General features: G+C 70.6%; 34 protein-coding genes, 1 tRNA gene and 1 pseudogene. 18 read left to right on the plus strand and 18 right to left on the minus strand.

Annotated elements, in window-relative coordinates; all coding sequences use genetic code 11:
- On the plus strand, positions 1–536 hold a 536-nt coding region (locus ENSA5_RS36735), incomplete at its 5' end, for a hypothetical protein (protein ID WP_106389491.1).
- Between the two features lie 44 nt (positions 537–580).
- A complete protein-coding gene (locus tag ENSA5_RS00010) occupies positions 581–940 on the plus strand; it encodes a PilZ domain-containing protein (protein WP_106389492.1) in 360 nt (119 codons plus the stop codon).
- Between the two features lie 21 nt (positions 941–961).
- Here ENSA5_RS00010 and ENSA5_RS00015 read toward each other — a convergent pair whose 3' ends face one another.
- Both ENSA5_RS00015 and ENSA5_RS00020 read right to left on the minus strand, forming a co-directional pair.
- Positions 962–1,432 carry a tetratricopeptide repeat protein gene (locus ENSA5_RS00015; RefSeq protein ID WP_181197075.1) on the minus strand — a complete coding sequence of 157 codons (471 nt, stop codon included), beginning with the start codon at positions 1,430–1,432 and terminating at the stop codon, positions 962–964.
- Positions 1,433–1,766: 334 nt separating this feature from the next.
- Positions 1,767–4,724, minus strand: coding sequence for a BamA/TamA family outer membrane protein (locus ENSA5_RS00020; protein ID WP_106389494.1), 2,958 nt, complete (start codon positions 4,722–4,724; stop codon positions 1,767–1,769).
- A 613-nt stretch (positions 4,725–5,337) separates the two neighbouring features.
- Between ENSA5_RS00020 and ENSA5_RS00025 the strand changes: the two genes are divergently transcribed.
- A complete protein-coding gene (locus ENSA5_RS00025; protein ID WP_106389495.1) occupies positions 5,338–7,728 on the plus strand; it encodes an OmpA family protein in 2,391 nt (796 codons plus the stop codon).
- 189 nt (positions 7,729–7,917) lie between these two features.
- Here the strand turns inward: ENSA5_RS00025 and ENSA5_RS00030 are convergent, their stop codons facing one another.
- From ENSA5_RS00030 to ENSA5_RS00060, 7 genes are all read right to left on the minus strand, one after another.
- The gene (locus ENSA5_RS00030; protein ID WP_181197076.1) at positions 7,918–8,676 is read right to left on the minus strand and encodes an FHA domain-containing protein; all 759 of its coding nucleotides are present in this window, start codon (positions 8,674–8,676) and stop codon (positions 7,918–7,920) included.
- Between the two features lie 79 nt (positions 8,677–8,755).
- Positions 8,756–12,010: a hypothetical protein gene (locus ENSA5_RS36740; protein ID WP_181197077.1), complete on the minus strand. Its 3,255-nt coding sequence runs from the start codon at positions 12,008–12,010 to the stop codon at positions 8,756–8,758.
- Complete coding sequence (locus tag ENSA5_RS00040; RefSeq protein WP_106389497.1) at positions 12,007–13,716, minus strand: YncE family protein; 1,710 nt, start codon at positions 13,714–13,716, stop codon at positions 12,007–12,009. Before ENSA5_RS00040 ends, ENSA5_RS36740 begins: the two co-directional genes overlap by 4 nt.
- Positions 13,717–13,787: 71 nt before the next feature.
- Positions 13,788–14,573 carry a DNA repair protein RecO gene (gene recO / locus ENSA5_RS00045; RefSeq protein WP_106389498.1) on the minus strand — a complete coding sequence of 262 codons (786 nt, stop codon included), beginning with the start codon at positions 14,571–14,573 and terminating at the stop codon, positions 13,788–13,790.
- 14 nt (positions 14,574–14,587) lie between these two features.
- Entirely contained in the window at positions 14,588–15,961 is a 1,374-nt protein-coding gene (gene mgtE / locus ENSA5_RS00050; protein WP_181197078.1) for a magnesium transporter, read from the minus strand.
- Between the two features lie 86 nt (positions 15,962–16,047).
- Entirely contained in the window at positions 16,048–16,686 is a 639-nt protein-coding gene (locus ENSA5_RS00055; protein ID WP_106389500.1) for a helix-turn-helix domain-containing protein, read from the minus strand.
- Between the two features lie 105 nt (positions 16,687–16,791).
- Positions 16,792–17,661: a tetratricopeptide repeat protein gene (locus ENSA5_RS00060; protein WP_106389501.1), complete on the minus strand. Its 870-nt coding sequence runs from the start codon at positions 17,659–17,661 to the stop codon at positions 16,792–16,794.
- Between the two features lie 156 nt (positions 17,662–17,817).
- Between ENSA5_RS00060 and ENSA5_RS35395 the strand changes: the two genes are divergently transcribed.
- The 3 genes from ENSA5_RS35395 to ENSA5_RS00070 all read left to right on the plus strand — a co-directional run bounded on the left by ENSA5_RS35395 (position 17,818) and on the right by ENSA5_RS00070 (position 19,486).
- Positions 17,818–18,795: a DHH family phosphoesterase gene (locus ENSA5_RS35395; protein WP_146155146.1), complete on the plus strand. Its 978-nt coding sequence runs from the start codon at positions 17,818–17,820 to the stop codon at positions 18,793–18,795.
- Positions 18,792–19,319: a YkgJ family cysteine cluster protein gene (locus ENSA5_RS36745; protein WP_181197079.1), complete on the plus strand. Its 528-nt coding sequence runs from the start codon at positions 18,792–18,794 to the stop codon at positions 19,317–19,319. The genes ENSA5_RS35395 and ENSA5_RS36745 overlap by 4 nt, the downstream gene beginning before the upstream one ends.
- Positions 19,320–19,412: 93 nt before the next feature.
- Positions 19,413–19,486: transfer RNA gene (locus tag ENSA5_RS00070), tRNA-Met, on the plus strand.
- 587 nt (positions 19,487–20,073) lie between these two features.
- Here the strand turns inward: ENSA5_RS00070 and ENSA5_RS00075 are convergent.
- Positions 20,074–20,412, minus strand: a complete 339-nt coding sequence (locus tag ENSA5_RS00075; protein ID WP_181197080.1) for a response regulator transcription factor — start codon at positions 20,410–20,412, stop codon at positions 20,074–20,076.
- Between the two features lie 31 nt (positions 20,413–20,443).
- Here ENSA5_RS00075 and ENSA5_RS00080 point away from each other — a divergent pair, with 31 nt between their 5' ends.
- The 3 genes from ENSA5_RS00080 to ENSA5_RS00090 all read left to right on the plus strand — a co-directional run bounded on the left by ENSA5_RS00080 (position 20,444) and on the right by ENSA5_RS00090 (position 23,616).
- Positions 20,444–21,463, plus strand: a complete 1,020-nt coding sequence (locus tag ENSA5_RS00080; RefSeq protein ID WP_181197081.1) for a helix-turn-helix transcriptional regulator — start codon at positions 20,444–20,446, stop codon at positions 21,461–21,463.
- Between the two features lie 7 nt (positions 21,464–21,470).
- Positions 21,471–21,779: a 2Fe-2S iron-sulfur cluster-binding protein gene (locus ENSA5_RS00085; RefSeq protein WP_181197082.1), complete on the plus strand. Its 309-nt coding sequence runs from the start codon at positions 21,471–21,473 to the stop codon at positions 21,777–21,779.
- Between the two features lie 61 nt (positions 21,780–21,840).
- Entirely contained in the window at positions 21,841–23,616 is a 1,776-nt protein-coding gene (locus tag ENSA5_RS00090) for a fatty acyl-AMP ligase (protein ID WP_106389506.1), read from the plus strand.
- 26 nt (positions 23,617–23,642) lie between these two features.
- Here the strand turns inward: ENSA5_RS00090 and ENSA5_RS00095 are convergent, their stop codons facing one another.
- Together ENSA5_RS00095 and ENSA5_RS00100 are read right to left on the minus strand one after the other, a co-directional pair.
- Positions 23,643–24,635, minus strand: a complete 993-nt coding sequence (locus tag ENSA5_RS00095) for a mechanosensitive ion channel family protein (RefSeq protein ID WP_258182675.1) — start codon at positions 24,633–24,635, stop codon at positions 23,643–23,645.
- 11 nt (positions 24,636–24,646) lie between these two features.
- Positions 24,647–28,486 carry an AAA family ATPase gene (locus tag ENSA5_RS00100; protein ID WP_106389507.1) on the minus strand — a complete coding sequence of 1,280 codons (3,840 nt, stop codon included), beginning with the start codon at positions 28,484–28,486 and terminating at the stop codon, positions 24,647–24,649.
- Between the two features lie 145 nt (positions 28,487–28,631).
- Between ENSA5_RS00100 and ENSA5_RS36750 the strand changes: the two genes are divergently transcribed.
- From ENSA5_RS36750 to ENSA5_RS39035, 6 genes are all read left to right on the plus strand, one after another.
- The gene (locus ENSA5_RS36750; RefSeq protein WP_106389508.1) at positions 28,632–34,838 is read left to right on the plus strand and encodes a translocation/assembly module TamB domain-containing protein; all 6,207 of its coding nucleotides are present in this window, start codon (positions 28,632–28,634) and stop codon (positions 34,836–34,838) included.
- A 345-nt stretch (positions 34,839–35,183) separates the two neighbouring features.
- Positions 35,184–39,173, plus strand: a complete 3,990-nt coding sequence (locus ENSA5_RS00115) for a POTRA domain-containing protein (protein ID WP_181197083.1) — start codon at positions 35,184–35,186, stop codon at positions 39,171–39,173.
- Between the two features lie 313 nt (positions 39,174–39,486).
- The gene (locus ENSA5_RS35415) at positions 39,487–39,753 is read left to right on the plus strand and encodes a hypothetical protein (RefSeq protein ID WP_146155149.1); all 267 of its coding nucleotides are present in this window, start codon (positions 39,487–39,489) and stop codon (positions 39,751–39,753) included.
- Positions 39,754–39,811: 58 nt separating this feature from the next.
- Positions 39,812–40,027, plus strand: a complete 216-nt coding sequence (locus ENSA5_RS00120; RefSeq protein WP_106389510.1) for a hypothetical protein — start codon at positions 39,812–39,814, stop codon at positions 40,025–40,027.
- A gap of 25 nt (positions 40,028–40,052) precedes the next feature.
- Positions 40,053–41,324, plus strand: coding sequence for a myxococcus cysteine-rich repeat containing protein (locus tag ENSA5_RS00125; protein ID WP_106389518.1), 1,272 nt, complete (start codon positions 40,053–40,055; stop codon positions 41,322–41,324).
- A gap of 386 nt (positions 41,325–41,710) precedes the next feature.
- Entirely contained in the window at positions 41,711–43,411 is a 1,701-nt protein-coding gene (locus ENSA5_RS39035; RefSeq protein WP_258182677.1) for a DUF4215 domain-containing protein, read from the plus strand.
- On the opposite strand, the gene ENSA5_RS00135 is transcribed toward ENSA5_RS39035, so the two are convergent.
- The 3 genes from ENSA5_RS00135 to ENSA5_RS00145 all read right to left on the minus strand — a co-directional run bounded on the left by ENSA5_RS00135 (position 43,336) and on the right by ENSA5_RS00145 (position 46,246).
- Complete coding sequence (locus ENSA5_RS00135) at positions 43,336–44,016, minus strand: hypothetical protein (RefSeq protein WP_146155150.1); 681 nt, start codon at positions 44,014–44,016, stop codon at positions 43,336–43,338. The two genes, ENSA5_RS39035 and ENSA5_RS00135, sit on opposite strands and share 76 nt — an antisense overlap.
- 51 nt (positions 44,017–44,067) lie before the next feature.
- Positions 44,068–44,562: an FKBP-type peptidyl-prolyl cis-trans isomerase gene (locus tag ENSA5_RS00140; protein WP_106389512.1), complete on the minus strand. Its 495-nt coding sequence runs from the start codon at positions 44,560–44,562 to the stop codon at positions 44,068–44,070.
- A gap of 70 nt (positions 44,563–44,632) precedes the next feature.
- Positions 44,633–46,246: a L,D-transpeptidase family protein gene (locus ENSA5_RS00145; protein ID WP_181197084.1), complete on the minus strand. Its 1,614-nt coding sequence runs from the start codon at positions 46,244–46,246 to the stop codon at positions 44,633–44,635.
- 117 nt (positions 46,247–46,363) lie between these two features.
- On the opposite strand from ENSA5_RS00145, the gene ENSA5_RS36755 reads away from it, so the two are divergent.
- Complete coding sequence (locus tag ENSA5_RS36755; RefSeq protein WP_106389514.1) at positions 46,364–47,344, plus strand: hypothetical protein; 981 nt, start codon at positions 46,364–46,366, stop codon at positions 47,342–47,344.
- A gap of 9 nt (positions 47,345–47,353) precedes the next feature.
- On the opposite strand, the gene ENSA5_RS00155 is transcribed toward ENSA5_RS36755, so the two are convergent.
- From ENSA5_RS00155 to ENSA5_RS39630, 3 genes and pseudogenes are all read right to left on the minus strand, one after another.
- Positions 47,354–48,211, minus strand: coding sequence for a PP2C family protein-serine/threonine phosphatase (locus tag ENSA5_RS00155; RefSeq protein WP_106389515.1), 858 nt, complete (start codon positions 48,209–48,211; stop codon positions 47,354–47,356).
- Positions 48,211–49,458 carry an FHA domain-containing protein gene (locus tag ENSA5_RS00160; RefSeq protein ID WP_258182680.1) on the minus strand — a complete coding sequence of 416 codons (1,248 nt, stop codon included), beginning with the start codon at positions 49,456–49,458 and terminating at the stop codon, positions 48,211–48,213. The genes ENSA5_RS00155 and ENSA5_RS00160 overlap by 1 nt, the downstream gene beginning before the upstream one ends.
- 69 nt (positions 49,459–49,527) lie before the next feature.
- Positions 49,528–49,695: pseudogene (locus tag ENSA5_RS39630) on the minus strand (double zinc ribbon domain-containing protein); the annotation flags it as partial.
- 209 nt (positions 49,696–49,904) lie between these two features.
- Here ENSA5_RS39630 and ENSA5_RS36760 point away from each other — a divergent pair.
- Entirely contained in the window at positions 49,905–51,203 is a 1,299-nt protein-coding gene (locus tag ENSA5_RS36760; RefSeq protein WP_181197085.1) for a carboxypeptidase-like regulatory domain-containing protein, read from the plus strand.
- Between the two features lie 59 nt (positions 51,204–51,262).
- A partial coding sequence (locus tag ENSA5_RS00170; RefSeq protein WP_146155151.1) for a hypothetical protein occupies positions 51,263–52,856 on the plus strand: 1,594 nt, incomplete at its 3' end.

Here is a 52,856-nt window from a genome sequence, read left to right on the forward strand (position 1 = left end):
GCGCGACGGCCCCGCAGATCGACCTCGCGCGGATCGATGAAGCGCTCGCGCGCCTCCCCGCCTCCCCGAGCCTGCCCGAGCTCCAAGACGCCGCCCTGCGCCAGGCGGGCACGGGCCCCAACACGGGCGCCAGGTGGCTCCGTCGATCCCGGGTCGCCGCGGCCCTGCCGACGGTCTCGGTCCAGTACGATCATCGCCTCGACGAGGGCTGGACCCTCGATCGCGAGGTCGGTGAAGCCGACGCCCTGCGCCGCGACGCAGGCTCCCAGGGCGTGGTCAAGGCCAAGGCGACCTGGGAGCTCGACCGCGTGATCTTCTCTCCCGACGAGCTCAAGGCCGCCCGCGCGCTGCTCGACCTCGCCGACTTCCGCGAGCGCGTGCTCGTCGAGGTCACCCAGCTCTACTACGAGCGCCTGCGCCTGCTGCTCGAGCGCGAGCTCGCGCCGCCCACCGATCTCGACGCCGCGATCGCGGCTGCGATCCGCCTGCGCGAGATCGAGGGCGTGCTCCGGGGGCTCACCGGGCTCGAGATCTGAGCCGGCATTTGAGCTGTGAGCGGTCCCGGTGTTAGCGTGACCCCGTGGACGAGCGTCGCGCTCATCAGCGGTTTTCGTGCGATCTACGCGTTCGCGTGGCCTTGCCCGATGGTCGCGAGCTCCACGGTCAGGCCGTCGACATCTCGTTCTCGGGCATCTGCCTCCACACCAACGAGGCCGTCACGCCCCCGACCACGGTCCAGTTCGAGGTTTGGGCCGTGCTGCCCGAACGCGAGACCCGCGAGATCGTGATGCCGGGCCGCGTCGTGTGGTCGACCCCCGTCGAGGGCCAGGTTCAGATCGGCGCGACCTTCGACCGCGACATGGACAACCGCTCGTGGGCCCGCCTCGAGCTGCTCTTGCAGTTCCTCGAGGGCAACCTCGAGGACGCCGCCCGGCTGTAGCCTGTCGGCCGCTGCGGGGGGTCAGCGCGACCCCGCGTCAAGCTCTCGCGCGAGCGCGAGCGCCTGCTCATGGCGAGCCGCCGCCTCGGCGTCCCCGCGTGTCTGCTCGATCAAGCCCAGCGTTCGGCAGCCGGCAGCGACTCCGCGCAGGTCCCTCGCCTCACTCAGCTCGACGGCCTCGTGGGCAAGAGCGACGGCCTCGTCGAATCGAGCGCCGGATAACGCGACCGTCGCCAGCCCGAGGTAGGACCGCGCCATCTCGTCGACGTCGTCGACGACGCGAGTCTCGGCGAGCGCCCCCCGATAGTGTTCTTCGGCGCCGCGATGATCGCTGATCTGCTCGGCGGCGTCCCCCATCTTGCGACGGACGGCGGACAGCTCGGAGGGCCCGAGCGATCCGCGGCCCACGTCGAGCGCCTGTTGGTACAGCTCCAACGCGCGCCGGGGATCTCCAGCGCTGCGAGCCGTGTCGGCCAGGCCCGCGTAGGCCAACGCCGTCGAGTTCGGATCCCCCCCGACATGGCTCGACGCATCCCCAATCCTCCCCCCACCCGCGCCCGACATGGATCGACTCGACTCTTGTCGACCCTGGCCCTGAACAAACAAGGGCTGCCGGGTCCCGAGCGCCCCTCCGGGTGGTCCCCAACAGGTCCGAGGTTTCTTTTGACCCCTGCCCGACGCGCCGCGCGAACACCCGCCGGGTGCTCGGCCCTCCCCCCACCCGTCCCGGACAGGTCACCAAATTCATTTGGACCCCCCGAGCCGCTTTCGGAGCTCGTTTAGACCTCAGCGGACCCTCAGCCCATCGACCTGCGGGCCGCCTCGCTCAAAAGGGCTGGTTGAAGGTCACGTTGATGTTGAAGGGCGGCAGCAGGCGTCCGACGTCCTCGATCCCCTGCACCTCCCCGAGATACTCGGGCAAGGTCTCCCCGAGGCACGCGACCCCGCGCCGACGCCCGAGCGGGACCGCGGCGTCGACCCGGATGAACTGCGGGACGACCCCGAACCACTGCAGCCGAGCCGCGAGCCCGTAGCCAACCTGTCCGTACCAGCTCTGGGCCCCAAACCACCCGGCGTAGCTGTCGCAGCCCGAGACCGAGGCCACGCCCCCGAACAAGGCGCCCGAGAGCGTGCGAACGAAGATCAAGTTGAACAGCGGGAGGCGCAGGTCGTCGAGGATCACGTGGCGGTACTCGAGCGCCGCCCGGGCCACGCCGCGGCCGAACAGCTCGTTGCTCGTGAACCCCGACAGCCTCCCGATCCCGCCGCCGCGGTTGAGGCTGCGAAACTCGAGCTCGGACGCGAGCGGGACCACGACGCTGGCCTCGATGAGGCTCGCGATCACGTGGTGATGGGCGACCCGCCACAGCTGCGCCCAGCCGAGGTCGAGGTCGAGCGCGTAGCGGTGATCGGTCTCGCCGTCGAGGCGCAGGGTCTGAGCGCTCGAGATCCCCGCAGAGATGAGGTGGCCGCGCTCGGGCCAGAGGCCGAACTTGCGCGTGTCGTGGCTCAGGCGCGTGCTCTGGATGATCCGGAGGCCGCCCGCCGCGTCGAGGCCGCCGGTGTTGAGCCACGCGACCGAGGTGCTCATCCGCAGCCGCAGCCGCCGTCGCTGGCGGTTTCGCTTCTCGCCGAAGTAGAAGTTGATCCCCGCGCTCCCGCCGACGTTGGTCTCGGGGTCGGTGAAGACCAGGAAGCTGCCGGTCCGCCGCAGGTCCCGGCGGAGGCTGCTCTCGAACGCGAAGAAGGCCGTGATCGCGTTGATCCGGGCCTGCGCGGTCTTGGCCGTGGCCAGCTCCGAGGCCGCGACGTTGAGCCCGATCCCGGTGTAGATGAAGCGGGCCTTGGCCGGCTTGCGGTTGTTGAACAGCGGATCGTTGTTGTCGCCGCGGTTGAGGCGATCGACGGGGATCCGCGAGGTCTCGACCAGGCGCGAGCGCGGATCGAGGCGCACGGCCCTGAGCTTGCGCTCGGTGTCGAGCACGAACACGTGCTGGGCCTTGCTCGGCTGGTCGAGCAGCGCGGCGCCGGGCTCGGCCTCGCCGTTCCAGACCAGGTAGTGATCCTGGCCCCCGCGCTCGTCGACGTAGATCTGGATCGGCTCGACGAGCGGGCGATCGCTGTCGCGGGTCACGGTGATCTCGTGATGCCAGCGGCCGTCCTCGCGCCGGGTCGAGCGCAGGTCGGTGATCGCGTAGTCGACCTTGGGATACGGCCCCAGCCACTGGTCGAAGAACCACCCGAGCTCGCGCCCCCAGACCTGCTCGGCGACGATCTGCGGATCGCTGTCGGGGCTGTCGGCCATCGTCGCGTAGAACTCGGCCATCTCGCGCTCGGTCAGGAGGTCCGAGAGCTTCTCGTGGATCCGGCGCCCGCTCGGGAGCTCGTGGGCAAAGAACAAGGGGTGGTTGCGGACCGGCCACTGGTCCTCGCTGCCGCGGAAGTAGGCCGACGAGAACGCGGCCTGGCCGGTGTACAAGAAGCTGTCGATCGAGGGGATGAAGGTCAGCGAGGCGAGCAGGTCGACGGCGTACTCGTCGCGCAGCTCCCTCGCGCGCTGCCACAAGGTGGCGAGCGCGACCCCGAACGAGCCCGAGAGCCACAGATCCGTCGAGGGATCGTGGCGGCCCGCGAACTGGCCGTAGCTCAGCAGGTCACAGATCGAGCGCGCGACCTGGATGTCGTGGAACTTGGCCAGGCGCTTGGTCCCGAGCAGCTCGAGGTACTGGTCGCTGACCATCACGGCGCTCGGGTGGAACATCGAGACGTCGCTGCGCAGGGGGCCCTGCACGACGGTCAGCTCGGCGTCCGGCGGCGGCTCGATCCCGATCACGCCGGCCAGATCGATGGCGTCGGTCGCGATCGAGGTCACGTGCCCGGCGACGTCGCGGATCGGGTTGAGGATGTTCTCGTTGGGGTACTGGGCCCCGGGCCGCCGGTTGATGTGCAGGATCCGAAGGTGGACGCCCCGATGCCAGCGCTCGCTGTGTTGCCAGCGCGGGCCCCAGAACACCGAGGGGTAGGCGATCGGCGCGCGCGTGTTGATCGACTCGCGCGTGACGACCAGCTCCTGGCCAGCGAGGGCCCGGTCCTGCTCGGGCGTCGGCGCGGTCCCGGGCGTCCAGTCCGGGACCGCAGCAAAGCGCGCCCGCTCGACGACCCACTCGACCGGCGTCACGACCCGGCCGTCCGCGGGCAGCCAGATCCCCCCGCGCGCGCGCTCGCTCGGCAGCGGCGCCACGGCCCCCGACAGGCTGCATCGCCGCCACACGCAGCCGAGCGGCCAGTAGCGGTGCGGGACCTCGACGCGATAGTCGACCTGGACCTCGGTCGCCCCGGCCGGGAGCTCGATCACGATGTCGCGCCGGCCCCCGGCCCGGGTCGACGCGAGCGCGCGGCCATCGGCCTGCGCGGCCTCGACGGTCATCCGGGCCCGCTCCGAGACGCCGGCGACGTAGGTCGACAGCGCGATCTCGTCGAGCTCGTGGGGCTCGTCGCGCAGGAGCTCGGCGTAGTCGAGCAAGATCAGGCGCTGGCCCGCGACGGCGGGGCGCACGAGCTCGTAGGTCGCCCGGCCGTCGACCTGGGCCCGGCGGCGAGGGATACGCTCGCCCTCGTCCGTGCGATCTCCCCCGCGCCACACGCTCAGCTCGACCCGGACCCGCGCGACCTCGGCCTCGCTCGCGGGCTTCGGCCTCGCGCTCGCGACGGGCTCGGGCTCGGGCTCGGGCTCGGGCTCGGCGGCCGCGACGGTCCGCGGCGCGAAGGCTCCGAGCGAGACCACCAGCGCGAGCCCGAGTCCGACGACACCGACACGGACACCGACACCGACACCGACGCCGATCGATCGCTGACCCGAGCACCGGATCCAGTCGAGCGGATCAGACCAGTGTTCACGTCCCGCCCGCGCTGACGGGCTCGGGCTCGAAGTGCGTCGCTTGGCTGACACGTCGATGCGTCGCCGGAGCTTAACGCGAGCGCTCGTCCGCGTCGCGTCCGCCGTGCGCGCGAGCCCGTGGGTGTCCCGTCAAGCGGTCCATGACCGAGGCCACCGATCCCTTCAGGCAAAGTTCGACTTCCAGCGAATCGGCCGAATTCAGCCTCCAGAAGCAAAACTAGCGGAGCTGGGGGGCCGTCCGCGAGGTGGGTGAAAGCGAGCGAGTTTGGAGGGCGCGGTCGTGACCGCCCTCCGCCTCGGGCCGACGCCGAGCCGGGCTGAGCTCCGCCTGCGCACCTGGCCAGTCGGACACCGCGAGCCGAAGCGTTGGCTCGACCGGACTCGCCCGCCCCACCGAACTCGCCGGACTCGCCGGACCCAACGATCGTCTCGCCGCCGATCAACTCCAGGAGGCGAGGCCGCGTTTGACACCTGCACGTGGACGTACGACGCTATTTACATGCGCCGCCTGTCGATCCATCTGCTCGCGTCGGGCCTTGCTGCGAGCACCTTGCTGCTGCTCCCCGGCCTCGCGTTCGCGGGACCGCCTTCGCTCCCCGAAGGTGGCGAGGAAGCCCCCGGCGAAGTCGCCGACCCCGCGAGCGACGCAGGCGGTGACGCGGCCGCCGACGATGGCCAGCTGCTGACGGCCGACGGTCAACCGATGCCCACCGACACCCAGCCGGCCGGTCCGGGTGAAGAGGTCATCGACGACGGCAGCGGGGCCGACGCGAGCGCCGAGGCCGAGGGTGGAGGCGAGCTCGAGACCGCGTTCGAAGCCGACAGCGACAGCGCGCTCGACTCCTCGTTCACCAGCGACAGCGAGACCGCGGGCGCGGCCGACACGAGCGGCGAGGTCTCGATGGGCAGCATGGGCCTCGAGGGCGACAGCGGCCCGGGCATGGTCGCCGGCCGCCGCGAGCCGGTCATGAACTCGCTGCGCGGCCCCGTTGGCCTCTACTACACCTCGCTGGCCGACGTCGGCGACAAGTACACGGTCCGGTTCCGGCTCCACACCGACTTCTTCGTCAAGAACAACTTCTTTTGCTGCGAGGGCGGAACCGAGGGCGATCGCCACGCGCGGCTGCGCGGCGCGGTCAACCTCGGCTTCACCTTCACCGAGTGGACCGAGGTCTACTTCAACGTCAACAGCTCCTCGAACCGCAACACTCGCGACCAGGGCGCGCGCGAGGATCCGCCCTCGGTGTTCGCCCTCGGCGACATGAACTTCGGCATCAAGGGCGCCTACCGGTTCTTGAACGGCGGCCTCGGCCTCGGCGGCCAGGTCGGGCTCGGCTTGCTCGCGGGCAGCGAGAAGCTCCGGACCTCGCGGGTCAACTTCGACTTCGCCGTGATCCTCGGCGCCGACCTCCGCTACCTGACCAAAAAAGAGGTCCCGGTCCGGATCACCGGCAACATCGGCTGGACCCTCGACAACTCGCCCAAGCTCATCGACGACTGGTCGGCGATCGAAGACCCGCTCTCGCGCGAGGTCCTGCGCTTCTCCTCGGGCGTCAACCACAGCCGCGTCAACACCAAGATCGCCGTCGACTTTCCGATCCGGCTCGGCAAGGACAAGCAGTACGGCATCGATCCGATCATCGAATACAACTGGGACATCGCGACCTACCAAGAAGAGGCCTTCGTCGAGCTGACCGAAGAATTCGGCGGCTCGCCGCTCAAGCGCTCGCAGGCGTGGCTGACCCTCGGCGCCCGGGCCAACGTCTACAGCGGCCTGTTCCTCGACCTCGCCGTCGACGTCGGCACGACCTCGCCGAGCTACGAGTTCGGCCCGCCGGTCCCACCCTACCAGGTCATCCTCGGCCTCGGCTGGAGCATCGATCCCCGCCCCCGCGTCAAGCAGGTCCCGGTTGCGATCGACGACAGCTCGGCCACGCCCGAGCCGGTGCTCGAGGGCCGGATCCTCGGCCGCGTCGCCGACCTCGAGGGCAACGCGATCGCCGGGGCCAAGGTCAGCTTCCCGGGCCTCGCGTCCAACGTGATCCTGACCGACGCGGCCGGGATGTTCACCAGCTTCCGCTTCCCCGAGGGCCCGGTCTCGATCGACGTCGAGCTGCCCGACGGCACGATCGTCACCCAGACCGCCGACGTCCGCGTCGGCGAGGACGCCCAGGTCGACATCATCGCCGACGTCGCCGCGGACGCCGGTGAAGACGTCGTGTTCGACGGCACCTTCCTCGGCAAGGACGGCGTCGGCGTCCCGGTCAAGGTCGCGCTCGACGGCATGGGCATCCAGGAGACCTTCGACTCCGACGGCGAGGGCCGCATCGCGATCGCCCTGCCCCTCGGCGACTACAAGGCCACGGTCACGGCCGAAGGCTACGAGCCCAAGGAGATCAGCTTCTCGGTCGTCGCCGACACGGGCGCGGTCATCAACGAGAGCCTGGTCCCGACCGATGCTGCGGGCGGCGGCGGCGGCGGCGGCGAGGTCATCGAGACCCCGCTGATCTCGGGCAACAAGTACCGGATCCGGGTCAAGAAGGGTCCGCGCTACAGCGGCAACGACCTCAACGTCGAGCGCAGCGCCGAGGCCCTCGACCAGCTCGCCTCGTACCTCAACCAGCACCCCGAGTACGGCCTGATCGAGATCCGCGTCCACACCGACGATCGCGGCAACCCCAAGAAGCGCAGCCAGTCACGGGCCGACGCGATCGCGGCCTACCTCGTCGGCAAGGGCGTCGTCGCCAGCCGGATCAAGGCCTCGGGCTGGGGCGACAAGGACCCGGTCGCGGTCAACATCACGGCCGACGGCCGGCGCAAGAACAACCGGACCGAGTTCAAGGTCAAGGACTACGACGAGTCCAAGAAGCCCGCGAGCGGCGGCAACTGAGCCCCAAGCCGGCCCCGCCGAGCCCCCGAAGAAGCCCGATCACGGCACGCCAAGCCCCCCTGAGGGGCCACGCACACGACCGCGAAGCTCCTGCGGGCGGGCCCGCCCGCGGAGCGAGGGACGAGCGACCGGGCGCGTCCCTGCCTGGCAAAGGCTGCCTGGGGAGGGCCCCGAAGACCCCCGTCTCGCTCAGCCCTTGCCGTAGGCGTCGGAGATCTCGGCGACCTCGGCCATCAGCTTGGCCGGCACGTCCAGGCCGTCCCGCGACATCGCCCGGAGCTTGGTCTCGTAGTCTTGGAGGCCCGACCCCGGCACCCGCGGGATGCGGTCGAGGGCGCTGCGGACCCGGGTGATCACGCTGGCCTGCATCAGCCAGCCCTTGGCGGCGTGGAGCCGAAACACGCGGTCGAGCCACACCCCGCCCGAGGTCTTCTCGGCCAGGGCCACGAGGCAGTTGACGGCCGAGGCCGCGGTCGGATGATCGACGGGGACCTTGGCGCTGGCGAGCTGGTTGGTCAGGGCCAGGGCGTAGCGCTCGGCCTCCTTGAGCTTGCCCATGCTCAGGCTCTTCTCGACCAGCGCGCCGATCAGCGAGGGAAACTTGGAGTCCTCGCCGGGCCCGATCGTCCGGCGCAGCGCGTCGCCCGACTCGTCCTCGTCGCTGTCGCTCTCGACGATCGTGATGACCTCGTGACCGATGCGGACCTTGTCGGCGTGGTGGAGGGTGATCTTGCCGTCGAGCTGCTCACCGTTGACGAAGGTCCCGTTGCGGCTCTTGAGGTCCTCGAGCACGACCAGGTCGTCGCTGACGTGGAAGCGCGCGTGGTAGCGACTGATCAGATCATCGTCGAGGGTCAGCCAGCAGTCGGAGCTTCGCCCGACGTCGACTGTGCCCCCGGGCAGCTTGAGGGTACGTGCCCCGATCTTGAGTCGGTACTGGCCGGACACCGGGCTGACGATAACTCAAAAACGCCGAAGCTGTCCGGCCCGCGGGCTTTGCGGATGAACAGCCTCCCGGACAGTCGCGCTAGCGAACGCCGGTGAAGGTCTCGTCGGCCATGACGCTATCGCCGAGGGTCACACGCACGACCTGGCCGCGGATCGACGACGTGGATCCGGGGCCGCTGCCGTCGACGATGTAGGCGACGTCGGTCTGAGGCCCCGCGACGATGCGGACCGGGTAGGTCAGCGGTTGGCCCTCGAGGAGCAGGAAGTCGGCGAACGCGGCGTAGCCGGTGTCGAGGCCGAAGTCCTGGCGGTAGCCCCGAGGGATCCGCGAACGGCGGAAGCCCGCGAACTCGGCCGGCCAGGCCACGTCCTCGTAGCCCGGGATGTCGGCGGTCAGGCCCTCGAGCGAGGCGAGATCGAGCACGATACTGAAGATCGGGTTTGAGTAGCGCAGGGCGCTGACCGAGACCTGATCCTCGTAGACGAACTGGTGAAATTTGTTGTTGAGTGCGCGGGTCGCAGTGACCCGGCAGGGGTTGGCGTTGCTGGGCTCGACGTTGTCGCTGACGCAGGCCGGGATCGCCTGCCACTCGGGGTCGTCGGGGTCGTCGCTGGGCGGCAGCGGGAGGCGGCTGGTCAGGAGGCGCGAGATCTCGGTGTTGGTGGTCTCGCGGCAGTAGCCATCTTCGTCGGCCTCGACCAGGTCCGTGACGAAGGTGATGCCCGGACCGCTGACCCGAAATTCGTCGTTCAGCGCGACCTGGTAGCGCACGAACTCGCCAAAGCACTCGGGCCCGGGCAGCCGCCGCCGGATGCAGGTCTGATCCATCGGGTCGTCGGGGTCGCAGGCGACGCGGCAGCGCGCGTCGATGCACAACGCGCCCTCGGTCATGCAGTCCGAGTCCTCGCCGCAGCCGCCATCGGGCTGCTCGTCGGTGCACACGAAGTGGCCCTCGACCTCGCCCAGGACCAGGCCGCCGTCCGGGTCGTCGAACTCCACGAGCTGAGACAGCGGCTTGGGCGGCAGGGCCTCGAGCTCGAGCTCGGTCTGGGTCGCCGAGACGATCCGGAACTCGCGGTAGGCCTCGCCGCAGGGATCGCGGATGAAGTTGTCGCAGATCTGGCGGAGCTCGGCGGCGCGCTCGTCGAAGTCTTCGGCGGAGATGCAGATACCGGTGCTGTCGCCGCCCGCGGCCGTCTCGCGCAGGCACGCGCGCCCGTCACCGCAGTCGTCGTCATCGAAGCAGCCGACGATCACGAGCTTGTCGTCGGGCAGCACGCCCTCGTCGCAGAAGTTCGCGCTCGCGTCGTAGAGGCGCGAGCCCTCGAGGCAGGTGCCGTCGTACCAGCCCGGCTTGTCGCAGTCGACGCGGCCGGTCGAGGACAGCGTGTTTGGGATCGAGCCCTCCCACTCGATCGACCACTGGGCCCCGCTGGAGCTGCCCCAACTGCGGTAGTCGTGGACGGCCACGCGCACGACGTCCTCGTCGTAGAGCACGCCGTTGCCGAGGCCGTCGTAGTCGGCGACGACGTTGAGCTGGTCGAAGGCGCGCTCGTCGTTGGCGTAGGTCGCGTCGACGCGGCGCAGGGTCGGCGCGAGCGATCGCGTGGGGCCGGAGTCGGCCGGTATCACCCGGCTCGGCGGATCGTCGAACACGGTCGGGAGCCCGAGCTCGTCGCTGAACCCGGGGTCGGGCCACAGCGAGTGCGGGAACAGGCGCACGTCCATGACGTTGGCCGGGTCGATCCCTACCCCGCCGAGATCTTCGGCGGTGGTCTCTCCGTTCGCGCGCTCCTGGTCGATCATCACGTAGGTCGCGTAGCCGCCGGTCGTCACGCCGATCGCCACGGTCCCGGGCTCGCTGAAGGGGCCCAGCACGGTGGTGTCGCCGACCTCGATGTTCAGATCTTCCTCGACCGTCTTGCGGAACATCCAGTCCGTGACCTCCTCGCCGCGTCCGGGGCGGATGCCCGGACCGCGCGCGAACCCGCGGCGGTCGGTCGGCGGGACGTCGTTCGGAGACTGGCTGACGGGGGTGCAGGCCGAGACGCCCGCGCTGGCGACGACGCTGGGGTCGCTGTGGGTCTCGCACTCGACCCCGATCTCGTTCGCGTCGGCCGGGAGCGCGCGACCGACGACCCGCGTCGAGCCGTCGCCCGCGACGATGTACAAGAAGCGCGAGGCGGTCGAGAATTGCTCGATGCCGACGTCGACCTTGGGGCTGACGCGGATGCCCTTGATGCCGCCAGCGTCGTCGAGCTCGAGCTGATTGGTGTCTGCGGCCCACTCGCCGGAGTCCTCGATCGGGATCTCGAACAGGACATCCGATCCGAGCCCGCCGACGTAGAGCTGCTGACCCTGGATGTCCTCGTCGTCGGCCGAGGGCCGCAGGGCCAGGGCCAGGGCCTGCGGGAAGGGGCCGTCTGAGTCGATCTGGGGCAGCTCGGGCGGGAAGTCCCCGTTGAACTGACCCGGGCACTCGAGCGGGCAGGTCGGCGACGGGCCGCTGTCGACGACGTTGACGACCCCGTCCTCGTCGGTCACGAACTGGCGGCTCTGGATCACGTAGCCGGTCTTGAGATCGACCTCGGCGACCATGTTGCAGGTCGGAAAGCTGACGTAGACGCTCGCGGGCGCGAGCGGGTCGCAGATGCCCGTGAGCGTCTGCCCGGGGGCGAGGCCCGGCGACTGCGTCAAGCTCGAGGGAACCGACAGGACCTGGCCCGGGCGGGCGCCGAGCGGAACCCAGCCGCTCGGGGCGTCGGGTTCCGAGCCGTTGGGCTCGACGTAGGCGTGGGGGATCACCGTCGAGACCAGGCTGCTGGGCTCGTCGGCGACGTCGGGGTTGTCGAGCCCGAACCCGGCGAGCGCGGGGGCGTCGAGCAGGGTCAGATCACAGCTGCCGACGTTGGCCGAGATCACCCGGCAGCCGTCGCTGCTCGCGTCGAGCTCGGTCGGGAGGATGCCGGCCGGGATGAAGTTGTAGCCCGGGCTCTCGATGTCCATGTCGACCAAGCGGTTGGCGCACTTGGTGAACATCGCGATCTCGTTGCGCTCGGAGTTGGCGACGAAGCCGACGAGGTGGGGGTTGTCGGACGAGCAGCTGCTGGCCTCGCTCTGGCACACGCTCAGCGGCAGCGCCACGGTCGTGCACTCGCCCGGGTCGTCGACCCCGTCGTCGTCGAGGTCCTCGCACTCGACGGCCGCGCACACGAGCGCCATGTCGGTCGGGCGGTCGAGCACGCGGTTGGGGATGTCGACCTCCTCCTGGGCCTGACAGCCGAGCGCCGCCAACGCGAGCGCGAACCAGCCGAGTGTGGGACGGCGCATCATTGGACGTAGGGCTCCTGGAGTCCGAGGCGGGCGATCTGGGTGAAGCGCGCGGGGCTGTCGGGATCCATCTCGATCACGCTGATCGTCGCGTCGAGGGTGTTGGCGATGTAGACGACCTCGCGCGCGAGGTCCACGGTCATCGTGTCGGGCCCGATGCCCGCGCGCGACAGCCCGACGACCGTCAAGCTGGCCAGATCGACGACGAAGAGCTCGCCGCTGCGGTAGCAGGTCACGAGCCCGTACTCGTTGTCGCCGTCGTCGTAGACGGCGAGGGTCGTCGGCTGCGAGCAGACCTCGACCTGGCCGGCGGGCAGATCGATCGTCTCGCCGTCCGGGCCGATCGAGGTGTCGATGCGCAGGAGGCCGCCCGGGTTGCTCTGGAGCACGTAGAGCTCGTTGCCCGTGCGCGAGAACGCGACGTCGGCGAGGATCGGACGGCTGGTGCTGAGCGGGACATTGGCGGTCGACAGCGCGCCAACGGCGAAGTCCTTGACCGGCTCGGCCTGGGGGACGCAGGAGATGTCCGCGTCGTCGTCGGGCACACACGCGGCCTCGCTGGCGTCGGCGTCGGGCACCTGCGGGTGGGTGATCGCGGTCATGACGTTGACGTAGGGGGTCCAGCGCAGCGCGCTGTAGACCAGCGGCCGCGAGCAGCCGTTGGTCCGGCTCGGCGCGTTGCCGCTGTCGACGTCGCAGGGCCGCTGGGCCAGGCCGAAGCCGCCCTGGTAGGCCAGCGAGGCCCCGTCGATCACCAGCAGGTTGGCCTGGTGGACGATCGCCGGCCTCTGGATCTCGTCGCTGTCGATGCCCTCGAGAGCCAGGAGCGTGAAGTCGGGGTCGCCCTGGTGGGACACGTAGGCCAGGGGCAGATCGGGCTGGGGGCTGACCAGGACCCGAAACGGCTCGCGCGCGAGCCGGGTGAGCTCGGGGTCGTTGTCGAGGAAGCGCAGCCGATGATCGTCGTCGCAGTAGCGGCTGCCGTCGTGGCCGGGGTCGCTGCCGCAGTCGAGGCGCAGGTCGTCGCCGGTGCCCGAGATCTCGACGTAGGTCACGCTCGGATCGCCGCGCACGGGGATCAGCAGCATCGCCTCGTTGTCGCTCGGATCCACGTCCCAGGCGGCGGCCGGGCCCGGGAAGGTGCCGAAGTGGACCGTGGACTCCGAGCACACGAAGGGCTCCTCGAGGCACTCGACCATCTGCGGCGTGTTGGCCACCCGCCGACACCACTGGCCCTGCTTGGCCTTGGCTTGGGCGCCGCTCGAGCCGCAGACCCCGGAGTCCTCGGCCCAGTTGTACGCGTCGGAGTCGGGGCTCAGCGCAGCTCCTGCGCTGAGGATCGCGCTGGGGTCACCGAACGCCGCCTCCCAGAAGCGGTCGAGATCGAGGGCGAGCATCGAGCCGGCGTTGAAGCGGCGATCGCTGTTGGCGTTGATCGCAAACAGCCAGCGCGCGGGCTCCCGGCACTGATCACCGCCGCCGCACAGCTGGTCGCCCTCGCAGTCGTCGTCGGTGATGCAGGGTCCGCTCGGCTCCGTCGACACCCGGGGGTCGAGCATCAGGCCCGACGGGAACGCGAGCTCGTTCGCGGGCGGATCGAAGCCGGGGTTGCCGTCGCCGCAGCTGGTTGCGAGCGCGGCGATGGAGACCGTCGCCACGACCAGCGAGGTCGCCGCCGTCGCTCGCAGGCCGAGTAGTGAGCGCCGCATGAGCTCGGAAGCTATCAAGAACCCCGGCGAAAACCACCCTGTAAGCTCGCAATCAACCTGTCTTTGTCGCCTCACTCGGGCGCGGGCGGCTTGGGCCGCGCCGCGATCTGGGCGAAGAAGGCCAGCGAGCGCAGCTCCCCGCGCAGGTGCGGGGCGATCAGCTCGCGACAGAGATCCCGCAGGTCCCGCCGCGTCTCCCGGTCTGCCTCGGCGTAAGCGCGCGCGCGGTCCTCGGGGTCGGGCTCGAGCAGGGCCGACGCGAGCCCGAGGACCGCGGCCGGGATCCGTCGGGCCATGCGCGCGTGAGCCAGGCACAGGATCCCCCCGCGCGCGGCGGAGAAGGCCACGCCCTCCTCGGTCGCGTGGCCCGGCGAGCCGCACACGCTGCACTCCGCGAGCGCGGGCAGCAGCCCGAGAGACTCGAGCAGCCCGAGCTCGTAGCGGCGCAGCAGCCCGGGCTTGGCCTCGGCCGGGGTCGGCGCGAGCGCGGCCTCGATCGCCTCGCACAGCCACGCGAACGCGGTCGGATCGGACGCGCTGCCGCCGACGAGCTGATCGCTGAGCTCGCACAGGTAGGCGACGTAGGCGAAGACGTCGAGGTCGCGGCCGAGCCGGCCGTGGTCGGAGCTCGGCGCGAAGCTCGACAGCACCGCGAGCGACCCGCGCCCGCGGCCGACGTCGACCTGCCCGCGGGCCCCGACCGGGAGGCCGCCCGGGAAGCGCCGACGACTGCGCCGAGCGCCACGCGCGATGCAGTCGATCTTCCCGTGGCCCGGCGTCAGCAACACGACGATCAGATCGGACTCGCGGATCGGCTGCGTCCGCAAGATGACGGCCGGCGTGACGATCGCGCTCATGGGTCCAGCATGACTCAGGCCTCGACGCCCAGGAGCACCGTCGCCAGCCAGAAGTAGAACATCAGCCCGAGGATATCGACGGCCGTGGTCACGAAGGGCCCGGTCGAGACCGCCGGATCGATCTTGAGCCGGTTCATGAGCAGCGGGATCGAGGTCCCGACCGCGGCCGCGATCGTCATCGAGCCCATCATGCCCAGAGTCAGGACCGCGCCGAGCGCCAGCGGATCGGGGACCCGGGCGCCGATGAAGGGCGCGACCAGGGCGATCAGCAGGCCGTAGAGGGCCCCGAGCGCCATGCCCAGGCCGGTCTCACGAAACACCAGGCGCCCGAGCGAGGCGCTCTCGACGTAGCCGACCGCGAGACCCCGGACGACGATCGTCGAGCTCTGGGTCCCGACGTTGCCGCCCATGCCCGCGATCACGGGCATGAACAGCGCGAGCACCGGCACGGTCTCGAGCGCGCCCTCGAAGCCCGAGAGCGCGGCCGCGACCAGGACCCCGCCGATCGCCGCGGCCAGCAGCCAGGGCATCCGCGCGCGCAAGCTGGTCCAAAACGAGCGGGTCTCGAACAGCTCCTCACCGGCGCCGGCCATCTTGAGGATGTCCTCGGTCGCCTCTTCGCGGATGACGTCGACGATGTCGTCGATCGTCACGACCCCGACGAGCCGCCGCTGGTCGTCGACGACCGGGACCGCGACGAGGTCGTAGCGCATCGCGACGTCGGCGACCTCCTCCTGGTCGGCCTCGCGGTCGACGTAGACCAGCTCGGGCTCCATGATCTCGCGGATCGGGTCGTCGCGGCGGCTGGTCAGCAACATCCGCAGGGACACGACCCCGACGAGGCGCTCGTCGTCGTCGACCACGTAGACGTAGAAGGCCTGATCCGGCGGGTCCTCCTCCTCCTGGACCACCCGCGTGGCCTCGGCGACGGTCACGGTGTCGTAGACCCGGATGAAGTCCAGCGACATGATGCCGCCGGCCGTGTTCTCGTCGTAGCCGAGGAGCTGCTCGACCTCGTCGGCGTCCTCGGGATCGAGGCGCGTGAGGATCTGGCGGAGGCGGGTCTCTTCGACGCGGCCGAGGATGTCGGCGACGTCGTCGGCCTCGAGATCGTCGAGCAGGACCGCGACCTCTTCGGGCGCGAGCCGACGGACGAGCTCGGCGGCCGTCTCCTCGCGCAGCTCGGCGAACACCGCCGCGCGGCGCTCGACCGAGAGCATCTTGAGGATCCGGTCCTGAGCGTCGGGCGGGGTGTTGTCGAGCTGCGCCGCGATCTGGACTTCGTCGAGGCGCTGGAGGATCCGCGCGACCCGACGGGTGTCGTTGCGCCGCAGCGGACGCATCAGATCGATCAGCTTGCCCCGAGCCATGGCGGACCTCGGCGGCATGGTAAGGATCATTGCCCCCCGCAGCCAGCCTGCCGGGAGAGTATCTGGGCCCCTGGGCCCTGGGATCGGCCGGGACGAGCAGGCTGCTAGGACTTGATCATGAGGGTCTCGGCCTGACCGCTCGCGAGCGTGAACGCGATGAACACGATCAGCGCGACGATCAGGGCCACGACCAGCCACATCAAGATCCGCGCGCTCGGCAGCCGACCGAGCCACGCGCCCAGGTTGTCGGCCAGCCACGAGCCCAGGTCTCCGGCCAGCCGCTGGGGCGCGGCGGCCCGGGCAGGCGAGCGCGGGCGCCCCGTGCTCAATTTGTTCGCGTGCTTGGTGCCGACCGGGCTCACGGCGCTGGTCTCGCGTCGGCGCGCGCGCAGCTGGGCCCGCTCGCGCTTGTAGAGCAAGCCGAGGACGGTGTCGGGATCGAGCTCGAGCGATCGCGCGCAGCAACGCAAGAAGCCCTTGGCGAACACCATGGCCGGGAGCTCTTCGAAGCGGTCGGCTTCGAGCAGCTCGAGCTGGCGGCGCGGGATCTTGGTCGCCACGGCCAGCTGCTCGAGGCTCACGCCCCGTCGCTTGCGCTGGGCCTGGAGGTAGGGGCCCGGGCTGTCGTAGCCGTCCGCGCCCTCGCGGGGATCGGGGGCAGACTTGGCCGGGGCCGAACCTGACTCGGGGCTCACCGCCATGTCGGCAGCGACGACCCGAAGGCGACCAGTGTCGACTCGCATCGGGCGCAAGTGTGCAGCCAGCTCCCGCGACCGGGCAAGGCCAAGCGCGACGTCAGCGCCGTGAGCCCACCAAGGGGCGTCAGAGCCGGCGAGCGCGGTCGTTCGTCACTCGGCGTCGGTCACGGCGGGAGGCCGCGCGTCGGCCGCCAGCGTCATGAACTGCCGACACGCGTTGGCGAGGCAGCTTCGCGGCGCCAGCTCGAGGCAGCTCTGAAACGCCTCGCTCGCCCCGGCCCCCTGGCCCAGGCGCATGCGAGCGATCCCCGCGACGCGGTGGGCGTCCTGGATCGGACAGCGCTCGTCGGAGATCACTCGCTCCGCCTCCTCGAGCGCCTGCTCGGTCATCTCGTAGTCGAGGTAGACCTGCGCGAGGCGGTAGCGGCCCACGCAGTAGTCCGGGTTCATGAGCACGGACTGGCGCAGCTCGGTCATCGCCTGAACCAGGTCGCCCTGCTCGTAGTAGGCCCAGCCGAGGTTGGCGAGGGCCGAGAACTTCTCCATGTAGAACTGGGCGCCGAGGGCCAGCTCGAGCTCCGTCTGGGCGCGCTCGTGATCGTGGAAGTAGAGCGAGATCACGGCCATCGAGTTGTAGGCCCGGCCGATGCTCGGGTCGTTCTCGTCGTAGGAGGCCGCGGCCTGGCTGAACGAGTCGTGGGCGGCGCGGTGGAGCTCGTCGGCGCGGAGGCGCTGCTCGTCGGCGGCCTCGTCGGTCAGGCACATCTCCGACTCGATGAACTCGATGATCGTGCGGCCCTCGTGGAGCAGGATCAGGCCCATCAGGTAGTGGGCGTTGCCGTGGGCCGGGACCGACTCGAGCGCGAACTCCAGCTGCTTCTTGGCGTCGTCGAAGGATCCCGTCTGAGCCGAGCCCAGGGCGATCTCGTAGTGGTTGTCGGCCGACTCGAGCAGCTCCTGGGGGCTGCGCTTGTCGTCGGCGTGGGCGCAGGCCGTGAGCCCCCCCAGCGCGACCGACACCGCGAGGGCGCCCAGGCCACGGCGGGCCCGTGAGGTAGACGTCAGCGACGATCGCAGTCCCATCGCCGGCCACGCTAGCAGCGGCGCGGCGGCGACCAAAGAAAGCAACAATTGCGGGTGGACCTGGCCTCGCCCCCTCCCTACCCTGCCGCCCGCATGCGCGTTCACGTGCTCCACCACGCTCGCTGCTTCGACGGTGCCGCCTCCGCGGCGCTGTTCTCGGCGTTCATGCGCGGGCGCCACGGCCAGGCGATCGAGCTGGTCCAGATCCCCAAGCATCACCAGCGGGGCGACCCCTTCGTCGACGCCGACTTCGAGGGCGCCGACGAGGCCGCCGTGGTCGACTTCCGCTACACCCAGCGCCCGGGGCTGACCTGGTATTTCGATCACCACCGCTCGGCTTTTCAGCTCCCCGGGGATCGCGCCCACTTCGAGGCCGATCGCAGCGGGCAGCGCTTCCACGACCCCGCCGTGCCGAGCTGCACGGGCTACCTGGCCGAGATCGCCCACGGCCGCTTCGGCTTCGACGCCTCGGCCCACGCCGAGCTGATCCGGTGGGCCGAGATCATCGACTCGGCCGCCTTCGCCAGCCCCGAGGCCGCGGTCCTCTATGAAGATCCAGCCATGCGCCTGGCCGCGTGGATCCAGACGGCCACCGACCCCGAGGCGATCACCGCGTTCATCGAGGCGCTCCTGGTCACGCCCCTGGCGACGCTCGCCGAGGCCGCGTGGATCCGCGAGATCGTCGAGCCCCGGCTCGAGTGCCACCGCGAGGACATCGAGCTCATGCGCCGGCTCGGGCGGACCGAGGGCGGGATCTTCGTCTACGACCTCATCGACGAGGGGCCGCGGGTCCTGAGCCACTTCATCCCCTACTACCTGGCCCCGGACACGACCTACACCGTCGGGATCTACGCCCACCCCGACGGGGATCTGCGCCTCTCGGCTGGCTTCAACCCCTGGTTCGATCCGGGGCGCCGAACCCACGACCTCGCCCAGCTGTGCGAGCGACACGGCGGCGGCGGCCACCCCTTCGTCGCGGGCGCCTCGTTCACCGCCGACGAGGGCGTCGCGCGGGTTCGGGCCGTGCAGGCCGAGATCGTCGCGAGCTTGCGCGCGGAGGTCGGCGCTTGACCGGGCCGAGCGACCACCTCGTCCAGCTTCGGGCCCGCGTCGACCAGCACTTCGACGAGGCGATCGCGCGTACGCCCGCGAGCTTCGCGTGCCGGCCCGGCTGCGCGAGCTGCTGCGATCCGCGCTTTTCGGTCTTCGAGGTCGAGGCCGCCCCGATCCGCGAGGCGCTCGCCGCCCTGGCCGAGCGCGACCCGGCCCTGCGCCAGCGGATCCGCGAGCAAGGCCAAGCCGAGCCGGAGGGATCGTCGGCGTGTGCCCTGCTGGTCGACGGCCGGTGCAGCGTCTACGCCCAGCGGCCGCTGATCTGCCGCTCGCACGGGCTCCCGATCGCGGTCCCCGACCCCGCGCGCCCCGACGGCCCGCTGACCGTGGACCACTGCCCGCTCAACTTCGTCGACGATCCGCCACCTCGTGCCAGCGTGCTGATCCTCGACGCCATCAACCGCCCGCTCGCGGTCCTGGCCGAGATCACCGCGCCCGGCCAGGCCCGGGTCGAGCTCGCCGCGCTCGCGCGAGACGAGTGAAAAAACCGGGCCCTGATTTTTTCTGATTTGAGGGCTTGACCTCGCCGGTCCTTGGGCCTACAACCCGCTTCCCGTGGCACCGGCCACGTCCACTGCGGGGTGGAGCAGCCAGGTAGCTCGCCGGGCTCATAACCCGGAGGTCATAGGTTCAAATCCTGTCCCCGCTATGCCTCAAACGGCTCGCAGATACTCTCTGCGGGCCGTTTGTTGTTTTGGCCGATCTGGCCGTCCGCCCCTGCCCCAACCGTCATCCTCCTCGGCGGATCCATCCTGTCTACGTTGCGCTGCGCGACGCGTTCGCCAGCGAAGCGATCGCCAACTGCGAGCTCGCGGGATCCGCTCTATTGCCGAACGAGTTCGATCCAGTCGGCGATCGCACGCAAATCACGCGACCATCGTTCGAAATCTGGGCCCGCACACGAGCGGTAGATCGGCCTGAGATTTTAGAGAACTGGTTGGCCCGCCAAGACGTGGACTGGAGCCTGCTTGCGCACGATGCCGAGTCGGTCGTCAACCCAGAGTTGGACTACGATCCCGAGCAGTGCTCGGAGTTCAAGCATGTACTCGCCGATCTCCCCGAGCTCGCGCCGCGCCCTCGCCGCCCGCCTCGCCGCCCGCCTCGCTCACCCCGACGAGGGTAGCCCAACCCGCCGCCACCCCTGGCGCGGCTCTGCTGTTTGACTCCGATCTGGCCCAAACGGCGCCAGACACTGCGCCAGTCTCAAACGTCCTGAATTCGAAGGTCTGCGGGGGCTCACAACTCGTCGCGAGAGTCACCGCGCTCACGCCCGCCCGCCATGGGGCCCGTCACGAGCGCGGCGAGCTCGTCGCGCGAGCCGACGCCGAGCTTGCGATAGACAGCGTGAAGCTGGTTGGCCACGGTCTTGACCGAGGTTCTACGGAGCTCGGCGATCTCGGCGTTGCTGCGCCCTGCGAGCAGCGCGTGGACGACCGCGCGCTCGGACTCGCTGAGCACTCTCGGGAGCGAGGTTATCCCGGCCGACACGACGAGCGTGTCGCCGACCCGGGATACACGCAGGCGCGATTTCGCGCCACGTCGCCCCCGACGATCCTCTTCATTTGCGTCGGCCATCTGGCTCCTTGATAACACGATCGTGCCGGTCATGACCCGCCCCGCCACGTCCAAGGTCGATCTCGTCGAGCTCGCATACGCGCTCGACCGGCAGCCCCAACAGTGGCTGCACGATCTCGGCGCGACGCTGCGCGGCACCATCCCGGGGATCGTGAATTGCTACGCCTTCGAGGTCTCGCGCGTCGCCGGTCGGGTCACGCTTGGCGAGCACTGGGTCGAGGAGCCCCTGGTCGGCGAGCAGCTGCGCAAGACCTTCGCGGAGGCGTCGGACGAGCTCCTCGATCTGTTCAACGGCGCGCCGCTCCTGGCAAAGATGACGAGCGCGGTCCTGGCCGAGGCCGGGATCTCGATCTCGACCACGCCGCTGCCGGCCGCCTACGCGGCCATGGGTGTCGTCGACCAGTTCGCGGTCTCCGCGACCGACCCGTCTGGCCGCGGCGCCGTGCTCGGGATGTCCCTCGACAATCACGACGGCCCGAGCCCGGAGGATCGCGTGATGCTGGCGCAGATCGGAGCCCACGTCGCCGCCGGGGCACGCCTGCGTCGGCGGCTCGGCGGTCGTCCCGCGATCGACGAGGCCGACGCGGTCCTGCGGCCAAGCGGCGAGCTCGAGCACCTCGACGACGCGACCGCCCCCAGCGAGCTCCTGCGCGAAGCGGTCGCGCGGGTCGAGCGAGCCCGGAGCCGCCGGGCCGACGAGCGCGAGGCCCTCGAGCTCTGGCAGGGGCTCGTCGCCGGGCAGTGGTCGCTGGTCGATCACTTCGAAGGCAGCGGGCGGCGCTACTACGTCGCGGTCTGCAACTCGACGCAGGCCGCCGCGAGCAGAGCTCTGACCCGGCGCGAGGCCGAGGTCGTCGCCTACCTCGCGAGCGGCACGAGCACCAAGGCCACCGCCTATGCCCTCGGGCTCGACATGGTGACGGTGCGCGGCTACCTGCGCTCGGCGATGGCGAAGCTCGGGGTCCGGACCCGGGCAGAGTTGATCGGGCTGCGGGCGATGCTGCTCCCGCCCGAGCTCGACCGTGGCGAGGCCGATGGCGAGCAGCCATAGTGCGCCCATGGTTGTCCGCGTCCGCTTCGGCCGTGACTTCGGCGAGCTCTCGGTCCCGCTCGGCACGAGCTTGCTCGCTGCGGCCGCCCGCGCCCAGGCCCCGCTCGGCAACGCGTGTCGCGCCCGGGGCGTGTGCCGAGCCTGCGCGGTCCAGGTGGTCGAGGGGGCGGAGCTGCTCAACGCCCCGGGCGAGCTCGAGCGCGACATGGAGCTCGAGCCTGGCTGGCGCATGGCCTGCCAGACCCGCGTCCGCGCCCCCGGACGCCTGCACTTGTGGACGCCCCACTGGGGGGGATCACCGACCGCCGAGGACTGATCACAAACGTGCACGATCGTGCGCGCTTGACCTCGCATGCGCGCTGTCAAAACCTGCCACGATGGAGATCAGCGAGACCGAAGGCCCCACCTCGCTCGTCGACGTGCTCCGTGCCCGCGCCCGCGCCCACGGTGAGCGCCCGCTCTACCAGCAGATCGTCGATCAGGCCGTCGTCGCAACGCTGAGCTACGCCGAGGCCGACCGCCGCGCCCGCGCGATCGCGGCGCGCCTGCGCGAGCACGCCGAGCCCGGCGACCGCGCCCTGCTCTTGTACCCCTTTGGGCTCGAGTACCCGGCCATGTTCCTCGCTTGCCTCTACGCCGGGCTGGTCGCGGTCCCGGCCTTTCCGCCCGACAAGCAGCGCGCGGTCAAGACCATGCCGCGGGTCTCGGCGATCATTCGTGACGCCGACGCGCGCCTGATCCTGACCACGGCCGAGCTCGCGCCGACCGTCGAATTTGCCCGGGCCGAGGCCCGCGATCCCGAGGCCCTGAAGATCCTCGCAACCGACGAGCTCGAGACCACCGAGGCGGACGCCCAGCGCTGGGCTCGACCGAGCGGGCTCGAAGATCTGATCGCCTTCTTGCAGTACACCTCGGGCTCGACGGGCACCCCGAGGGGCGTGATGATCGGCCACGACAACCTCCTGGCCCACCAGCGCCTCGCGCACGAGAAATTTGCCCAGCCCGAGGGCGCGCGGACCGTCAGCTGGCTGCCCTTCTACCACGACATGGGCCTGATCGGCTCGCTGCTGTACCCCCTCTACCACGGCGGCACGACCCTGCTGATGTCGCCGATCGCGTTCCTGCGCCGCCCGCTGTCGTGGCTCGAGACCATCTCGACCTTCGGCGCCCGGGTCAGCACCGGGCCCAACTTCGCCTACGACCTGTGCGTCGAGCGAGCGCGCGACGAGGACCTCGCCAAGCTCGATCTGTCGAGCTGGCGGCTCACGGTCTCGGGCGCCGAGCCCCTGCGCGCCGCGACCCTCGAGCGCTTCAACGCCCGCTTCGCCGCCTGCGGCTTTGCGCCCGAGACCTTCATGCCCTGCTTCGGCATGGCCGAGGCCACGCTGATGGTCAGCGGCTGGCCGCTCGAGCTCGCGCCCAAGACCGTGTGGTTCGACAAGCGCGCGCTGTGGGCCGGCCGGGCCGAGCCCGTCGACGCTCAGGCCCTAGCCCCGAGCGAGCTCGAGCTGTGCGCGAGGCCCTTCGTCTCCTGCGGCACGCCGATGCGCGAGCACCAGATCGCGATCGTCGATCCGGACACCCGCCAGCGCCAGCAAGAGGGCCGCGAGGGCGAGATCTGGCTGCGCGGGCCCTCGGTCGGCCGCGGCTACTGGGGCGACGCTGACACGACCCGCGAGCGCTTCGCCGCGACGATCGTCGGCGAAGATCCCGCGATCCAGTGGTTCCGGACCGCCGACACCGGCTTCGTGGTCGACGGCGAGCTGTTCGGCAGCGGGCGCCTCGCGGATCTCATCGTCGTCGACGGCCGCAGCCACCAGCCCCACGACATCGAGCGCAGCGTGGCCGAGGGTCCGGACGCGCTCGTGCGCGAGTGCGTGGCCTTCGTGACCGAGGCCGAGGCCGACGGCGACCGGCAGGTGTGCCTGGCCGCGACCGGGCGCCGGACCATGGCCGAAGCCAAGCGCGTCGCCCTGTGCGAGCAGATCTTCGCCCGGGTCCGCGACGAGCACGACATCGAGCTCGACCGGGTGATCCTGATCCCCCAGCGCAGCGTGGCCAAGACCACGAGCGGCAAGCTGCGGCGCTTTCGCTACCGCGACGCGCTGCGCGACGGCGAGCTCGACATCCTGTCCGAGCTGTCCCCTTCCTGACCCGAGTCGGTCGCGCGCTCGACCGCTCAGCTCGGGGGCGCCGCGGACCCGGGCTTGCGGACCAGGGGATCGAGCTGACGGTGGAGCACGGCCGGCGGCATGATCGAGTGCTCGCGGAACGCCCCGAGCACGCGCAGGTTGACGTCGGTCTCGAACGCTTTTTCGTACTTGGTGTCGAGCACGTAGCTCTTGAGCCGGAGGCGCACGGCCACGTAGCTGTCGGCGATGACCTGGCTGACGAGGACCACGACCGGCTTGGGCAGGTAGACGTAGCGGCTCGTGACCGCGGCCTCGTTGACGATGCTGCGCGCCCGCCCGACGTCCTGATCCACGCCGATGTGGAAGTCCATGACCACCTGCATGTCGAGGGCGCCGTAGTTGCCGTTGGAGGTGATGTCGTTGATGAACTTGTTGTTGGGGATCGTGACGGTGTTGTCGTCGAGGGTCTGGACCCGGACCGAGCGCAGGCCGATCGCGGTGACGTCGCCGTACTGCCCGCCGAAGCTGATGCGGTCGCCGACCTGAAACGGACGGTCGACCATGATCATGATCCCGGCGATGAACGAGGCCACGACGTCCTTGACCGCGAAGCCGACCGAGACCGCGACCGTGCCGCCGATGATCGCGAGCACGCCGGCGTCGAGGCGGAAGCTCAGGAGCACGACGGCCGCGCCCGTCCCCACGTAGACGATAAACTGGAAGATCGTCGCGATCTTCTGGAGCAGCAGCCGGCGGTTGGCGAACTGCCGGCTGAGCCGCTCGACCAGGTCGCGGACGAAGCGGATCGCCATCCACGCGCCCAGGATCACGACGATCGAGGTCAAGACCCCGCTCCACCGGATCATCGACGCGAACTGGCCCATGACGGCGGCGTCGGGGGTCCCGAGGGCCTCCTCGGGGTTGGCGAAGGCCAGGCCCGGGCGCAACACACCGACCACCAGCGCGGCGAGCCCAGCCAGGCCCGTCTTGCGAGCCCTACAAAAAGTGGCGGTCGTGCTGCGCATCTCGAGAGTCTCCATCAGCATCCTCGCTAAATCCCCAGCAAGTGCTGGCGCCGGAGCATGTCGGTGATCGCTCGGTACCAGTGCCAGGTCACGCGGTAGCGGTCGGCCTGAACCCCGACCCGGTCGACCCAGCCCCGCGCGAGCGCGAAGCGCAGGGCGTCGGCGACGTCCGCGGGCGGCAGCTGGGTGCACGCGACCAGATCCGAGGGCGACGCGACCCCGAGCTGCACGACCCCGCGCAACACGAAGTGCAGGGTCGGGCCGACCTCGTCGAGGTCCGCCGCCGCGGGCTCTTGAAACAGCCGGACCATGGTCTTCTCCGCGCCTTCGGCCGAGGGCACGACAAACAGTGACTTGCGCCAAAAGTGGAGGGCGACGGCCGGGTTGCCCTTCGCGTGGTCCCACAAGATCCGATAAAAGCCCATCTCCGCCCGCTGCTGCTCGCTGACCTGGAGCCCGACCTCGAGGCTGTCGCCGACCGTCGCAACGTCGAACTGCCGCGGGATCACGATCTCATCGAAGTTGGGGGTGATCTGGGCGGCGGCGCTGCGCTCGCGGATCAGCTCACCGATCTGTTGCTCGTTCCAACGCGGCAGCGTCACGACCTGATCGAAGAACACCCGGTCACCGCGGGCCCGCGACACGTACTGCCACGCCGCGGTGCCAATGCTCGCTATCCACGAGGCGTCGCCGCTGACCTCGCGGGCGAAGTCGGCGAAGCGATCGAGGCCCTCGAGCCCGCCGATCGCGGGTCGCACGAGGCGGTGGGCGTCGTCGATCAGGAACACCAGCGGGGTCTGCTTCGACAGCGCGGTGACGATGTCGTCGGGCGGCGTGCTCCGCGGCAGCCCGACCGACTCCGCGATCGCGCGCTGGAGCTGGCGGAAGCCGCCGGGCGGGCACTGGATCTGGCGTACGGTCAGCCGACCAAACTCTTCGTGACGCTCGCCCGACGCGGCGCTCGCCTTCTCGGCCTCGTGACCGTCGTGCTCGTAGTTCTCGGCCTCGGCCTCGAGCGCGCGCGCGAGCCGACACAAGAAGGTGGTCTTGCCCGATCCGCGCTCGCCGATGACCGCGCTGAGCGTGCCGCGGTGGCGGACCTTGAGGGTGATGATCTCGTCGAGCTTGTCGGCTGCGATCGCCGCCATCGCGGGGCTGAGTGACTCGACGTCGGGGATCATCCCCGGGTCGAACTTGGCGTAGTCGTCGGCGTGCAGCGGGACCACGGGCTGCTCGTCCTCGCGCCGCGCGTTGGCCTGGCGCGCGACCTCGCGCCGAAACATCCACGCGAGCAGCCGCCGCGTGGTCTCGAGCGCCGTGGCCCGCCGCAGCAGCCAGCGGGCGAGGCCACGGACGAACAGGTAGCCGCCGGCGATCGCCGCCGCCGGGAAGCTCGCCCAGCCCTCGGTGTTGGCCCGGATCCAGCGGACCAGGGCGTTGTCGGGGATCTCCGGGTCGTCCTGGATCCGGCGAAACGCGTGCTCGCGCCACCACCGGATCAGGACGAGCAAGATCGGGATCGCGGCGAGCCACACGAGGCTGCGCACCCACTTGTGGATCCCGCCTTGGCCGACGGTCTCCTCGGTCAGCGACAAGACGAGCCCGGTGAGCACGACGGCCAGCCCGACCAGCCGCAGCGAGCGAATCCGCAGCTGCGCGGTCGCGGTCGTGCCCCGGCCGTGGACCAGGCTCTCGTGGGCCGCGACCGCGTCGACGAGCAGGATCACCGTCGAGCCGACCAGCAGCCACAGGATCACGAGCCAGACGATCTCGAGCTCGAGGACGTCCGCGTCGGCCAGGACCACGCGGAACACCACGCCGAGCATCAAGAGCAGCTCGACGGGCCGACGGATGCGCTCGACGTACCAGACGCTCAGCGCGATCAGAGAATTGATCCGGCGATCGCCACGCTCGCGGCTGAGGAAGCCGTCTCGAATGCGCGCGAGGGTCGCCTCGGCCCGCTTGCGCCAGTAGCGAAACAGCAGGAGCAAGAACGCGAGCTTGAGGGTCGCGAAGACGAGCGGCAGCGGCGAGCTCTCGAGTCGCTCGATCAGGCCCCGACCGATGCGCGGCAGCGCCAACACGCGGTAGCGCAGCTCGAGCCCGATCTGATCGATCTCGCGCTTGACCTGCTCGACCCCGTCGGAGCCGAACCCGGTCATGCGCTTGCGCAGCTCGTCGCTCGACAGGTCGAGGAGCGTGAGCCGGGCGCGGTTGAGCATCACGATGTCGTCGCGGCCGCTGTCGGCCGCCGCCCACACGACCTCGCGCTCGAGCTCGCGCAGGGTCGCCTCCGACTGCTCGAGCTCGGTCCGCAGCGCGCTGAGATCGCTGCGATCGACGTCCTGCGGGAGCCCGGCGAGGGGCTCTCCGACCGGCTCGACCCCGGTCTCGTTGGCCGCGATCGTCGTGAGCGTCTCGCGCAGACCGTCGCGCGCATGGGCGAGGGCCGCGCGGAGATCCGTGTACATCCCGTCGGCCTCGCCCTCGCGCGCGGAGCTGGGCAGCGCAGCGGCCAGCTCCGCGACCTTGCGGTCCCACTCCAGCGCGATCTCGTGGGCCGCGAGCGTGTCCTTTTTGCGCCTGGCGACCTCGACCTCGTAGAGCGCGTGGGCCTCTTTGACGCCGAGCAGCCGCGCGCGCTCCTCCGCGATTCGGCGCAGGGCCTCGGACCGCGCCTGGACGGCCGCGGCCTCGGCCTGCTCGCGCTCCCGCTTGGCCATCGCCGCCTTGTCCTCGGCCTCGGTCAGCTCCTCCTCGACCTGGGTGACGATCTCGGCGTCGGCCTCGAGCTGCTCGGCGGCGGCGGCGAGGGTCTTGGCCTCGCGCTGGCGCTCGGCGTGGCGCTCGAGCACGGCCTCGCGCTCGTCGCCGCTGAGGGCCAAGAAGCGCAGGCGCTGGGTGTCGAGCGCGGCCTCGGCGGCGGCCAGCTCGGCCACGAGCTCGGCGTCGAGCCCCTCGGGCCCGGGCGCTTGCCCCTCGGCCGCCGGCTGCGCCTCGGCTTCGGTCTCGCTTGGCTCCACTTGCGGTCCCGACTCCCCGCCGGAGGGGATCTCGTCGGGGCCGGCCTCGCTCGGCTCGGGGGCCGCGTCCCCCGCGAGCGCCCGCGCGAGCCGTGCGTCGGCGACGAACCCGTCGACCGCGCTCAAGTCCACGCGCAGCAGGGGCGCCGGATCAACGGAGACGTCGAGCTCGCCCGCGATCAACTCCGAGAGCTGCCGCGCCTCCGCGCTGAGCTGTTCGAGTCGCGCGCGGGCGCGGGCGTCGGCCTCGCGCTGGCTCGCGATCTTCGCCTTGCGCTCGCGATGCTCGGCGAGGACCTGCTCGCGCCGCTCGGCCGGCAAGGTCAGGAAGGTCCAGTAGGCCAGCGCGAGCTCGGACCTCGCCCGGGTCAGGGGATCGGCCTCGGGCCCGGCGACGGCGGGCGGAGGCGGCAGCTCGACGTCCTCAGCGTCCTCGAGCTGGCGCTTGGCCTTGTTGGCCTTGTTGGCCTTGCGCGCGGCGGCCTCGGCTTGCTGCTTGGCCCGCTCGAGCGTGGCCACCCGCGTGGCGTGGATCGACGCGAGCAGGCCGCGGAGCTCATCGCCCCCGGATCCGAGCTCGGCGTCGACCAGGCTGACCGTGAACAGCTCCGCCACGTCGACCCCTGGATCGAGCTCGCCGGCGATCAAGTCGGTGATCTGCTGGGCCCGCTCGCTAATTCGCGCGACCGCGCGCTCGTCAAGCTCCTCGCCCTCCGGGCTCGACGCCGGCGGCTGCCTCTGTGCGCTGGTCCCGGACTCCCCTTCGGCCTCGCGCTCGGGCGGCGCGGCGCTGCCGGTCGCGGCCCACGAGCAGATCAGCGCCCAGGCCAGCAGCGTCAGCATCCAGCCGCGACCACTAAACCTCGACGGTCGGGGTTGGACAGTCGGTCGTTGACCCATGCGCGGGCATTGTATGGCACCGGTCCCAGGCCGATACCAGCGGGGCTCGTAGGATTCCGCCGAGCTGCTAGTCTCAGCCCCGGCACCCGTGACCGACTCGACCACGACCGAGAGCTGGCAGGCCGAGGCCGATCTGCTCGCGGACGGCCGCGAGGTCCTCGAGCGGCAGTGCGCGACGACCCGCTATCGCCACCTGTTCCCGACCGGGCCGAACATGGCGCTGCTGTTTCGGGCCTACCAGGAGCTCGACCGCTGGCGCACGGTTCATCGCCGCTCGCCCGCGGATCCCCGCACCCGCCGGGGCGACCGTCGACGCTTCCACCGGCTGCTCAAGCGGCTCGTTCGCGCGGACGCGATCGCCCGGGACCGACGCCTGCTGTGGCACTACCCCCTGCCCCGTCCACGTCGCCTCCGCTCCCGCCCGCCCGAGCTCGTCCTCGAGGCCCTCCACGAGATCGACGCCGACACCCGCCGCGACATCGCCGCGATCGTTCACGGCCGCGACCTGCCCGAACCGAGCGGCGTGACGGCGGCGAGCTCGATGGCCGCGACCAGCCGGGTGGACGGGCGCACCCACCGCGGGCTCGAGCAATTTCGTGACGCGCTGATCAACGCCGCCCTCGCCCACCCCAAGCAGATCCCCCGGCTCCACCCCCAGTACCTCCAGTTCATGGCCTCGCCGCAGCCGGTTCGGCGCAAGCATCCGATCGCCACGATGCTGCTCGTCAAGCTCCCGCTGCAGCTGCTGATGATCCTGGTCCTGCTGTTCAACGTCGCCTACCTCGGGGCCTACCACTTCTTCAATGACGAGCGCCTCGCCGAGTTCTTGACCGACAAGATCGGCGGGCTGCTCGACGGGCAGATCGCGTTCGGCAAGCTCCACTGGAGCCCGATGCTGATCGTCGATCTGGTCACGGGCCGGCCCCACACCCTCCACGGCTACGACGTCGAGGTCTGGGAGCCCTACAAGGTCGACGGGGTCGAAAAGTCCAAGCGCACGGCCTACGCCGAGCACGTCGAGGTCGAGCTGGTCATCCACGAGATCATCCCGTGGAACCGCCTCGGCATCCCGGAGCTGCTCGAGATCCCCTGGGTCCTGCACTTCGAAGAGATCCAAAACCACGGCGAGCTGTGGGTCGACGTCCGCGCCTACCAAAATCCCCACCGCGACGGCGAGTGGATGCTGAGCCTGATCAACGCCTTCGACACCTACGTCGACCTCGAGGCGCCCGCCGAGCTCAAGAAGCTGTCCTACCAGATCGACCGCGGCCACCTCGACGGCCTCGTGCTGACCCTCGACCTCGAGCAGCGCGCCGGCTGGGCCACGCGGCTCGAGTTCGACGAGATCGAGGTCGGCCTCGACTTCGAGGGCTGGGCGCCGGCCGAGTACGCCGACATGCCCGAGGCCAAGCCCGAGACCTTGCCGCTGCGCTACGAGGTCTCGGCCCGGGGCGGCCGCGGGGACTTCGTGATCGCCAACATCCACGACGGCCCGATCCCGATCGGCGAGCTCGGCGAGCTCGAGATCGCGTCGGGCATGAACTACCGACCGATCGGCGACCTGTGGATGCGCGGCGAGGCCGAGCTCGGGGGCTCGCCGAGCGCGTTCGAGGGCCGGCTGCTCGACCCCTTCGGCGATCTTCGCTTCGACTTCTCGCTTGGGACCACCGACCTCGGGCCGATCGCCGAGCTGCTGCTCCCGCCCAAGGCGGACGAGGCCGGCCGGATGCGGACCTTGGTCGCGGCCCAAGGCTCCCCCGCGAGCCTCAAGGCCACGGGCCCGGCCGACGACGTCGTGCTCCAGGCCGTCGGCCAGAACCTGACCCTCGATCTCTTCCCCGAGCCCGCGTGGGCCCTCGACGACGTCGACGTGTCGCTGTTCTTGGCCCGCGACCCGCGCCCCGACATCTGGCCCGAGCTCCCCACGACCCCGGCCGCAGCCGTCGGTGGTGCCGACGCAGAGGAGCCCGACGACGGCCAGCGCTGGATCGTCTCGCTCGACACCCTCCGGGGCTCCGCGCTCGACGGGAGCGTTCGCCTCCACCGGCGCTCGGGCGAGGACCACATCGTGCTCCCGGCCGACGACGAGCCCTGGCTGGTCTCGCTCTACCTCGATCTGATCGACGTCGACCTCGGCCAGCTCGCGCCCTCGGACCCCGATCTCGGCGGGCTGCTCGCCGGCAGCACCAGCGGCGGGCTGCAGATCCACCAGGTCGTGCTCGGTGCGGAGGGCCTCGACCACGCCGAGGCCGAGCTCCAGAGCGTGGCCATCACCCGCGACCACGGCCCGGCCGACGACCACCTCCCGCGCAACATCCGGGCCGACGGCGAGGTCATCTGGGACGCCGAGGACGGCGTTGATCTGCGCGGCCTCAGGATCGGCGTCGACGGCGGGCAGCTGCGGATCAGCGGCGCCCTCGACCCCGAGTTCGAGCAGCTCGCTCCCACGACCGCGAGCGTCCGGGTCGACAACGGCGAGGCCTTCCTGCGCGCGTTCGGCTTGCCGCGCTGGTTCGACAGCCTCGCGGCCGATTTCTCCGCCAGCGGCCCGCTCAGCAACCCGCACGGCGCGGGCCGGCTCGACGTCGCCGGCGCCGGCTCCGGGGCCCTGGCCGTCGACGACATCCACGACGCCGCGCTCGAGTTCCGGCGCGGGACCCTGTCACTGACCAGCCCCAACGTCGAGATGCTCGGCGGCCGCGGCCCGCTGTCGGCCGACCTCGTGCTGCTCGGCCCCAAGGGCAAGCCCCTCGCCGACCCCAAGCTGCGCGTCGCCCTGCGCCTCGAAGACATCAACCGCCCCGACATCCTCGGCAGCGGGATCGGGGCCCAGCGAGCGACGATCAAGCTCGACCTCGACGACGGCAGCGCGGACCACCGCCCGGTCGCGGTCTCGAGCCTCCAGGCCCGGGGCAGCGCCTACGCCGAGACCCTGACCCTCGCCGATGTCGACTACCGCGACGCCGAGGCCAAGTTCGCGTTCACCCGCGAGGGCATCGACATCGAGCGCCTCAACCTCGACTACCACCGCCCGGTCAGCCCTGCGCTGGACCGTCGCGCCAGCGTGCCGGTCGGGACCGTCAGGGTCACGGGCAACGTCGGCTTCGACGAGGATCCGCGCCTCGATCTCGTCGTCCGGGCGACCAACCTGCCGCTGTCGGCGATCTCCAAGTCGCTCGACGCCGATCTTCCGGTCCGGGGCAAGATCGCGCACGGCAGCAAGCTCGACGTCAGCGGCAGCCTCCGGCGGCCCGACATTCAGGGCCAGCTCGTGCTCGCGCAGCTCGGCGCGGCCGGCATCCCCCTCGGCGGCGGCGTGCTCCAATTCAAGAGCTCCGACGTGCCCTACCAGGCCGCCGAGCCCGAGCGCGCGGCGACCAACGCCCACCGCCAGATCAAGATCGAGGGTGACCTGACCGCCGCGCTCTTCGCGACCGCCGACGGCGTCGCCTCGTTCGACCGCGACGGTCGCCGCTTGCGGATCAAGCCCGACGACGGCAGCGAGGTCCACGAGCTCGTCGTGCCCGCGACGCGCACCCCGCAGGTCCGCGAGGGGGAGCACGTGCGCGCGGGCGAGCGCCTGGTCGACCCGCCCAAAGAGGCCGGGCGCGAGGGCGAGCTCGACTGGCGGATCGACGCGACCGTCGCCTTCGGTGGCGGGTCCGACAACCCGATCGAGGCCGCCGTCGACCTCAGCTTCTCGACCTTGCCCCTCGACACGCTCCTCGCCCACCCGAGCCGCGAGCAGTGGGCCGAGCAGATCGTCGGCGGGCTCCACGGCCTCGCGGTCGCGGCCCGCTACTGCCCGAGCCACGAGGGCGATCAGAGCCCGCTGCTCTCGGCCTGCGCCAAGCTCGACCCCGAAGACCCCCGCCCCCTCGCCGGCGAGGCCGTGCGCATCGATCTCGGGCTCGCGCAGCTGTGGTACCGGGGCCGGCGCGAGGGCGGGGCCGTGAGCGGCGGCGATCCGTGCATGGATCGCGACACGACCTGCTCGATCAACTCCCTGAGCGCGCGCCTCGACGGCAGCGTCTTGACCCTGGCCGAGCCCTGGCGGGTCCGCAGCGGCGGCAAGCAGGGGCCCGAGCTGATCGTCGACGGCAGCTTCGATCTCGCGGGCGACGAGCTCGCAACGGGCGCGGGGTCAGAGCCCGAGCTCGGCTCCGTGCGCTCGGATCCGCCCGAGCAGTCGCCCCACCGCTGCGTGCCCGGTGTGCCCGACAACGCCAGCCTCCCGCCGGGCACCAGCGCCGCGACGATCGCAGGCGGCCTCGACTTCAGCGCGATCGCGCCCTTCCTCGGCTCGCTCGGGGTCGACAGCCCGGTCGGCCACTTCGACATCGGCCTCGACGTCAGCGGCGTCATCACCCAGCCAACGGTGACCGGCTTCATCCGCCTGCCCAAAGACGAGCCGCTCGAGCTCAGCCTCGCCGACGACGAGCTCGACGAGCGCGGCCGCCAACGCTCGCGGCCGCTCCCGATCGAGGTCTCGCAGCTCGACCTGCGCATGGCCGGGGGCACGGTCTACCTCGACGGCGCGGTCGAGCTCTACGACGAGCTCCTGCGCTTCGGCGAGATCAACAACCGCCCGAGCTTCCTCGATCTCGCCGGGCCCTGCAGCGGCCGGTTCGGGCTCTCGGCCGCGGGCAGCATCGACGGCGCGCTGATCCGCCGCCTCGTCCCCGATCTCGTCGAGAGCTCCGGCGGCGCGATCGAGCTGCGCGACTTTCATGCCGCTGGCGACCTCGCCCGGCTCGGAGGCGACGACAGCTCGGGCGACGACCACGAGCAGCCCGACGCCTTCGCCGAGCCCGACGATCCCTTCGCCTTCACACCCGCCGATCCCCTGCTCGACATCCTCTCGGGCACCTTGAGCCTCGACCCCCAGGCGCTCCGTCTGTCCGTCGCCGACATCGGCGAGGTCCTCCTCACCTCCGGCATCGTCGAGCTGCGCCAGTGCACCCCGTCGCGGCCCTGCGGCTCGCCACCGAGCGCGGCCGCCCCCGGCGAGACCGTCTCCCGGCGCAAGCGCGGCGTCACCGTGTCGGTCGCGGGTCGGCGCTCGGCCGGGTCCACGAGCAAGCCCAGCGACGCCCTGACCGTCCGCGTCGGCGACCACGGTCGCGCCGACCTGTGGGGCGAGCTGGTCGTCTCGGATACCTTCGATCGGATCGACAGCGCGACGCTGACCGTCGCGGCCAGCAACTTCCCGCTCGCGCTCGCCGACAACTCGGGGCGGACCGAGCTCGAGGCCACGCTCAGCAGCGATCGGCTCAGCTTCGAGACCGACGGCCTCAACGGCCGGATCAGCGGCGAGATCCTCGTCGATCACTCGACCTGGCTGCGCGACGCTCGCCAGGGCATCGCCGTCCTGTCCTTCGCCGACCCCTACCCCGCGCCGCCCTCGCAGCTGCCCGAGTTCATCCGCAGCCTCGAGCTCGACATGGAGCTGCGGACCGGCGCGCCCTTTCGGATCGACAACAACGTGGCCAACCAGCTCGAGGCCCGGGCCGACCTGCGCCTGAGCGGGACGATCGGCGATCCCGACCTCAGCGGGACGATCGACGTCGAGCGCGGGATCGTCGACATCGACATCCTCGGCGGGGCCTACGACGTCGCGCGCGGGCGCGTGCTCGTCAGCCACAACCTCGCCCAGAGCGCCGTCGACCTGTGGGCCGTCCGCCAAAAGCAGATCAAGATCAACAACCAGCTGCTGACCTTGAACCTCCACCTCAGCGGCACCCTCGACGCGATCCAGTGGGAGTGCACGGCCCCCGGAGACACCTCGGGCGCGCTCTCGACCGCGCGCGGGTGCGTCGACTACCTGATCTTCGACGCCGGCAACACCGACAGCGCGATGTCCGACGTCCGCGACAGCCGCAACAACAACAACAACCTGCTCGGGACCCGCTTCTTGCCCCTCGCCGGGCGCCTCGCGCAGGTCGAGATCAACGAGGTCCTCGCGCGCGAAGTCCCCCGGGTCGAGAATTACCTGCCCTACGTGCGCTTTCGCGTCGACCAGCTCGGGGTCGTGATCGAGGCCGAGACCCGGCCCGAGTGGCTGCGCTGGGGCTGGGGTCGTTTGGGCCTCAACCTCCAGTACACCCGGGGGTATCCTGGCTCGGTCATCCGCGACAGCCGCTCGTTCTCCGGCCGCCTCGAGGTGCTCGAGAACGCCGCGCTCGAGGCGACCTTCGGACTTCGCAACTTCACCAACCGCGTGCTCATCGTCGACCCACCCAACTACCAGTCGATCCAGTATCGACAGCGCGCCGAGATCCCGAGCGCGCGCTGACCGGATCACCGCCCGACGGACATGCCTGGGTTCAAAGTTGCGGGACGGACAGGGCCCGAGCACAGCGAGGGTGTCGGGGCCGCAGGCCCGAGTCGGGAGACGATAAAACCAGTCTCCATGGACCTGTGGGCCCGAGCGCAGCGAGGGTGTCGGGCCGCAGGCCCGAGTCGGGAGACGATAAAACCAGTCTCCATGGACCTGTGGGCCCGAGCGCAGCGAGGGTGTCGGGCCGCAGGCCCGAGTCGGGAGACGGTGAAACCAGTCTCCATGGACCTGTGGGCCCGAGCGCAGCGAGGGTGTCGGGCCGCAGGCCCGAGTCGGGAGACGATAAAACTAGTCCTCACGATGATTGGGCTCTGGGCGCTGCTCCTGATGCCTGCCCGGAGCGTCGCGGCGCCGCCCGAGGACGAGGGCGCGCCAGCGGGTGAGCTCGCCGAGGACCTCGCGCCGGAGTCGAGCCCCGAGACCGCGCCCGAGACCGCGCCGGAGTCGAGCCCCGAGGCCGCACCCGAGGCCGCACCCGACCCCGCGCCGGAGTCGAGCCCCGAGACCGCGCCGGAGTCGAGCCCCGAGACCGCGCCCCGTCCCACACCCAGCCCCGCGCCCGCAGCGGAGGCCGACGGCGCGCCATCGATGCTCCCAGATACCGGCTGCGACCTGCGCAACCCCGGTGATCCCCTCTACCCCGTGGCCCAGGCGCTGTCGCTGATGCGGACCTCGAACCTCGAGCTGCGAAGCTGCAAGCAGGTCGCCGAGACCGGCCGGGGGCGACGGATGATCGAGGCCACGCTGCGCGGCTCGGATCAGAGCCTGCTCTTGTACCGTCTCGAGCGCCTCGCGGCCGACGGCTTCGAGATCTTCTTGACCCCGCTCGCGACCCACGAGGTCCTGATGGCCGCGCGCCCGGCCGTGAGCGGCGGCGGCGTCTACTACGTCGACGTCCAGCAGGTCAGCCTCTACGGCACCTTCGTGGCCGGCGACGATCGCAACCGGGTCGAGACGATCATCGGCCTGCGCCAGGGCGACTTCTATCCCTTCGAGTACGCCGCGCGCCTCGCCGAGCTCGGCTACCGGGCCGAGTTCTACCCCGTCGCCAAGGGCGAGGTCGTGATCGAGGTCCGCCCGGGTCGCTCGATCCGACGGGTCCGGATCCGCGGTCACCTCCCCCTGGCCAAGCGCGACATCCTCCGCCAGCTCAGCATCGACGCCCAGCCCGGGGCCCTCGCTCGCGGTCAGTGCGTCGAGCCCAAGCGCCTGCGCGAGGGCGATCCGCCGCCGATCTGCGACGGGCTCGACGTCGCGTGCCTCGAGTGGGAGCGCGACGAGCTCTCGCGCCTCGACCAGTTCATGTTCGACAGCGGCTTCTTCGACGGCAGCTCGCAGCTGGCCCTGGTCTGCGGCCGCGCGGGCGACGAGGCCGATCTCTACGTGTTCCTCGACAAGGGCAAGCCCTACAAGGTCGACCGCCGCCGCGTGACCGTGCGCGACCTCGACGCCGAGCAGGCCGAGGCCGAGGGGCTCGGCGACGGGGAGCCCCTCGAAGATCGTGACCTCCGCTGGATCCGGCGCCAGTTCGTGCCCAAGGTCCTCGGCGTGTTTCGGACCCGGATCACGCGCGAGTTCATGGACCGGGCCAAGCAGCGCGTGATCTCGGCCTACGCCGATCCCAACGCCGGGCTCGGCCGGTTCTGGCGCAGCGAGGCCACGACCCCGCACCCCGAGATCGAGATCGACGTCAGCTACGACGAGCTCGACGCCGAGACCAGCTTCGACAATCACAACATCCCGATCGAGGTCTCGGTCGCCCGCGGGCCCGCGGTCCAGACCGAGTTCAAGCTGGCCCAGGCGTCCAAGCAACGCCGGATCCGCAGCTCGGGCCTGCGCTTCAGCGACGGCCAGCTCCGCAATCAGATCCAGCTGTTCAATCGCCGCGAGCCCGCGAGCGCGAGCGCGGCCCAGCGCGAGGCCGCCAACATCCGCGCCTTCTATCAGAGCCGCGGCTACCTGTTCGCGCGGATCGAGGGCCGCCACCTCGACTTCAAGTCGATGGACAAGCTCCGCTTCGAGATCGCCGAGGGCCCCAAGGTCGAGATCGCCGAGATCTCGATCACCCGCCCGGCCCGGCTCAACACCGACGTCGCCCGGCGGATCGAGCGGGCCTGGAACGGCGAGCGCAACCTGCGAAAGGGCCGCAAGTTCAGCGAGACCGACGCGCTGACCGACATCCAGACCGTGCTCGCGGCCTACAACGCCGAGGGCTACCTGTGCGCCGACGTCTACATCCACCTCGCGTTTTGGCCCGACGCCCTCGATGACCCCACGGCCAGCGATCCTTCTGCGCCCGGGTCTTCGGCGGCCCCGGCCAAGGTCCGGGCCACGCTCCGGACCCAGGATCTGCTCGACAGCGGCGGCGAGGCCAAGTGGATCGAGCAATTCGACGCCGCCGGGCTGGCCGGGGTCCTGACGGCCGAGCGCGCGAAGATCTGGGTCCGTGTCCAGGTCGACCCCGGCCCGCGCCTGGTCACCGCCGCGAGCGAGGACGTCCGCTTCCTCGAGCAGCCGATCCCCTTCTCGCGCAAGATCGAAGATCCGCTGGAGCGCGAGCCCACGCCCGAGGCCCGCGAGCTGGCCGCCGAGATCATCGAGCGCAGCCCGCTTCGCCGCCGCGACCAGACCGAGGCCGGCCTCGTCCCGATCACGCCCAACCTCGACCGCGACGTCCAGCGCTCGATCGTGGACCAGTACCGCAACAGCGGCTACCCGATCTCCGACGCCGAGCTGACCTGGCGCTACACCTCGCCCGGCGGCGTGGCCCTGACCGCCGACACCTCCCGCAACCTGCCCGACACGCGCTTCGGCATCTGCCTCAACCGCGCGTCCGAGAAGCAGGTCGAGGTCGAGCCGATCGTCAACCTCTACGAGGGCAAGGCCGGCGAATTCGGCGAGATCCTGTTTCGCGGCAATTTCAAGACCCGCGAGTGGGTCTTGCGCCGCGAGCTCGAGTTCAAGACCGGCCAGCCCTACGAGCAGCGCCTAGTCGACGCCTCGGCCGCGTCGATCGAGGCCAGCGGCGTGGCCAATTCCGTGGTCATCAGCCCCTACCCCGTCAACTGTCGGTTCGAGGAGCCCGGGGTCTGCCAGGTCCACCAGGTCGTGTCCTTCGAGGAGGCCAAAGACATCGCCGCCTCGATCGACTTCGGCTTTGGCATCGCGACCCTCAACCCCTTCTATCTGTTCGTCAACCCGAGCTTCCCCAACATCGCCGGGACCGGCTGGGACCTCTCGCTCGAGGGGCGCTACGGCTTCAACCTCCAGCAGGCCCTCGAAGACTCGGCCGTGTGCGCCGGGCAAGAGTGCTACGAGCGCCTCGCCGCGGCCACGCTCTCGCGCCCGCACCTGTTCGGCAGCCAGTACGACCTCGACATCAACGGCCGCATCCAGCAGCGCGTGACCCCGGCCCGCGGCAAGATCTTGTCGGTCGTCGGCTCGCTCCGGCTCAGCCGGCGCTTCCGCGAGTGGACCTTCTACGCGGGCTACCTGTTTCAGCTCGCCAACGTCAGCAAGGACATCGTCAAGCCCCTCGCGGGGACCAACGACAGCTGGATCAACCGCGGCGGCGGCGTGGTCTCGGATCTGACCGGCCTCGTCGACACCGGCTTCGTCCTGACCCGGGTCGACAACGCCTTCAACCCCCACGACGGCTTCATCGCGACGATGGACGTCAAGCTCGCCTCACCGTGGCTCGGTGGCGGCGACTGGTGGGCGCGCCTCGATCTGAGCTGGCAGCACTTCATCCCCCTGCCGATCCCCGGCACCCAAGATCGGATCAGCTTCCTCTACAGCCTTCGCTATGGCCACCTGATCCCCTTCACGGGGCCCGGGGCCAGGACCAGCACGGTCCCCGACGTCTGGCGCTACTACGGAGGCGGGACCGCGGATCTCGGCCTGCGCGGGATCCTGCCCGAGACGATGCTCGTCGACGTCGAGGAGGTCGAGCTGCCCTACGGCGGCGTCGTCTATCGGCCGCGCGCCCAAGGTGGCCACATCCGAGCGATCGGCACCCTCGCCCTCCAGGTGACCTCGGTGCCCGACATCTTCGGCGGCGCCCTCGCCCACTCGATCTTCTACGACTTCGGCGTGCTGACCCAGTCTTGGAGCGGGCTCAACCTCGCCCGCGACTTTCGCCACAGCGTCGGCACCAACTTCTTGAAGCTCGACATCGGGATCGTGACGATGGCGATCGGCTACGCGATCTTGCTGCCCGGGCGCTACAACGTCGGGCCGACCGACGACGCCAACGGGCGCTTCATCTTCGACGTCGGCGTGACCTTTTGAGGCTCGCACGATTTTCTATCGGCATTGTGGCGATCGAGATCTGCCAGGCTATCACCCGAGCGTTTGGTCTGGGTTTTTGACCCAAAGACTAGCCCCCGGGGTCGGGGAGCGGGCGCCAGACTACTTCCAAAGACGACTTCCAAAGTAGCAGCCCGGCGGGGCGCGGGGACTCGGCACACCTTGTCCGCGTCCACGAGGGCGCCCTGTCTCTCACCCTCCTGGTCAGAGCCCGAAACACTGGCGCCGGACAGCGCAGGGTCGCGCACCCCTAGCGCTTGAGCGTGGGTGCGGTGGTGGCTAGCTTGCGCGCGTCATGCTCAAATCCACAATCGCACTCATTGTTGTTGCGGCCTGCGCCGCCCCCACGCCAGGCATTAGTCCGCCGCCTAGCCCAGATGATCGGCCCAGCGAGGTCACGGAGGAGGATCAACACTTCTGCTGTGGCAGCGTCGACCCCAGCACCATGAGCGGAGAGGACTGCATCCCGATCGGCCCGTCCCATGTCGGCGGCTGCGGCAAGGTTCTCTACTGCTCGGACTCGTACACCAACGACGAAGGAACCGTCACCTGCGCCACCTGATCCAGCCCGGGAGGGGGGAACGCTGGAGACGGCGTTGTCAGCTCGAGCGAGCAGTGCGATGGCCGAGCGCGCGAAGATCTGGGTCCGTGTCCAGGTCGACCCCGGGCCGCGCCTGGTCACCGCCGCGAGCGAGGACGTCCGCTTCCTCGAGCAGCCGATCCCCTTCTCGCGCAAGATCGAAGATCCGCCCGAGCCCGAGCCCGAGCCCGAGGCCCGCGAGCAGGCCGCCGAGATCAGAGACGAACTGAGCTGCACTTCGTGCGCGTGGTCGTAGGTAGGCGTGGGGCTAGCCTCCGTTGATGCGTCGCAGCTCCCTTGTGGCCCCCGCGGGCTTGGCTCTCGTCGCCTGCGGCGCTGAGCTGACGACGCCCCCGCCCGCTTGTGGAGACGGCGTCGTCAGCTCGCTCGAGCAGTGCGATGACGCCAACGTCGAAGACGGCGACGGGTGCAGCGCGACCTGTGAGCTGGAGCCGGTGCTCACGCCTGTGTGCGTGGACCTCCTGGAGGCGAACAGGGTGTCGGCCTCTGGCTTGCTAGCGACCACCGATGGTCGCCTGCTGCTCAGCGGCTCGATCGCCACGCAGGGGTTGGTCTCGCACGGTTGGGTCGGCGCGTTTGACACCAACGGCGAACAGCTGTGGTCACTCGACCTCGAGGACGAGCACTACGTGCACTCCATGATCCCCCGCGGCGACGGCGTGGCAGCGGTCTACCGCACACTCGGGGAGCCGTCGAGGATCATCGACATCGACGCCACCGGAAACGTGACCGGCTCCGTCACGCTCGTGGATGTCCACGGTCACACGCAGCCGTCTACCGACATCCTGGACACCGACCATGGCGTGCTGCTCGCCGGTGGCGGCGGCGGCGACATGAGGCTCGCTCGGCTGGGACCCGGCGGTGAGTTCGAGACCCTCATGCTCGAAGACTACGCAGGGTTCGCCGACCATTTCAACGAGCTCGAGCGTCACGGTGATCGCATCGGGGCGATGGCCACGATCGGCGTCGCCAACCACGGCGACCCGATTGACTTCGATATCGTCACTCTCGACATTCAGGGCGTCATGCTCCTCGAGTACGACGAGCAAGGTGTAGAGCTACACCGGACCGTGATTACGGGCGATGACGAACACCACTCGCTCACCGGGTTCCGCCTGGGCGTCACGCAGGACGGCACCTGGATCATCACCGGCTCGAGCAAACACTTGCCCAATCTCGGCCTGGGGACCCTCGGGTGGGCTGCGGCTGTGCGCGATGGTGAACTTCTGTGGAGCCTGGAGACACCAGGCTCGGGTGGCGAAGCGGAGCCCTATGGTTTCCTGTCTGCGATCGGTGCTGGGGATGACAGCGTGCTGGTTGCGGGCAGGCTCCACACGAATGTCGGCGTTCGGCGCTGGGCGATGCTGCTGTCGCCCGACAGCGGCGATGTGATCTGGGAGCAAACGGGTGCGGGTAGCGACTACGAACGCTACATGACGGCGAGCACCTCCGGAGATGGCCCACTGTGGCTCTCTGGAAACACGGAGCGCTCGGAGAGTGTGAAGACATGGGTGTGCAGCGTGGAACTTTGAAGTACGTTGGCGTGGCTGTGATCGCGTCCGCTGTGCTCGCCCCAGGGCAGGCAGCGGCATACTGCCTGTATCCGGACTATGCGACCGCGCTCCAGAGCGAGTTCCCGTCGTCCAGGATACCAGTCTACCTTTCGACGGCGCCCGATACGACGATCGAACATACGGGAGCCTCCCAAAGCGATGCCGCTCGAATCCTGATTGAGGTCATCGCGCGCCACAACGAGACGGTGGTCGCGCCGAAGCTCTACTTCGCAGGCTTCGACGATTCGGCTGGATACACGGACCCGATGGACGATGACAACCTCTTTTACTCCTGGAAGAAAGGTGTGACAGTCCACAGCTACGAGTGTGGCCTCTTGGAGGAAGTGGAGAAGCCGCAAGTCCCCATGAAGTACCTCTGCGATGCCGATGTCAACACCGGCATCAAAGCATGTGCGCTACAAGTCGAGAACAACAGCTCCGAGACCGTAGGCTCCGTCACCCTGGTCCCGGCCGACTGCGAGCTCGTCGCCGGCGCCCCGCGGGTCTGGAGCTTCGACGGCAGCACCACCTCCGACCTCGGCCACACCTACCTCCACGAGCTCGGCCACATCCTCGGACTCAGGCACACCAACCGCACCACCGCCGAGTGCGGCACGGTCTCGGGCAACAACCCCGACGGCAACACCGGCGTCATGCGCTCGACGAACGGCGCCAGCTTGAGCCGCTTTCGTCACTGGAGACGCGACGACCTCGACGGCATCGACCATCTCTGGGACAGCTACTACCCGAGCTACGAGCTCGCCTCTTGGCCCGACGAGGGCTTCCCCGACCTGATCCCGATGTCCGCGGCGTCCTCGCTCACGGGCGCGAGCGTGATCCGCAGCGGCTCCCTCGCCGACGCCCCGCCCGGCGCCCCGCAGCCCCTCGTGACCCTCGACGACCGCCGCCGCGTCGTGTTTGCGACCCTCGCGGACGACGACAGCGTGATCGAGGCGCCGGCGGTGGTCGAGCCCGGGCCGCTCGGCAAGACCGTTGGCAACCCCGAGATCGCGCTCGGCGACGACGGCGAGGGCGAGCGGGTGTTCGTGGCGTGGACCGCCAACGAGCAGCCCGACGTTGACGTGATGCAGACCCGCTGGGCCCTGCGCGAGCTCGGGGGCGGCCCATGGACGATCACCGCGGGCTTCGACCTGAAGACCTCCCGCGTGGTCGCGGGCTTCGACCCCGCGAGCAACAACTGGCTGCTGGGCACCTTGTCCGAGGCCGGCGAGCCTCGCGTGTCCGTGATCGGCTACGGGGGCGAGCTGCTGCTCGAGTCCGCCGAGCTCGGCGGCCTCACGAGCTACGAGATCGGCAACCCCGTGTGCCGCGAGAGCCCCGGCTGCACGATGCTGCTGTCGACCTCCGAGCTCGGCGGCCCCTCGCTCGCGCGAGTTGACTTCGCGGTGTTCAGCGACCCACCGAGCGTGTTCGTGCAGTCCATGGTCGTGTTCGATGAGCAGGACGTCTACGGCCGCACGAGCCTGGCCTCGGCCGATCCTGGCTCGCTGCACGGCCTCGCCGGGTGGCAGCGCTTCGAGCTCGGTGCCGCCGCGAACGACTCGCCCAACCCCGTCATTCCGCCCTTGTTTAGCGCGCAGAATTGGCCCCTGGGCCTGGGCGCGTACACCGACGATCAAGCCATGCGTAGCCACCGGCTGGCGCTGCCGCTCGAGGTCGCGTGCGGCAACGGGATCGTGCAGGCCGCCGAAGCGTGCGACGATGGAAACCTGCAGCCCGGCGACGGCTGCGATGACACTTGCGCGCTCGAGTTCGTCGGGGGCGAGACCGGCGGCACGGGCGACGCGGGCGGCGACTTCGATGATGACGAAGCTTGCCAGTGTGCGCTCGAGCGCCGCGACGACGGGCGTGGGCTCGGGCTGGTGTTCGTGGGCATGGGCGTCTGCGGGGCAGCGATCTATCGCCGACGCCGACGCCGACGCCGACGGGAACTGCTACATCCAGGCCCCGCTGCAAGCGCCCAGCCCGATCAGGTCGGACACGGAATCGGCGCGAGGGAGGTCAGCGCCGGGAGGTGGCCCGTCGGGCTCCGACCGAGCGAGTAGCCGCAGTAGTTGTAGCTGTTGCCGCCCCCGATGCAGTCCTCCCACCGCTGGATCGCCCACTGCGGCCCGATGTCGGGGACGGGGTCGCCGTCGCCGTCGAGCAGCTGGGCGCCCGCGTCGCCGCCATCGGCGTAGACCAGGAGCACGCCCTCGGCGACGATGTCGGTGCTCACCCGGCAGTCGGCGGCGCTGTTCGACATCCGCAGGCGCAGGACGCTGGCGTCCTCGGGGGCGACCCACGCGTCGCTGACGCGGCCGACCTGGTAGTAGCCCTGACCGAGCACGCTGTAGCGAGTCCGCGCGTCGCAGCTGTCAGGGCCGTTGTAGTTATTGTAGGGCTGGACGATGGCGGCCCAGCCGACGATCGCAAAGCGGTTGGGATCCGGCGCGCTGCTGACAGCGAGCGGCTTGGAGAACTGCAGCTCGAGCACGCCCGCGCCGATCCACTCGCCGTCGAGCACGATCGGGGGCGCGGTCGCGCTCGCCGTTGGCTCGGGCAGCGCCTCGAAGGTGCGCAGGCCCTCGCAGGGGTCGGAGTTCTCGCAGCCACCGAGACCGATCGCCGCGGCGACCCCGACCAAACCCACCCGCACAGGTCGCTCCATGCCCATGCCCGATGCTCCCACACTCCCGGGCCAGCGCGCGAGCCCCTGGCCTCACTTCTTCGGGGGCGGCGGCGGCGGCTTGACCATCGCCTTGCCGAGCTCCTTCTCTTTGCTCGTCGCCTTGCGCACGCCGATGATCCGGACGGCCATGCCGATCGTCTGGCCGGCGAGCGGATGGATCATGGCCACGGTCACGCTCTCGTCGGAGACCTCTTTGACGGCGAGGTGGAGCGGCTGCCCGTTGGGCATCTTGGCCACGAACTTGACGCCGACCTCGAACTTGGTGCCCTCGGGGAACTCGGCCCGGCTCATGACGTTGGTCGGGGCGTCCTCGACGGTCCCGAACGCCTCCTCGGGCGGGAACTCGAAGGTCTCTTCGGCGCCGTCCTCGAGACCCTCGAGGCGCTTGGCGAGACCGGGGATCAGCGTCTGCCTGCCGTGCAGGAGGCTGACGGGACCGGAGATGTCGGAGCTCTCTACGATCTCTCCATCGGCGGTGGTGATGTCGTACGCGAGCGTCACGACGGTGCCAGGCTCGATCTTCATTGCAGGGATGATAGAAGCCGAATCGCGCGCCTGACCAGGCCGCACCCAAAAAAAGCGCGCGCGCGGGTGCTCACTCCGTGACCACGATCGCGCTGGCCTCGGATCCCATGACTCCGGGCATGGCCGCGGCCCAGCCGTCGGGCAGCTTGGGCTCGGTGAAGCCGAACAACCACCGCGCGTCGGCTGGCGACAAGTTCACGCAGCCGTGACTGCGGACCAGGCCAAAGCCCCCGTGCCAAAACGCGCCATGGAGCGCGACATTGTTCGAGAAGTACTGGGTCCAGGGCACGTCCTCGATCGAGTAGGCCTCGTCCTCGACGGGCTGATCGCGCATCGAGGTCACGATGAACTTGCTCTGGACGCGGTGGACCCCCACCGGGGTCATGCCGGGCTCCTTGCCGGTCGAGACCAGGGTCGCGAACACGGGGCGGTCACCGATGTAGGCGACCAGCGTCTGCTCCGAGAGATCGACGTGGATCCAGTGCTCGTCCGACTCGATCCCCGGCGGACGCTTGAGCTTCGCGGCCTCACCGACCGCGTACGCGCGCAGCAGCTTGCCGGCCTCGTCCTCGTAGTAGTCGTAGTCGCCGATCCGGACCTTGCGCACGAAAGGATGGGTCGAGCGCCGCTCGAGGGTCTCGCCGCTGCCCTCGAGCATGCCCATGTCCCCGACCCGGGTCTGGAGCTCGAGCTCGCGGACGACGAAGTGAAGGGGCAGCGGGTCTTCGCCCGTCAACACCTGGCCGCGGAAGTCCGAGCCCTCCTTGGTCCCGAGCTGATACTTGCGCGCGTAGACTCCGCGGTTGGTCTTGAGGAAGTGGCGCTTGGCGTGGACGTGCTCCGAGGTGATCGTCACGTAGTAGCCCGCGTTGAGGTACTCCTTGACCACGGCCGGGACCTCGCTGGGCCGCTTGTCACGCTCGAGGGGCATCGGCTCGCGGCCCTTGGCGGCCAGCCACGCCTGCGCGGCGGCGTCGGCTCGATCTTGCTCGCTGTAGCTCGGTAGGCGATGAAAAAAAGACGTGCCGTCGTGGTTGACCCGCCAGTAGTCGAGGGGCATGGCCTCGTCGACGTTGGGCCAGGCGACGTCGATCGATCCGTCATCCGGGGCGGTCTCGGCGATCTCGAGCCCGGCGCCGATGCAGATCCACCCCTCGGGGAAGATCTTGTGCCAGCCGCTGGAGCAGCCGCCGCCGAAGGTCCGCTCGGCGTCGACGCGCACCCGCGCGCCCGCGCGCAACATGCCGATCCGGGCCGACTCGAGGTCGGCGCGCTCGCGCACGATCACGGCGCCCGCGCTGACGAGCCCGTGCTTGGGGAATTCTTGCTCGTGCTCGTCGGTGAACTCGACCGGTTCGTAGAAGACCTTGGTGAACTCGGTGTAGTGGCCGTCCGGGTCGGCCGCGTAGGGACCGGTGGCCGTGCCCGCGTCGGCGTCTTCGCTCGCGCGCTGGTCCTTGGCGGCCTGGGCGAGCTGCTCGTGGTCGGCGTCGGCGGCTGTCGGGCGCTCTGCCAGCATCGCGGCCATCCCGACCCCGGCTTCGGCCGAATCGTCGTCGTCGTCGGTCGCGACCGCGATGTCCTCGCTGGCCGGACGCGGCCCCGCGAGCTCGTACCCGGCCACGGTCACGCCCGCGCCGATCATGAAGCCGCCGAAGATCTCTAGTGCTCGCCGCGTGTCCATGGGCCTCGGGGTCGCTGAACATAGTCGTGGCCACCGGCCCGGGCAAGGCGACGGACCCGGCTTCACGCGCCAGGCCTGCACTTGCATCGCTTCGGAGCTTCGGTCCATGCTGGCCCAGTGAGCTCTGCGGTTCTTGCGCCCAGCCGGCGCTTTCACAACGCGCGAACGCGCCGGTCCGCAGCCCAATCGATCGCCATCGGCGCGAGCCTGGGCCTGGGTCTGTGGGTCGACGACGTCGAGGCCGCACCCGAGCCGGAGCCCGAAACGATCGAGGTTGAGGCAGCCGAAGCCGCGCCCGATCAGCCGAGCGCGGACGAAGCTCCAGACGCCGTCGAGGCCGCACCCGAGCCCGAGCCCGAGCCCGAGCCCGTCGATGAAGCGACCACGCCGGAGCCCGAGGCGACGGCGAGCCCCGAGCACGACGAGGGCGTCGAGTACGTCGACGAGGACGAGGGCGTCGAGTACGTCGACGAGGACGAGGGCGTCGAGTACGTCGACGAGGCCGAGGCCGAGGGCGTCGACAGCGAGGACAGCGAGGACAGCGTCGACCCCGACCCCGACGCCGAGCCGATCCGCCCGCCTCGCTTCGACGGCCCCTACTTTGGGGTCCTGGCCATGGCCACGACCAACTTCGTCAAGGTCATCGACCTCGAGACCAAGGCCCCGCTGTTCGGCGGCGGCGGGTTCATCCAAGCCGGTGACGCGGTGTTCCCGTGGATGAGCATCGGCATCGCCGCGGGCGGGCAGGCGGCGCGGGTCGGAAACCAGCAGATGTTCGAGGGCGCGCTGCTGGTCGAGCTCGGCTTCGTCCCGGCCAAGCGCTACCCGCTGTCGCTGCGCGCGGGCTTCGGCTTCGGCGGCGGCGCGGTCAAGGAGCAGGGCGTCGAGGGGCGCTCGGGCTTCGGCGGGGCGCTGTTCAAGGCCTCGGCCCGCTACGAGTTCTTTCCGCTGGCCGAGCGCAAGCGCCCGGATCGCGGCGGCGGCTGGGCGATCGGCCCCGAGCTCGGCTGGCTCGGCGCGACCCCGGCGGCCAAGGGCCAGCCCTTCGTCAACACGATCCTGCTCGGGATCTCGACCAGCTTCTACTTCGGGTCCTGAGCCGGCCCGCTACTGCAGGGTGTGTGAGGCTCGGCGGACGCTGACGGGCTCGCGGCCCTGGGGGATCTGGAGCCCCTCGCCGACGAAGCGACCGACCGCGACGGTCACGTTGTCGGGCCCACCGGCTGCGCAGGCGGCCTCGGTCAGCGCACGACAGCAGCGCACGGGATCTTGATACTTGAGCATCAGCTCGAGGATCCGCGCGTCTTCGAGCGGACCGGTGAGCCCGTCGCTGCACATCAAGAGCACGTCGCCCGCGCGCAGGGACACGTGGACGATCTCCGGCTGAATCACCGGTTGGACGCCGAGGGCCTGAAGCAGGACGTTGCGGTGCTCGTAGCTGCGGCCCTGCTCCGGGGTCAGCTGACCGCTGGCGATCATCTGACCGACGACGCTGTGATCGGTGGTCAGCTGGGTCAGGGCCCGGCCGCGACGGAGGTAGCCGCGCGAGTCGCCGACGTTGAGCACGTAGAGCTCGTGCCCGTAGACCAGCGCCGCGGTCATCGTCGTGCCCATCCCGCGCTTGCCCGGGTGGCTGCGGGCGTAGTCGAGGATCGCCCGGTTCGCGGCCGCGACGGCCGACAGCATCGCCTCCTGGACGCTGGCGTGATCGCCCAGCGGCGTCGAGCTCATCAGGGTCTCGTAGAGGGTCTCCGCGCCGATCTTGGACGCGATGTCCCCGGCCGCGGCGCCGCCCATGCCGTCGCAGACACCGATCAGGGTGACCCCGATGCCGAGCTCCTGCAGCGTGGTTCCGGGCCTCAGGCCTCGCTCGCCCGTCCTGACGTTGGCGACGACGAACGCGTCCTCGTTGCGCTCGCGGACGCAACCGATCTCGGTCCTGGCGAACAGCTCGACTCGCGCCACTAGTCGCGCCTCACCCGGAAGATTTGATCACCGACGCGGAACATCGCGCCGTAGGGCACGCTGACAGCCCCGCGAATGCGCACGTAGGTGCCGTTGGCCGAGCCGAGGTCCTCGAGCAGCACGGTCATGGCCTTCTCGTGGACCTCCATGCGCACGCGGGCGTGCGCGCGGCTCAAGAAGCCGTCGCTTGGAAACACGATCTCGCCTTGCTCACGGCCGATGGTCATCTCGGTGCCTCGGATATGGTAGCGATCATCCTCGATCTCGCCGACACAAACCCGCGTGAGCGCGGCCCACGGTGGCTTGACCGGGGTCCCGAACCCACGCACCTGGTGGGTGTCGAGGGGTGTCTCTTGCCACGGCGACCCGAGATGGTCGAGGCGCAGGAGCTGGTTGCCGAGCAGGAAGTGATCTCCGGGGTAGACCGGCGTGGGCTCGGTCAGGCGCAAGTACACGCCGTTGCGTGAGCCGAGGTCGGCGAGGTGGAGCCCCCCCTCGACCGGCGTGACTTTGGCGTGCTGGGGCGAGACGAAGGGATCCGAGGGGAACGCGATCCCAGCCTGGCGACCGATCTCGACGCCCTGGGCCGACACCGCGAACGACTCGCCCTCCCTCCCGTCCCGCCCAACGAGCACGAGGCGCACGGGCGAGGATGGCTGCGGGCTCGCCCACGCCTGGGCCGGTGGCGCGCTGTGTGCGGCGGCCGCGGACGCGACCTCGCCGTGACCGTGGCCCGTTCGGACCCGGTCGTTGGGCGCGGCGGGCCGAGCGGGGCTCGGCGACGCGTGGCTGATCGGCTCGGGGTGGGCGTCGGCCCGCACCCGGGGACGCGGCAGGTTGGTGGCTGAGGCCGCAGGATCTCCGGCCGGGTGCGCCTGGGGCCGCGGAGCAGCGTTCGGACGCGCCTTGGGCCCGGGTCGCTTTGACCCAGGGGCGTTCGCGTAGACCGGATCGAAGCCGGCTTGCCCGCCGCCTTGCCCCCTGGCCTGCCCCGCAGCCGGCTTCTCACCGCGCCCGCTCTCGTCGGCGTCGAAGCCCGTGTAGTTGGGGCGCGGCCGAGGTGCCGGACGACGACGGCCCCGCGGGGCGCTGGGCTCGGGCGCGCTCGGCCCCTGCTGCGCGCGGGAGCGCGGCTGGCTGCCGGGGGGGGAGAAGGTCGGTCCGGCCGGGTCAGCGGCGCTCGGAGCGATCTCCGTGTGCTCGCGGATCGGCGCACGGACGGGCACGTCGCCCTGATCGCCGAACATCGCGCGGACGTTTAGCGCCCCGGTGTGCGGGCGAGCGAAGCGCTGCTCGACCGACAGGCCGCAGACCTGACAGAACGAAGCTCCGCTCGCTACCCCCGATCCGCAGCGGGGGCACTTTGACGCACCGGTCGGTGGCGCCGGTAATTGGGCACGAAGTTCGTAGTCACACACGTGGCACCGAACCGCGTCAGGCGAGTTGTCGGTGCCGCATGCCGGGCATGGGATCGTTTCTGCCATCGGCCATCCGGGTTCGGGCGGGCGCTGGGAGCCGCTGGCCACTGGCCAGTGGGCCTTGAAAGGCCACGCGGGCTGGGATAGACCGCGTTGCCAGGTTGCCGAGGTTATCGGGCACCCCGCTGGGCGTCAATCGTGAGCGCCCAATACGCGACACCTTCACCGTCCCGCCTCCTCTGGAGACCACTCTGCCACTTCTGCGCACACTCGGGTTGACCTTTCGGCCGCCTCTCGCCACCGGTCCCGGCCGGCTGGCGCTGCGCTCCGCGCTCGCGCTCGCGCTCCTTGGCCCCCACCTGTTCGCCTGCGCCCCCATCGTTCGACCCGCCTCCTTCAAGGGGGCCCGGGGCCAGGTCACGGACACCAGCTTGCTCGGCCCCTTCGACGGCCAGATCGTCGACCAGGCCACGGGCGAGCCGGTTCAGGACGCGGTCGTCGTCGGCGTGTGGTCCTACGACCGCGGCGACGGCTTCATCTCGCCGAGCGGATCCGAGACGATCTCCGTCCAGACCGACGAGGCCGGGCGCTATCGCATCGGCCGCGCGCCGCTGCGCAAGCGCGGCAGCCACCTGCGCCTCGTGTCCTTTCGTCTCGTCGTCTACAAGCGCGGCTACGCCAGCTACCGCTCCGACGCCCTGCTCGCCGGCGGCCCCCGGCGAGACTTCACCGGTCGCCACAACCGGATCGAGCTCGACAAGTGGCGCGAGCGCGACTCCCACGCAGACCACCTGCTGTTCCTCGCCCCGCCCCGCGAGGTCGCGCGTGTCGCCGACTGGGAGCGGAGGCAGGCCAACCTCGATCTCTACAAGACCCTCGGCGGCGGGCTCGAGCCCGAGGACCACGAGGGCGAGGGCGATCCGAGGGGCCCGGACGGCCCGGGCACGCCCGAGGATCTGTGGCTCGACGCGAGCCAACTCATCTACCCCGAAGACGTCGCCATGCGCACGGGCTACGACGGCGAGTTCGTGGTCGAAGATCTCGGCGACTTTCCGCGCACCGATTTTTACCACGGCGTCCTGTTTCGGGCGCTCGATCGCGAGGAGGAGCACGACTTCTCCTACCGCGTGTGGCACCAGCCGAGCGGCGGCCTCGAGCCCGTCATCGCGATCTTCCGTGAGAACCTCCCGGTCGAGGTCAGCCCCGAGGTCACCGACGAGACCTGGATCTACGAGGAGCCCGGGACCGAGTTTCGCGGGGTCGCGTTCATCGATCGGGCCAGCGAGACCGGCGTGCTCGTCAGCTGCGGGCCCGCGCAGTGCATCGACGTCGACACCGCGATCATCCTGGCCAAGTACATCCAGGGTCGCCTCGAGCAGATCAGCACGGTCCCGGCCGGCCCGGCCCCGGAGCCCGCAGCCGCCGAGCCGAGCGCGACAAGTGGCGACGCGAGCCCCGCCCCCAGCGAGCCCGAGCCCGAGCCCGAGCCCGACTCCGAGCCCGAGCCCGAGCCCGACTCCGAGACCCCCCCGGAACCAGACCCCGACACCGAGCCACAGGAGCCATCGCCGTGACCCAACGCGCACCACGACCCCGCGGCCGCCTCCCACGGCTTTGGGCGCGCCCCTGGGCGGTGGGCCTGGCCGGCCTCCTCGGCCTCGGCCTGTGCTCGGGTCCGGCCGCGGCCTGGGACCCCTCGACGACGCACCAGGGCCTGCTCGAGTCCGCGGTCACCCGCAGCGCCGTGCACCTGCGCTGGATGGACGCGAGCGAGCTCGAGCGCGGGCTGTTCACCTCCTTGCGCGTCGACCCGGACCGCCTGACCAAAGAGGAGCTGCGCCTGCTGCAGCTGACGATCCGCAACGCCCACGCCGACGTCGGCGCGCGGCCGCTCGGTGGACCGGGCGCCTGCCCGTCGGCGGACGCCCCGCCCGAGACCCAGCTGTTTTGCGTCGACCAGAACCTGTGGGAGCACTCGGCCCTCGGCTGGCTGCGCCTGGGCATGCTCGCCGAGGTCACGCCCTCGGCCCGCGAGCTCAACCACTTCGTCGACCTCGAGCACCCCGAGGCCGCGCGGTGGAGTGATGACGAGCTGCCCGCTGCGGTCCTGCGCCGTCGGGCCCGAGCCAACGGCGAGCCGACGGCCGGGGTCGTGACCGGAACCAACTTCTCCGGCCAGGCGCCGTCGGCGATCGCGTGGTTCGAGGATCCCGATGATCTGCTCGCTCCGCCCCAGACCTACGCGCACCTGGCCCTGGCCAGCAGCGCCGCGAGCCAGGCCGAGCGCGACCACCACCTCGCCCTCGCGATGATGGGCGTCGGCGCCCTGCTCCACGTCGTTCAAGATCTCGCGGTCCCCGCTCACGCCCGCGGCGACGGGACCGCCTTCTTCGCGCCGCTGTCTCCGGCCCCGGGCGACCGCGGGCTGCCCTTGCAGGAATTCGTGCGCTTCGAGTACGGGCGCAGCGAGCTGCCCGGACTCCGCGCCGGTCTGGGCGGGCGCTCGTCGGCCCTCGGCTCCCCTGCCCCCGGCGGCCCCAGCGCGGCCGGGCCGAGCGGCGTGCCCCTGGCCGAGACCTTGATCGGCCATGTGCTCGGTGACGCGCAGCACGACGGCGTCGCAACCCTCGCAGGCCGGCACTTCTTCTCGGAGTCGAGCGTGCCCGCGCCCCAGCACCTCGACCCCACGCTGAGCGCGTCCGAGGCCGCGAGCGCGCTGCTCGGCGACGCGCATCACCTCGCGGCCGTCGAGGTCGAGGGCGCCACCCTCGCGCCGTGGCCGGCCGAGCGCGGCTACCTCTTGAGCCCGACCGGTCGCGCGCTCGCTGCCTTCGACACCGATCTCGACGGCCGCACGCGCCCCTACCTCGACGAGGCCTGCTACCGCGATCAGGCCGCGCTGCTGCTGCCTGCCGCCGTCGACGCGACCCGCTCGCTGCTCGATCTGCTGTGGCCCGCGTGGCCCGAGATGCAGCGCAGCGGTGACGACCTCGTCTTGACCATCCCCGCCTGGGCCAGCGCCGAGCTCAGCGTCTCGATCCAGCGCGACGACGGGCAGCGGCGCGAAGTCGGTCGGCATGCGCTCACGGTCTCGAGCGAGAACGTCGTCGCCCTCGGGGTCGGAGAGCTCGCGCCTGGCGAGCGCGTGGTGCTGGTCCTCGACGCGACCCGGGCCGACGGCCCGCCGATCGTCCTCGAGCAGATCCTCTCGCGTCGAGGGCCCGCCC

Source organism: Enhygromyxa salina, assembly GCF_002994615.1.
GTDB lineage: Bacteria > Myxococcota_A > Polyangia > Nannocystales > Nannocystaceae > Plesiocystis > Plesiocystis salina_A.

What these genes read in the sequence shown, in the direction of transcription:
- ENSA5_RS00025 (WP_106389495.1), top strand. Translation starts at nt 5,338, where the DNA reads ATGCGCCGCCTGTCGATCCATCTGCTCGCGTCGGGCCTTGCTGCGAGC.
- ENSA5_RS36740 (WP_181197077.1), bottom strand. Translation starts at nt 12,010, where the DNA reads ATGATGCGCCGTCCCACACTCGGCTGGTTCGCGCTCGCGTTGGCGGCG.
- ENSA5_RS00040 (WP_106389497.1), bottom strand. Translation starts at nt 13,716, where the DNA reads ATGCGGCGCTCACTACTCGGCCTGCGAGCGACGGCGGCGACCTCGCTG.
- recO (WP_106389498.1), bottom strand. Translation starts at nt 14,573, where the DNA reads ATGAGCGCGATCGTCACGCCGGCCGTCATCTTGCGGACGCAGCCGATC.
- mgtE (WP_181197078.1), bottom strand. Translation starts at nt 15,961, where the DNA reads ATGCCGCCGAGGTCCGCCATGGCTCGGGGCAAGCTGATCGATCTGATG.
- ENSA5_RS00055 (WP_106389500.1), bottom strand. Translation starts at nt 16,686, where the DNA reads ATGCGAGTCGACACTGGTCGCCTTCGGGTCGTCGCTGCCGACATGGCG.
- ENSA5_RS35395 (WP_146155146.1), top strand. Translation starts at nt 17,818, where the DNA reads ATGCGCGTTCACGTGCTCCACCACGCTCGCTGCTTCGACGGTGCCGCC.
- ENSA5_RS00075 (WP_181197080.1), bottom strand. Translation starts at nt 20,412, where the DNA reads ATGGCCGACGCAAATGAAGAGGATCGTCGGGGGCGACGTGGCGCGAAA.
- ENSA5_RS00080 (WP_181197081.1), top strand. Translation starts at nt 20,444, where the DNA reads ATGACCCGCCCCGCCACGTCCAAGGTCGATCTCGTCGAGCTCGCATAC.
- ENSA5_RS00085 (WP_181197082.1), top strand. Translation starts at nt 21,471, where the DNA reads ATGGTTGTCCGCGTCCGCTTCGGCCGTGACTTCGGCGAGCTCTCGGTC.
- ENSA5_RS00090 (WP_106389506.1), top strand. Translation starts at nt 21,841, where the DNA reads ATGGAGATCAGCGAGACCGAAGGCCCCACCTCGCTCGTCGACGTGCTC.
- ENSA5_RS00095 (WP_258182675.1), bottom strand. Translation starts at nt 24,635, where the DNA reads ATGGAGACTCTCGAGATGCGCAGCACGACCGCCACTTTTTGTAGGGCT.
- ENSA5_RS00100 (WP_106389507.1), bottom strand. Translation starts at nt 28,486, where the DNA reads ATGCTGACGCTGCTGGCCTGGGCGCTGATCTGCTCGTGGGCCGCGACC.
- ENSA5_RS00115 (WP_181197083.1), top strand. Translation starts at nt 35,184, where the DNA reads ATGATTGGGCTCTGGGCGCTGCTCCTGATGCCTGCCCGGAGCGTCGCG.
- ENSA5_RS35415 (WP_146155149.1), top strand. Translation starts at nt 39,487, where the DNA reads ATGCTCAAATCCACAATCGCACTCATTGTTGTTGCGGCCTGCGCCGCC.
- ENSA5_RS00120 (WP_106389510.1), top strand. Translation starts at nt 39,812, where the DNA reads ATGGCCGAGCGCGCGAAGATCTGGGTCCGTGTCCAGGTCGACCCCGGG.
- ENSA5_RS00125 (WP_106389518.1), top strand. Translation starts at nt 40,053, where the DNA reads ATGCGTCGCAGCTCCCTTGTGGCCCCCGCGGGCTTGGCTCTCGTCGCC.
- ENSA5_RS39035 (WP_258182677.1), top strand. Translation starts at nt 41,711, where the DNA reads ATGAAGTACCTCTGCGATGCCGATGTCAACACCGGCATCAAAGCATGT.
- ENSA5_RS00135 (WP_146155150.1), bottom strand. Translation starts at nt 44,016, where the DNA reads ATGGAGCGACCTGTGCGGGTGGGTTTGGTCGGGGTCGCCGCGGCGATC.
- ENSA5_RS00140 (WP_106389512.1), bottom strand. Translation starts at nt 44,562, where the DNA reads ATGAAGATCGAGCCTGGCACCGTCGTGACGCTCGCGTACGACATCACC.
- ENSA5_RS00145 (WP_181197084.1), bottom strand. Translation starts at nt 46,246, where the DNA reads ATGGACACGCGGCGAGCACTAGAGATCTTCGGCGGCTTCATGATCGGC.
- ENSA5_RS00160 (WP_258182680.1), bottom strand. Translation starts at nt 49,458, where the DNA reads ATGTTCGGCGATCAGGGCGACGTGCCCGTCCGTGCGCCGATCCGCGAG.